Source organism: Tumebacillus lacus, from assembly GCF_026410385.1.
GTDB classification, from domain to species: domain Bacteria; phylum Bacillota; class Bacilli; order Tumebacillales; family Tumebacillaceae; genus Tumebacillus; species Tumebacillus lacus.
Window position 1 is genome coordinate 336,487 of record NZ_JAPMLT010000003.1, and the last position, 57,090, is coordinate 393,576.

A 57,090-nucleotide genomic window follows, 5' to 3' on the forward strand; every position below is an offset into this window, starting at 1 on the left:
ACGCCAGCCAAAGGCCGGCGAAGACGGTCATCATGTTGGCGACGGTGATCCCGATTTTGGTAACGGTGACAAAGTCACGGAGCGTCCCGGTGCGGTTCAGGTCCGACAGTGGACCCGGTTCCATGACCGGGTTGCGGTTGATGCTGGATTTTGCGGTCTGATCCATTGAGAACCCTCCTTTGGGCGTTTTCTTTTCGATATGCTTGTTTCGTGCCGATGACGAACCAGCACATCTGCATGAGGACGACCAGAAGGAGTGTGTCGCGGGAACGACCGCAGCTCACTTCTTAACCGGTGACGTCTCTCGCGAAGTACCGCTACGCGAGGGAAGGCACACCGGATTCCTCATCAGACAGACTGGTGTGAACAACAAACAGCTCGACAGCCATAGATGATCTCCTCCGGCGATTTGTCCTTCTCACACACGCGAAACTACGCGATGTTGCCTTTCGACTTACCCGGCTTCTCACCATATTGGTACGGATCTTCCGTCACGATCGGGAGAGCTTCGAAGTTGAACTCGGTCGGCGGCGAGGACGCGTTGGTCCACTCCAGCGTGTTCGCGTTCCACGGGTTTGCCGAAGCTTTTTCGCCCTTCATGGTCGCGACGCAGATCTGGATGACAAACGCGAGCGACGCGAGGCCGACGAGGAAAGCACCAGCGGTCGAGATCTGGTTCAGGAACGTCAGGTCCGGCGTGTAAACGAATACGCGGCGCGGCATGCCGTTCAGACCGATCATGTGCATCGGGAAGAAGGTCAGGTTCGTACCGATGAAGTACGTCCAGAAGATGATCTTCGCGGTCGATTCCTTGTACATTTTGCCGGTGACTTTCGGGAACCAGAAGTAGGTGCCCGCGATGATCGCCATCATCGAGCCGCCGAACAGAACGTAGTGGAAATGCGCGACAACGAAGTAGGTGTCGTGCAGATGCAGGTCGAGCGGAACGTTACCCAAGACGATACCGGACAGGCCACCGACGGTGAACAGGCCGATGAAGCCGAAGGTGACGTACAGCATCGGAGTCGTGTAGTTGATCTGACCGCCCCACAGGGAAGCCAGCCAGTTGAAGATCTTGATCGCCGTCGGTACCGCGATGATCAGCGAGGTGATCATGAACGGAATACCTGCGGACAGTTGCATGCCTGCTACAAACATGTGGTGAGCCCAGACCAAGAAGCCGAGCAGACCGATCATGATGGAAGAATAAGCGATTGCTTTGTAACCGAAAATAGGTTTGCGTGCAAAGACCGGAATGATCTCAGACACGATCCCCATCGCCGGTACGATCATGACGTAAACGGCCGGGTGAGAATAGAACCAGAACAGATGCTGATACAGCATCGGGTCGCCGCCTGCAGCCACATCGTAGAAGGTGGTCTTCAAGTGACGGTCCATCAGCAGCGTGGTGACAGCACCGGCCAGAGCCGGGGTACCGAACAACTGGATGAACGAGGTGACGAGGTTCGCCCAGACGAACAGCGGCATGCGGTTCATGGTCATGCCAGGAGCGCGCATGTTAAAGGTGGTGACGATGAAGTTGATCGCCGCCAGAATGGACGACAGACCCAAGATGTGGACCGAGGTGACCCACAGGTCGAGGCCTGCGCCTTGCGATTGGATGGAGTACGGCGGATAGGCCGTCCAACCCACTTCCGGAATCGCACCTACAACGAAAGAGCTCATCAGCACAAGGCCGCCGAGCAGGAAGAGCCAGTAGCTCAGAGCGTTCATTTTCGGGAACGCCATGTCGTGAGCACCGATCATGATCGGCACAAGATAGTTACCAAACGCACCCGTGAGCATCGGAATGATCCAAAGGAAGATCATGATCGTACCGTGCATGGTGAAGGCTTGGTTGAACATGTCGGGCGGGATGATCATGTTGCCCGGCATCGCCAGCTGCGTGCGGATAAACAGCGCAGCCAAACCGCCGATGAAGAAGAACACGATTGCGGTTACGGCGTACATGATCCCGATTTTCTTGTGGTCTACCGTCAAGATCCACTCACGGAAGAAAGAACGACGTTTAACATCTCCCGTAGCTGCTGCCAACATTTCCACCCCCAACTTTTAGAAGTCGATTATTTCAGTTCTTCGAAGTATTTGACGAGGTAGCCGATCGTTTCATCATCAAGTTGGTATGCCGGCATGACACCGGTTACGCCCTTCGCAACTTTCGCGTTCGGGTCGAGGATCGATTCCTTGATGTAGGCTTCGTCTACTACTACTTTTTGACCGTTTGCCAATTCGCGCTCGGAACCCAGGAGACCTTTCCAGGTCGGGCCTGCGCCCTTGGAGCCGTCGATGGAGTGGCAAGAGGTGCAACCATTTGCCAGAGCAATGGAGTAACCATCGGTCTTTTTGCGGGTCTTCTCTTCCGCAACCCACGTGTCAAACTCACCTGCCGGCATGATGGTGAAGTCAGCCAGCATCTTGGAGTGCGCGTTGCCGCAGTACTCCGCGCAGATGACGCGCTTTTCGTACTTCTGGTTCAGGTTTTCAACGTCTTGCGCATAGAGCACGAATTGGGTTTCGCGACCCGGCACGGCGTCTTGCTTCAGACGGAATTCAGGAACCCAGAACGAGTGGATAACATCTTTGGAAGTGATCTTGAACAGAACGTTCTTGCCTTCCGGGATGCGCAGGTCGTTCATGGACTTAGCACCGTTCGGATATTCGAACTCCCAAGCCCATTTCATACCCACTACCTTGATCTCGTATACGTCACTCGGAGTTTCTTGGATGGTGTATACCATCCCCGAGCTGTAAATACCGAGAACGACGAGGATAATTGCCGGAATCAAAGTCCAGATGACTTCCGCTTTGGTGCTACCTTCAATGTAGCGGCCTTCTTTGCCCGGTGCTTTGCGCTTGAAGCGGATCATGAAGATCACCAGCAAGGCTTCGACCAAAACAAAAACGACCAAAGCGATCGCGAAGGTCAGGTTAAACAGACCGTCGATTTCCGACGCGGTTTTGCCAATCGCTTCCGGCAGCCAGAGAAATCTTTCCACTTGTCCTCCTCCTATCTTAAGATCTTGATTTGCCTCGGAGAGATCACGGGACAAAGATCGCTCTCCTTGCTCTTCTCACGCCTACTCAGAACTGGTTTCGACGTGTTCAGACAGCATTCTACCATCTGATTATACTAGTTCTTTTCGGTTTCATGTTTTGCTTTTCGAGCCCATTTTGGTCATTTTCTTGACAAAAGTGTGACACAAGCCCTAGTATCTACGTTTTTCGACCGTATACGACGTTGGCGCGTGATGGTGCAAGGGTTGCCACGTCAGGAAAAAACCCCTAAACATCAAGGTTTTCCGGTGTTTTTTCCCGTGCTAAAAACCGCACCAAAAGAGGACTTCTTCCATTAAGTGAAGTCCTCTTCGGCCACTGGCCGTGGGTCTATTCTCCCGCTTCTTCCGCGCGTTTGCGCGGCGGCAGCGGTCCGAGATACTGATAGAGATTGCATTCGATGCGCCCGTTGAACAACTTGCGCTTCTTGTCAGCACGTTTTCCGTAAAAACGCTCGAAGCCCGTATGCGATGTTAACACAAACACCGACCAAGAATCAAGGTGATTTGTCAGATCACCCATCTCTTCATAGAGCTTCTCCACCGATTTGGCTTCACCGAGACGTTCCCCGTACGGCGGGTTGGTGACGATGACCCCGTACTGGGCTTCCAACTTCAGTTCGGCGAGCGGCAGATTTTTGATCTTGATTGCGTCTTCGAGTCCCGCTTTGCGCACGTGGTAGTTGGCAAGCGACAGCACGTCCGGGTCGATATCGGAGGCGAGGATCTCCAGCGGACGGTTGCGGTCGGCGAGATCGTGCGCTTCTTCGCGAGCGGCGTCCCACATCTTTTGCGTCACGGTCGGCCAGTGATCGGCGGAAAACTCGCGCAGCAGGCCCGGTGCAAAGTTGCGGCCGATCAGCGCCGCTTCAATCGGGATCGTGCCGGAGCCGCAGCACGGGTCGAGGAACGGGCGGTGCGGTGCCCAGCGGCTGAGGTCGATCATCGCGGCGGCCAGCGTTTCTTTGAGCGGGGCTTGGGCGGAGAGTTTACGATACCCGCGTTTATGTAATCCGGCGCCGGTGGTGTCGATCGTCAGCAGGGCGATGTCTTTGAGCAGGGAGACCTGGATACGGAACAGAGGGCCCTTCTCGTCGAACCATTCAATACCGTATGCGTCCTTCATCTTTTCTACGACCGCTTTTTTGACGATGCTCTGGCAGGCCGGCACGGAGCTCAGTTGCGATTTTTGCGATTTGCCGTCGACCGGGAACTCGGCATTTTTCGGCAGCCAGTCCGGCCAGTTCAGCGCTTTCGTCCCTTCGAACAGCTCTTCGAACGACGTGGCTTTAAATTCGCCCATCTTGACGAGCACGCGGTCGGCGCTGCGCAGCCAGAGGTTGCAGCGGGCGATGGCCGCTTCGTCGGCCTCAAACTCGACGCGGCCGTTTTCGACGCGCACGTTTTCGTAGCCCAGATTTTTTACTTCGCGAGACACGATCGCTTCGAGGCCCATCGGGGCGGTGGCGATCAGAGTGACTTTACCCATCCTTCATCCACATCCATCTTCGTTTTTTTGCTAGTATAGCCCAATTTAGTCGATTGCAAAGATCAGTTCGCCCTCTTTATCAAAGAAACCCTCGCCGTCCGCTTGCAGCGTACCGTCTGTCGCGTCGAGCAGCAGTTCCAGCAGGTACTCGACCAGTTCCCAGCCTTCTTCGGTAAAGTCGTCCGGGATCATGCAGGCGATGATCTGTTCCGTCTCCGAGAGCAGCTTATCGACGACGGCGCGGCCTTCGTCTTGCCCTTCGACAGCTTGCATGGCGGTGCGGAACTCTTCGATCTCCTCTGCAAAGTCTTCGGCGCCGCTGACGGAGCGGTCGACCATGACGGATGGACGGCGATCTTCATAAGAAAGATGCACCGTTTTCCAGTCCGGGTCTTGATAACGCGGATCGTCTTTGGCCGGGAAGATTTTCAGTTCGAAGCCGATGTGTTCGATCTTATCGACCAGGTGCGGAATGGTCGGGGCTTCTTGAGTCCGACAAAACACGCGCATAAAATGTGCCATGATGATGTCCCCTTTTTTCAACCTTTGTCAAATCATAGCATAACCATTTCCCATCCTATCATATCTCGACATTTATTTCCCGGGAAACCGAATCTTGTCAGGAATGGGCGTAAAGATCAGAGTGGTTTGTCGTATGTTGGGTGGTGGGAGGGGGGAGCAGTATCTACGGAAAACCGCTAGCTTCGCAGACAAAGGTCTTTCCTCCGATACTCCTCCCCCCTCCCATCGCTTGTCAGGCACAAAACGACAACCACCTTTACAACGACAGAAGGCCGGGGGAGTCCCGGAGGTTTGCCTTTGTCTGCGTAGCTAGCGGCAAACCGCAGGGACTCCCCCGGCCTTCGGGCACCCACCGAGCGTCAACCCACCCGGCACCCCACCATCCTCTAAATCCTGTGCATCCAACTACCACCAGTCACCGACAGAAGGCCGGGGGAGTCCCGGAGGTTTGCCTTTGTCTGCGAAGCTAGCGGCAAACCGCAGGGACTCCCCCGGCCTTCGGGCACCCAACGAGCGTCAACCCGCCCGGCACCCCACTCTCATCAATTTCATCCCGTTCTCAATCAACGCTCCCTTCTCCTCATCACTCTCACCTGCACGCACCAACTGCGCCTCCACTCTCTCCTGCAACTCACGCTCAACACCCCGCGCAGTCAAGATCTCCAAAATCTCCACCCGCAACAACCAATCCTCCGCAAACTCCGCTTCGATCTGTTGCAGCACATCTGCCAGCGAATCGATCAACTGCCCGTCAGACAGCTCTCCCTCGCGCAAGTCCCGCACCGCTGTGTACAGCCGATGCAAAGCTCGCTCCTCTTCCGAAAGAACAGCCTTCCCGGTCACCGTAGCCGACACAGCCACCGCCGACGCGTGAAACCGCTCCGGATCGGCAGCCCCGGCAAACACCGAGACGATCTTCGCCCCGACCGCCATGTCAAACGTTCCCCACTCCGCGCGGAACAACACCGTCTCACCGAGCGTCACCGTGCAGCGATTGAACGCGATCAACACGATCTTGCCGCCGCGACGAACCACCTCTTTCACGATGCCTTCGACTCTCACCCCGGATCGGAACTTCACGTTTGCCTTGCATCCTGCCACGATCCCGGCCCGTTGCAACAACAGATCGGAGAAGTCTTCCAACGGTGTGCTGTAGCCCTGCAACAGCCCAACCGGCGAGCCAAACCCTTCCCCGTGGTACACCTGATCATGTCCCGGCAACTCTTGATCCGCATACGCCAACGCCGACGACCCCGTGGTTTTCAGGTAGACCGCTTCCCCCTGCTCATCGAACACGAGATCGGTAAACGTCCCCGTCACCTGCAACCCCGACGCATACACCGCCGTCGCCGTCGCACCGGAATCGACCGCTTTCACAAGGCTTTGCGTCCCGCCGACACGGAACGCCATCCCCGCCGCAAATCGCTCAATCGCCTCCGTCAACTGATCAAAATCCCGACACACAAACAACTGCGGCTGCGGCTTCGTGATGTCGTAGTCGGTCGCGATGCACGCCTCCAGCGAGAACGGAATCTTCCGCACCGCCGGTGCCAAACAGCTCCGGCTCTCCCCCATCGACGACAACAACCCCGCCCCGTAAATCTTCGGATCTTCGAGGTCGCCGATCAGCCCGTATTCCACCGTCCACCAGTACAGCCGCGCCAACAACGTCGCCTCCGAAGAAGACGTCACCGCCGCAATCGCCGCATCCAACCGCCGCTCCGAAGCGGCGATCTGCTCGTCTGTCGCCTTCGGATCTTCTTTCAAAATCGACAACAGCCGAATCGCTTCATAGACCTCAAGGTCCTCTTTCGAAGACAAAGCCTTGCGCCCGATCTCACCGAACCGCCGCAAAAACCGCCCGTATGCCTCATCATGCAGCATCGGAGCATGCCCTGCCGATTCGTGGATGATGTCCGGGGCCGGCGTGTACGCGATATGAGCCAGAGTGCGCATGTCACAGGCGATCGGCAAGATCCCATGCGCCTGAAAATCAAAAAACGCCACAGGCGGGATAAACCCGTCGACGGCGACCGCTCCCCAACCCATCGCGGACAGCTCGGCACTCATCGTCGTGATATCAGGAATCGACTCAATCGACATCCCGGTGGAAAGCAACCCGTCCCGGTAGGAGCCATAGCCCTTTTCCTGAAGAAACGCGCTGTTTTGGCGCAGCACATAACGCCACACCGCCTGGTCGACCGGCGTGTACTTCGCATAGTGCTGATCCACCACAAACTGTCGCAAATGGGCAGGGACGGCAGGCCCCTGAGTCGTCAGAGTCGTTGTACTCATCTCTTTTTCTCTCCTCTCCCGCATTGGGTGCTTTAGCACATAAAAGCATATGTGCATAAAAGCATAAAAGTGTTGAAGCTATTGTATGACCATTCCCGCCGCTTGGCAAGACCCCAACGCACACAATTTTGTTAAATTTACATCGACCGCGTTGTGTTACGATAAGGGAAGAAGCCCGGAAAGTGTGAACATCTGCCAATTGTGGTATACTAACGGGGAAATTTTGAGCGAAAAATGAGGAGCTGTTTTCAGATGAGCCAAAACGAAGCATTGCTGACTCTGGAAGGCTGGTACGTCCTGCATGACTTCCGGAAAATCGATTGGGATACGTGGAAAATGGTTTCGGAAGAAGAGCGTCAAGGCGCACTCGACGACCTGATGAACTTCATCAACGAGTTTGGCGCGGTTGAAACCGACAAAACCGGCAGCACCGCAATGTACTCGATCCTCGGGCACAAAGCAGACTTTGTTTTCATGTTCCTGCGCCCGACCCTCGAAGAACTGAACGCGGTCGAGACCGCTTTTAACAAGACCCGCTTTGCGGACTTCACCGCTCCGGCGTACTCCTACGTCTCCGTGGTCGAGCTGTCCAACTACGTCAACACCACCGGTGAAGACCCGTACCAAGACCCGGCGATCCGCGCCCGCCTGTACCCGGAACTCCCGAAGTCGAACCACATCTGCTTCTACCCGATGAACAAAAAACGTCAAGGCGAAGACAACTGGTACATGCTGACCATGGAACAACGCCGCGAACTGATGCGCGCCCACGGCATGGTCGGCCGCAAATACGCAGGCAAGATCAAGCAGATCATCACCGGCTCCGTCGGCTTCGACGACTGGGAATGGGGCGTCACCCTCTTCGCAGACAACGCGCTGGAGTTCAAGCACATCGTCTACGAAATGCGCTTCGACGAAGTCTCCGCCCGCTACGGCGAGTTCGGCAACTTCCTCGTCGGCAACATCATGGATGCGGACAAGTTCCAAGCGATGCTGCGCGTGTAATCGCGTACATACAAAAACCCTCGATGGTCGCTCATCGAGGGTTTTTTGCATGCGGTATTTTCAAACCTGTCACTGGAATTCCTTCTCAATCTCCGAGATCAACTGTTCACCCGTCCAGTTTTCCACTTGCTCGGTGACGCCCATCTTTCCGTATGAAATGATCTTTTCTTTCAAATAACCTGCATTCCGGTCAAACTTTCCTACCCGCTCGCCCTTGTTGTTCTTTACTTTATATTTGCCCTCTCCTCCAAGGCAATAATATTTGTCGCCTTTGTCCATGAACAAGAGGTATACGCCTTCATCGAATAGTGGGTCACGCTTCGATTCAAATTTCTTCCCCTCATACACGCCGCCTGTTTCATTGAGGGTAATCTCCGTGTTCTCGATCTCTTTCGGACCTTTGTACACTTTGAGCACTTGGAAGTCATTGTGCGTTTCTACGATCCCGCCTTCAAGGCGAGACGGTTGTTTCTCAAGAAACTCGGCGACTACGATGTACGTGCTGTTCTCTTGAAGTTCCTGCAAATTCTTATATTCCCGAGGAAGCGCAAACTCGTACTCATGGACGGGCATTTCTGCAAGAGTTGCTTGTGTTGATGTTGCTGTGATGTCAGCTTTATTCGTCTGCTGTACTTGGTTCAGAGAAAAATAGAGTCCCACGCTAACGACGATCCCCAAGGCCACTAAACATCCGACTTTTGCTTTATTCATTGTAGCCCTCCAATTTCTTACTATAAATAGAAAGCCTCTTGCGTTACACCTTAAGGTTCTGGCAGAAAGAAACCAGGTGCCTTTTCTACACGGCAATTTCTGTTCGTTCCCAACTATCCAGTACATCAGTTTTCATTTCCCAATAGTCGAGCATGTCATCCGGAGAGTTAGGCACTTCCACTGTTGTGTTAATCGTACAATTCACGAATCCAGCACCAGAGTCTACTGACACGACAAGTACCTCGTAGTTATTGAAATAAAATTTAACTCCAACGTCCTGAGATACTCTCCATTCGATATGCTCTTCCGATACCCATTTCACCTCATCGCGAATTATTGAAACTCTTTCTAATTCTCCTACACACAATTCGTCCCATTTGTACTCATTCTCAGGGGAAGTAGTTAACGAGAATATCGGGTACTCGTCGTGGTCCTGTTTTCCTGTGGGTACATTTAGCAAATATAGGTTTGTATCTACTTGGAATTTAACAGCCAGATACATCCCGTTAAATTCAGTAGCGACATAGCTCGTTATACATTTGCCGATCAGTTTCTGAAGTTCTGTAATATCTTGACTCACCATGGTGTTGTTCATTTCAAAACTCATACTAGTCCTCCATATCATGGTGTCCCTTTTGTTTATGTCAACAATAGGTGTGCCATCAGAGAGTGGACACATCGACTTTTAATCGGTACCCTTCTCAATCTCCGAGATCAACTGTTCGCCCGTCCAGTCTGCCACTTGCTCTTTGACGCCCATGTTTCCGTACGAGGTGATCTTTTCTTTCAAATAACCTGCATTCCGCTCAAACTTTCCTACCCGTTCGCCCTTGCTGTTCTTTACTTTGTATTTGCCTGCTCCGATGCCGAGGCAATAATATTTATCACCTTTGTGCATGAACAAGAGGTATACGCCTTCATCAAAGAGTTTGTTGTTCGGCGATTGATATTTCTTTCCCTCATAGATACCACCGGTTTCATTGACCGTAATCGCCGTATTCTCGATTTCTTTAGGCCCTTTGTACACTTTGAGCACTTGGAAGTCATTGTGCGTTTCTACGATCCCACCTTCAAGTCGAGACGGTTTTTTCTCAAGAAACTCGGCGACTACGATGTACGTGCTTTCTTCTTGAAGCTCTTGCAGATTCTTATAATCCCGATCCAATGCAAACGCGTACTCAATCACCGGCATTTTCGTTTGAGTTGCTTGCGGCGCTTGCTGTGCTTGATTCAATGATACATAAAGTCCAGCGACCACAACGATCCCCAAGGCCGCGATACTTGCGGTTATTCCATAATTCATGGTTGTACCTCCAATTATTTACAATCCATTATAAAGCAAAAACCCCTTTGATGGACGTATCCATCGAAGGGGTTTTTCATGCACAGACCGGTCTGTGCTCATTCGGTTCGTTTGAGGGACGCGCGAAAAGCCGCATTCAACCCGGCCGCGCCGTACTGTTGTTTGAAGCTTTCAACGCTCCCGTGTTGGATCACGCGGCCTTGGTTGAGAAAGATGGCTTCATCTGCGACCGCTTCGGCCACATCCAATTGGTGCGTGGAAAACAGGACCGAGTGACCGGCCGCTTTCAAGCGGGTCAGCAAGTCGGACAACGACTCCATCCAATAGGGATCGAGGCCGTTGGTCGGCTCATCGAGGACCAACAGAGCCGGCTGGGCCAGCAATGCTTGCGCCAACAAGAGTCGCTGCCTCATCCCTTTGGAGAAGCGGAAGACCGTTTTGCCCTTCGCCTCGGTCAGACCCACGAGTTCCAGTACGTCTGCCGCACGCTGTTCTCCTACTCCGCGCAGTCCGGCGTAGAAACGGATCGTATCCCACGCGTTCAATCCGCCGGAGAATTGAAAATCGTCCGGCATGTAGCCGATCTGTTTGGCATAGGCCGCCCGTTGCGAGTGGGCATCCAGCCCCTGCACGAGGATCGTGCCCGTGGTGGGGCGGCTGATCCCGACGACCATTTTCAAGATCGTGCTCTTCCCCGCTCCGTTTCCTCCGCACAGGGCCAGCACGCGCCCGGTATCCAGAGTAAAAGAAAGCGGCTCGACGAGTGTCTTGCCGCCCGCTTTTTTGCTGACATGGTTCACTTCCAAGCAAGCATTACCCACGTCCCCGCCCCCTTTCCCAGATCCAACTCGAAAGGCCCAAAAAGCCGATCATCCAAAAACACCCGAACACGAGGGCGGTCGCGATCCCCCATTGGCTGTTGATCCAGTCGATCCATTGGTAATAATCAGGTCCGAACACTGCTCCGCCGCCCAATCGGGTCACGGTGACGATGCGTACCAGTTCGGCCGGATTGAACAGTGTGAGCAGGCCCAAAGCGGGTTTGATCACCGGATAGGGCAGCGTGTTCAGGACGGCGATTAAAAGCGTCGGCCACGCGAGCACGGTCACAAACCAGATGCCGACCCCGTAGGTCAACGCTTGCCATCTGTTTTTGGCCAAGGAACCGACGACGACGGCCAAGGCCAGATACAGAAACAGGAGGGCCGCCGAAAACGACACGTAGGCAGTCACCCCGGAGAAGGTGAGCGGTTGTCCGGCCCAGACACCCACGACGCCGTAGAGACCCAGTCCTGTTGCCAAGATGGCCAGCAATACGACCGACAGTCCGAGGAATTTCCCGATCAAAAATGAGGAGGAGGACAGCGCGTAGGTCGAGAGCAATGTCCAGGAGCCGTCCTCTTTTTCTGCGGTCAGTGAAAAAGACCCGAGCAACAAGGTCATCATCGGCAGCAGGTACAGGGTCAGGTTGATCATCGTGCCGGTGGCGTGCGTGTATCCTTGAAATCCCATGGATTGATTCGATTGGATCAACAGCAAAGAGATGCTGAACACACTGAATAAGAGCAAAAATGAATACGACCACGGATTGCGAAATCCGATCTGCATCTCACGTTTTGCGATGAACCAGACGCTCATCGGTTACATCCCCGATTTCATACCGGAACCCGACATTTCGCTGCCACCGGTCGAATGCCCGTTGTTCGACATGCCGCCATGTCCGTCCGTCTTATGCCCGTCTGTGGATGCACCGCCGTGTCCGTCCATCTTTTGCCCGTCTGTCGATGCACCGCCATGTCCACCGGACATGCCTTTTTTGTGTTTTTCCATCAGCTTTTTCATCATGTCTTTGTTGCGTTCCCAACCGTGCTCCAGCAGTTCGTCATAGGTGAGCAGTTCACCGTGCCCGTGTTTGGCGAGGAAGGCCTCCGCATCCGTTTTCTTTTTAAAGGAAATGACGTTGTAGGCCATCGGCGTTTCGATCTCTTGGTCAAATACATACGTCGCTTCTTCGATCTTGACCCACTCCGACGTGTGATAATCGCGGACAAACTGCGCCTCTACTTGCTCCGTTCCGTTTTTATCCGTCCATGAAACCAAACACCCGAGGTCGTCGAACTTCATCGCCTTGCCGTTTTTCTGCACCATTTCGACCGCATATTGGTTGTTGTGAACCAACATGTTGCAGGTGTCGCACTTGTCCACTTTTTCGTCTATCGCCACCGGCTTCGGTTCCGCATTTCCACACCCCGCCACACTTGTTGCGAGCACAAACGCTGCGAGGACGCCAAAAAAGATCGGTTGTTTTTTCATGATGACACTCTCCTTCTATAACTTCGCCAAAATGGGTAGAATCCTGCGCCGAGCAGCAGCAGGGAAAACACAAGCACCGACCCCTGCGCGGGAGATGGCTCGCTCGTTTCGCTCCCCGGCGGGGACATCAGCGGCGAGGGGTCATGCAACCACTGGTCTGTATCGCTGGTCGACAGGTCTTCCAAGACGGTCAAACCGGGCGATTGGAAAAATAATTGATACGCCGATACCGCATCGGTCAGCGAGAGAAAGAACGGCGACGCCTGATAGGAGAGGTCCGATGAGCCGTCACCGTTCACATCAAGTCCCTGGTGGTCGTCCCAGTAGTTTCCGGAAACGAGGTTGTCGCGGCTTTCAATCGCCTGTGCTTGCACGGCGTTTCCGCTCCATGTATTGGCGTGAAACTGGTTTTGAGCCGATTCTTGCATCCGCATTCCCAAAAAGTTGCGGGTGACTCGATTGTTCGCGATGCGGTTTCCAGTCGCTGCATCGACGTGGAGTCCGATCCGGTTTCCATCGATCAAGTTGTTCACGATCTCAGCACTTTCGACCTGGTAGAGAAAGATGCCTTGCGACTGGGCATGACCCGCTTGCTTCGTGATGCGGTTGCCGACGATTCGACTCCCGACGTCTTCCATCACCATCGCGCCCGTCACGTTTTGTTGCAGATCGTTGTCGGTCACTTCCGACCGATGCGAGAACATCATGTGCACAGCATAACGGGAATTGGAAATGCGATTGTGTGTGATCAGGGTGTTCTCACTGTTGTCGAGATACACCCCGTCTTTCACGTGATCCAAAACAGAATCTTCGATCCGGTTGTCATCCGAGTTCCAGATCTCGATGCCGTTTCTCCGCTTTTTCAAATCGGGTTCACGGCCGCTGATGTGCAACCCCTGAAGGACGTTCCGGTTTGCGTGTTCAAGTTTGACGGCGATCCCTTTCGTTTGGATGGTGAGATCGCGAAATCTATTGTCATCGCCACGTACTGCCAGTCCGCCCCGCTCATCGGACAGGTTCAAACCGCTGATCGTGGCTCCATCTGTTTCAACCCGCAACAGCGGGGTTTCCGGTGACGAGTGCACAGGACGGATGATCGTGGCATCCTGACCTGACAGGTGAATCGGTTTGTCGATCAGCAAAGGTCCCTCATACGTTCCGGGCGGCAGTCGCACGATGTCTCCGGGCTTTGCTTGGTCCAGCACGCTCTGCACGTCCACCGGGCGATCCGCAGCCTGAACGGGCACAGCCATGATCAGAGCGGGTACGACCAGAAACGAGAGGTATCGTCGCATGCTTTTTGCAAAATCGATCATGGTGACCCCCTTCCTTCCTGCACCATTATAGCCCCTTCGACCCTCTCGTCCCATGACTCAAACGGGCTATTCTGAGACATCACGTTTCTTGAACAGTTGCTCGACTTGTGATAATTTGGAAAGAATCGAGAAGGAGAGGATCAGAGGATGAGTACCTTGCACGGCGATCAGATTTACGTGAGAACCCTTGAGGAATCAGATGCGGAAGCGTTGTTGGCGGTGGAGGAGCGCAACCGGGAGTTTTTCCAGACGTTCACTGCGCTGCGCCGCCCCGACTTTTACACACTGGAAGGGCAGCGCACTCGAATCAAGAAAAGTGCCGAACTGAGAGCGGAAGACCAGCAATATATGTTTGGCATCTTCTTGAAAGAGAGAGATGAATTGATCGGCTGGGTATCGCTGACAGAAGTGCTCCGAGGTGCCTTGGAGAGTTGCTATGTCGGGTATATGCTGGATCGGTCGCACAACGGGCAAGGCTGTATGACCGAGGCGGTTCGGCTGGTTGTCTCGTACGCGTTTGATGAACTCAAACTCCATCGAATCGAAGCCGGCGTGATGCCCCATAACATCGGGTCGATTCGCGTTTTGGAAAAGTCGGGCTTCCATAAAGAAGGCATCGCGAAGAAGAACGTCAAGATCAACGGCCGCTGGGAAGATCATCAGATCTTGGCGATCGTCAACGAAGCGGATCTGTAAGATCGAGACAAGCACGTCCAACTTTTAAGAATCGACACCTGCAGCGACACCGAAACAGACAACTCGATCCATACGAAAAACCCCTCCCGGTGGTGCCGGGAGGGGTTTTGGCATCGTGCTATTGACTCAGGGTCTTCCGGTCTTTGTTTTGCGGCGGTTGTTCCATCCAGTGATGTTTGATCATCAGTTTGGCGCCTTCGAGACAATACTGACTGGATTCCGTCATCAGGCGCGTGTACATCGCACTCAGATCGGTTCGATGGCTGGCCGCCAGCGAGGCGGCGTAATTGCCAAAGCCGGTGCTGCAGACCGCGGTGATGTGGAACGTCATCAATTTGTCCGAAAACGGCGCCTCCTGCGACTCGGTCACATCGCCGATCCAAGTCGCAGGCTGCATCACGTCGTCCTCCAGCAGATGTTTGGCGAGGATCTCAATGTGATGTTTGGCCATCTCCTTGCCTTTCCACGCATAGTCCCGCACTTCTTTATGTTGCGCGGACTGAGCAAAACCCAGCAACAACGCCATCCCGATCAGATTCGTCTCCGTGTTCATCCCCATGTGTGTGATCTCCACCGCATTTAAGGGTCGGTGCGAACCGAAAAATTGCGACAGAAACGATTCGTCCTTGACCATCTCCGCTTTTTCCGGCTTGGCGATCATCGGCGGCCGCACAAAAACACCCTTGCGCAACAGAACTTCGGCCGCTCTGTCATACAGATAGGACGCCTTGTTGAGCGCCACCGTAAAACAATCCCGAACGTCCTTTCTCGCCGCTGCCGACTTGGCCAACGCAGAAGCGGTCATGCCAAGCCTCGTCATGTGTTTGACATACCGCATCGTAAAAATATCAGGGTACAACCGCTTGGCTTCAGGGTTCCAGTCTTTGTCCGTAAATCCAATCGGGAGCGGGATCTCTTCACGCTCAAAGATCTCCCGAATGGTGCGAATCTCGTTCTCTGTGATATCGAGTGCCGTTTCTTGAACGTGCCGGATCGCCGGGTCTTCGCAGACCTTGAGAAAGTGGTGGAGCACACAGCGAACCATCGTATCCGTCTGATAAGCCGACCAGAGCACCGCCATTTCGGACGATGTCAGCGATGGATTGTGCGACACCTGCATCTGTATCACCTCACGTGTAGTAAAACCTCGTCGGTGATCAGGATTTGTTTCGCTACCGTTCTTATACCTGCCGTTTATACCCGAACCTCATCCAACAGTTCCTGCACCCGCATAAAGAACTGTCCGACATGCACGCCGTCTGCCAGTGCGTGATGGGCTTGCACCCCGAGCGGCATTTTGATGCGGCCGTTTTCTTCAAAGAACTTGCCCCACGCGATGCGCGGGACGCTGTCGAGTTTGTCCATGTGTATCGGATGCTGGACGCTGGTGAACGACACCCACGGCATGCACGTCACATAGATCAAGTCGTCGCGTCCAGGCTCGTCCTCGATGTAGACGGTGTGCTTGGCTTCGTCCATCCGCCGCTGCGCGCCGGCGAGAAACTCCGCCCGATCCAAGTTGTATTTCACTTCACAAAAGCGGAAGACCTCGTCTGTCGTCATCAAGGTAAACGACGGGTGCACCGCTTCATGCTCGACCACGCCGTCCTCTCGCAGCCGATACCGAAACTCCTTGCGTTCGTTGGCGGTGCGGGTGATCAGATAGAGAAAGGCTTGGAACAAAGACTCATTTCGCTCCTTGACCGCCCGGTACAGGTCGGTGATGTCCACATTGGCGCAGACGTTGAAAAACGGATAATCCATGGTGCGAAAATAATGATAGTGGCTTTTTCGCGGCCACGTTTCGATGTCGATGTACTTCATGAGAGCAGTCCCTCCGCATTTCGAGTCGCAGTATTTGCCTACAAGTATACACAAGGAACCGCCCCGTTTCCGAGGCGGCTCTGGACCTGCATCAGTTCGCTTTTTGGACGCGTTTGATCTTTGCCGCGTGGCCAGCCAGTTCGTCGGTGGTCAGGAACGGAGAGAAGAGTTGGTAAAACACGCCGTTCAGTTCTGCAGTCAGGGCGTGCTCGCCGACACGCGCCCATCGGAACGGGCCGGCCTCGACTTCACCGTTGAAGGTGTAGACGCCGAGGTTGTATGTGGAGTGGACCCGCTGCGAGTTGTCCGGGGTGGCAAGGAAGTGGATGACGTCGCCTTTTTCCCCTTTGCCTTGGACGACGTAGTCGAGCTCGACCATCTGGTAGGCCAGATGGCGGGAGTACTCCGGGGAGAACATCGACGTGGAGACGAGTTTCAGGGAGTCGTCTTGCAACTCCAGCAGCGGGAAGGCTGCCAGTTTGCGAATCTTGAGGATCGCGGCGGCCGCTTGGTCCGGGTTGTTGTCGGCAAAAACGTCCGGGGCGCTTTTCAGTTCCGGCGCGTGGGTCGACTCGGCTGTGGAGGCGACCGGCGTCGGTACGTTGGTCTGCTGCGACGGGATCAGTTGTGCCATCCGGTAGCGGACAGTGTTGCCCGTATCGGTCATATAGAGAAAAGACGTGCCTGCAATGATCGCCACCGAAGCGGCTACCGCGACTCCCCGCCACCACATCTCCATCTTCCTTTTCTGCGACGCTTCTTCCAGCCGTTCCAGCGTCTGCGAGAGGATGTCCCGGTGTTCGACGTCCACCCGCAGTCGGTCGATATCGTGAAAGAGCGCTCCGTATTCGTCAAACTCCCGCTGACACTCCGGGCACGCGAGCAGGTGCCGCTTCATGATCTGTTGCTCTTCGGTCGCCAGCTCGCCGTCGTAATACCGCTGGATCATGTAGAACGCTTCTTCACAGGGCATCCCGCTCACCTCCATGCAGTTTGGCTTTCAATTTCTGCCGCACCCGATACAGCCGGGAGCGCACATGCGCCTCGCTGACGTCGAGCGTCGCCGCCACCTCGTGGTAGGACAAGGCTTGCAGGTGGCGCAGGACGAAGATCTCCCGGTCTTCCTGGTTCAGCTTCAAGATCTCTTTGCGAATCTGGTCGAGGTGCCCCCGCACCGCAACCGTCTCTTCCACCGAGGCGGCGGTGTCGACGAGGTCGTCATCGAGCGGCACGAACCACTTTTTCTTTTTGCGCGCCGCATCGCGGTAGGTGTTCAAGGTGATCGAGTACACCCACGTGCGAAACGAGCTGTTGCCTTTAAATTGATGCAGGGAACGGCAGATCTTCCACAGCGCGTCCTGCGCCACATCTTCGCCGTCCATCTTGCTCCCGGTCAGGTAGTAGGATGTTTGAAACACGTACGGTTCGACTAACCGCAACAGGTCGGCCATCGCCGCTTTGTCGGTCAGCGCGTCGGCGACCAGTTCTTGCTCTTTCAACCTCTCCCCGCCCCCCTTCTCCGTGATCTCTCTATCTGTTAAGACGAGTTGCTTGCGGAAAAAGTTCAAGTGTTGCAGAAAAAAATATGGCTTACTGCCCGGTGCGCTTCCAGTCGCCGGCCAGCATGGCGAAGGCGATGTGGTCGACGTAGCGGTCGTAGAGCCATTCTGACTCTTTGACGATGCCCTCTTCTGTGAAACCGAGCCGGCGCGGGATGGCTTGGCTTTTTTCGTTGGCGACGGCGGCGCGGATCTCGACGCGGTTGAGTCCCCAGTTGTGGAAGGCGTTGTCGAGCAGGGCGCGGACCGCTGCTGTGACCAGCCCTTTTCCTTGTGCATCCTCGGCGAGCCAGTAGCCGATGCTGGTTTTTTTGTTGATCCAGTTGATGTTGTGATAGCCGCAGCAACCGACGATTCGGCCTTTATAGACGATGGCGAGGGAGTAGCCTTGGTTGTCGCTCACTTGCTTGCGGGTGCTGCGGATGAAGCCGAGCGAGTCGGCGGGCGATGTGGTGCTGTCCAGGAAGGGCAGCCAGCGGCGCAGATGAGCGCGGTTGGCGTCGAGAAGGGCGTAGAGTTCGTCGGCGTCCGCTTCTTCGAGCAGGCGCAGGTGCGCGTCTGGTGACAGGGTATGAGTGAGCATGAGGGGCAGAGTCTCCTTTTTCCGATAAAGTCTATGCCCTTATAGTAACAGAAAAAGAGAGTCCTGCCCGATGCGGGGGGGGGGGGACTCTCTTTTGCAGGATCAACCGGTGTTTCGCAGGCCCGAGGCGATGCCGTTGATGGTGAGCAGGACGTCTTGGAGATCGCCCGCCTCGCCTTTGCGCGTTTCTTCCAAGAGCAGGACTTGGAAGTAGGACAGCGGATCGACGTACGGGTTGCGCAGGCGGATCGACTCTTGGATCACCGGCGAGCCGGCGAGGATGTCCTCCTCCCCCGTGATCATCAGCACGATCTGGCGCGTGCGGGCGTATTCGTCCTCGATGCGGGCAAAGACGCGCCGGGCCAACTCTTGATCCTCCAGCAATCCGGCATACTCGCCCGCGATGAGCATATCCGCTTTGGCCAGCGCCATCTGCAGGTTGTCGACGAGGGCGCGGAAGAACGGCCAGTGGCGGTACATGCGGCGAAACTCTTCGGCGGCGTCGGGCGTGTGCCGGATGTAGTGCTGAACCGCCGTGCCAAATCCAAACCATGCCGGGAGCAGGTGGCGGTTTTGCGTCCACGAGAACACCCACGGGATGGCGCGCAGGTCTTGGATGCGGTCGGAGGCGCGGCGTTTGGCCGGGCGCGATCCGAGGTTGAGCTGACCGACCTCGGCGATCGGCGTGGCTTGATGGAAGTAGGGCAAAAAATCGTCATTGCGGTACACGAAGTCTTGGTAGGTGCGGAACGAGTCCTGGGAGAGCTGTTCCAAGATCGCCGACCAGTAGATTTCCGTCTCTTTCATTTTGTCGGTCTGCACGTTGAGCGAGCCGAGCAGCACGGCGGAGACAGCCTTTTCCAGCGAGCGGGTGGCGATGCCCGCGTGGGAGTAGCGTTGGGAGATGACTTCGCCTTGCTCGGTGATCTTCACTTTCCCTTGCAGGGCTTCCGGCGGCTGGGCGAGGATCGAGCGTTCGACCGGGCCGCCGCCGCGACCGAGCGCACCGCCGCGGCCGTGGAAAAATTTTAAGGCGACGCCGTGCCGACGGGCGACTTCGTAGATTTTCTTCTGCGATTTATACAGCTCCCAGTTGGCGGTGAGGTAGCCGCCGTCTTTGTTGCTGTCGGAGTAGCCGAGCATGATCTCCTGCAGGTGACCCCTTGCAGCCAGATGCTGGCGGTAGACCGGATTGGCAAACAGCTCGGAGATGATCCGGGGAGCCGCTCGCAGGTCTTCGATGGTCTCCAAGAGCGGCACGATGTGCAGGCGCGAGTCGGCTGTGCCGTCCGGGCGCAGGGTGAACAGCCCGGCCTCTTTGGCCAGCAAAAGCACTTCCAGCAGATCGCTGACCCCCTGCGTCATCGAGATCAGGTAGTTTTGGATGCACGCGGTGCCAAACCAGTCCTGCGCTTTGCGGATCGTCCGGCACAAGGCAGTCGCCTCGCGGGTGCTCTCGCTCAGTTCGGCGTACGGCGAGACCAGCGGGCGCGGGTCTTGGAGCAGGACGGTGAGCCGGGCGATCTTTTCGCTCTCGGACAGGTCGCGGTAGGGGCCGAGTTGGCCGAGTCGGCACAGTTCGTCGAGGGCGTTTTCGTGCACTTCACTGTGCTGACGGATGTCGAGCGTCGCCATGTGAAAGCCGAACAACTCGATCTGCCGCAGCAAAGGTCTGACCTTTACGTCGACGATCTCCTCACCTTTATGGGCGAGCAGCGACTGCTCGATCAGACGGATGTCGGCGAGAAAGTCGGTCGGAGTTGCATAATAGTCGGGATCGCCACCCTCGGAGTGGAAACGGTTTTGGGTGCCGCGCAGGCGGCGCAGGATCTGGGTCGCCTTTTCCCGATACGGTTCGTCGAGCGGCTCCGGTCCCCTCCAGTCGAGGGAGGAGATCAGGTCGACGCTCGCTCCGGCGATCTCGCAGGACTGGCTGAGATCTTGGCCGAGCTTATGCACGGCCGCTTCGTATTTGCGCATCGCGAGGTCGAAGTGCAGGATCAAAGTCTGGAAGGTGAGGTCGGCGGTGACGTTCGGGTTGCCGTCGCGATCCCCGCCCATCCACGAGCCGAAGCGAAGAAAGCCGGGCACTTCAAAGGTGGCTTCCGGATAGACGTCGCGCAGTTGCTCCTCCAATTCGAGATGGAGTCCCGGCAGGACGTCGAACAGGATCTCGTCGAGGAAATACAGCCCGTTGCGCACTTCGTCTAGCACGGTCAACCGCTCTTTGCGCACGGCGCGGGTCTGCCAGAGCGAGACGATCTCCGCCCGCAGTTGTTTTTCCATGCTGCGCGACTCGCGCGAGGTGAGCCAGGGGTCGTCAAACGCTTCCAAGAGCCGGGCGATCTCGCGGTGCTTTTCCAACACGGTGCGGCGCATCGCTTCGGTCGGGTGCGCGGTCAGCACCAGTTCGACGCCGAGTTGGTGGATCAGCGAGGTCATCTCGGCGGCGTCCACGCCCTTTTCCCGCATCTCGCGGATGACGCTGCGCAAAGAACCTTGCTGCGCGCCGTCCTGCCCGCTGCGCTCGTATTCGCGCTTGCGGCGGATGCGGTGGTTTTGTTCGGCGATGTTGACCAGTTGGAAATACAAGGCGAACGCGTGAATCACGTGCGTCCGGTGCTCATCGGGGATGGCGCGGATCGTCTCCCAAAACAAGGTGCGGTTCTCCGCCGTGGGTTGCGCCCGCAGTTCTTTGGCCGACTGGCGCACCGTCTCGACCAGTTGCAACACGTGTTCGCCGCATTGCGAGACGAGGACGTTGCCCAGCAGATTGCCGAGGATGCGGATGTCGCGGCGGAGGGCGGCATCCCGCACGGCGGTGGTTTCTCTCTCTTTGTCTCCTACTCCAACTTTCATCTCTTTGTCACCTGCCTGTTTTGATATGCATGAATATTCGGTACTTTTTATTTTATTCCATCTTCACGAATAAAGAAAGAGCTGCATGCCCGCCTGGGTGAACAACTCGGTGAGTGAGTTGGCTTGCAGCAGGTGGTCTTTAAAAGTCGCTTCCTGCACGCAGGCGTGGATCGCCGGGAAGTTGCCGACGGCGAGCACAGCCGCTCCCGGCGTGATGTCTTGCGCGATCTCTTGCGTCACTTCTTGCTATTCCTGATCTGCCACTCCGGTGTGCCTTCTCGTTCTCTGCTCGTTCGGTCTATTTCGAAGCGGCCGATCTCCACGACCGGTCCGCCGATCTTGGTCTCGGTATCGCCCGGTTCCACAAAAATGGTGGTCGGGTTGAAAAGCGAATGGCCTTGCTCGACCACGAACGGTCCCGTCTTTGGATCCAGCAGCCCGCGCTGATGGAAAACGCCGGCCAGAGCGCCGGCCGCCACGCCGGTCGCGACGTCTTCCTCGACGCCGGACAGCGGGTTGAAACTGCGCGCCTGCACGGTCGATCCGGCCGCTTCTGTCTCTCGCGTGTAGGCGTACACGCCGTTGACGCCGTTTTGCAGACTCCACTCGCGGATCGCGGCCAGATCGGGAGTCAGACCGCGCAGCACCGCGAGGCTTTGCACCGGGATCAGCAGTTTCGGACTGCCGACGGTCGCCACGCACAGCGGCAGCGAGAGATCGAGCGACTCCGGCGTGAGACCGAGCAGCGCAGCCGCCTGCTGCGTCTCGACCGGCACGTCGAGCACCGTGGCAAGGCTCGTGCGAAACTGCACGCCCCGTTCCCCGCTGCGCTGCACGGTGACGGTGGCCGACCCGGTCTCGACGACCGCTTCCTCACGTCCGGCCGCATTCAGAAACATGGCGGCCGCCCCGAGGATGCCGTGCCCGCAAAACGTCATCTCCGTCGCGGCGGTGAAAAACCGAAACCGGACATCTCCCGCTTCTGTCTCCGGTGGCAACAAAAACACGGTCAAAACAGATCCGGTCTCTTGCGCCACTCGTTGCATGTCGGCGTCTGTCAACTCCGCCTCCCCTGCCAAAAGCACAGCGGCCGGATTGCCAAAGCGGGGATCTTCTGCAAATACGTGGACGAGCGTTCCATTCATGGGTGAGTGTCTCCTTTTATTCCGCCAGCGAAAGGATCGGCTGTTTGCAGCCCCCTTGAAAGATGTTCACTTTCAACTCGTCGCTGAGCTTCGAGCCCAGGCGGAACTCCGCATACGTGTCCTGCTGGATGCCCACAAACGCATCCGTTCCGTGAATGAGTTCGTCACGCAGAGGTGGAAGTTCCTGCAAATACGGCGGCACGCCCGGACGCCAGCCCGGAGCGAGCACCATGTTCAGCCCCCGCATTTTTCCATAAAAAAAGCCTTCACGCGATGTGAAGGCTTTTTGAGGTTACGGAATTTGAACAAACACGGCGCTCGGTGCGCCCCATGCGCCCGTCTCGTCCTGGGCTTCGACGATCAGCAGGTGCTTGCCTTGGGTCAGGCCCTGCGTGGAAAGCGTCGCCGTGAAGTCGGTCAGCGAGCCGGCGCTGGTCGTTTTCTCCAGCGTGCCTTTCACGCCGGTGCCGCGTGCGCCGAGGGTGTCGACGAACACTTCGACTGCCTGTACGCGGTCGTTGCCGTTGTAGCCGTCGTTGGCCGCGCCGGTGATCACGATCCGGCCGTCTTGCACCGTCGCGGTCAATCCGTTGCTGTCCGGACCTTTGACGCGGCCGTACGGATCATCGAGGATCTTGTTGCCGTAGAGGAACGGCCCGCGATTTTCGGCGATCTGTCCGGCCAGCTCTTGGTTGGACGGCCAGAAGGTCTTGCCGATCTCGATGGTGAACGACGGGATCTTGTGGAAGCCGTACGCCCAGTCGGTGGTGTCGCCGGACGTGGCGTACAATTTCGCACCGAGTTGCGGTTTGTAGGTGTTGTAGGCGGCAAACTTGGTGCCGATCCGCTCCATGTTGGCAATGTCGGAGGCAGCTCCGTGCACGCTGGTGTCTTTGGTCCAGTTCCACGGCCACATCACGAGGTTGCCGAAGGAGTGCATGTCGACGACCATGTTAAATCCGTTTGCCACCGTCTGCGGCGTGCCGGTCGGTCCCATCACCGAGTCGACCAGGTTTTTGATCGCCTGCGTCTCCGGTTCGGAGAACGCTCGCGGTCCCGGATAGACGATGGAGAACGGGTTGGACGAGGTGCCGTACAGCCCCCAGATCCCCGGTACGGCCTCGTCGTAGTTGCGATTGAGGTCAACGCCGTCCGAGCCCCACGAGGTGTTGGTGTTTTTGCGCTGGTTGATCAGTTGTTCCGCCTTGAGGTGGCCGTCGGCGTTGAGGACCGGCACGATCCACACTTCGCGGGTGTCGAGCATCCAGGTCACGTCCGCGTCGTTGCCGTAGCCTTCGAGCAGCAGGTCGACGTAGGACATCATCACCTCGGGCGGCGAGATCTCGCGTGCGTGCGTGCCGCCGATCCACAGCGACTTCGGCTTGCCGGCCGTCGATTGAGAATTGGTGATCTTGATCGCTTGGATCGGTCGGCCTTCAAAGGTCTGACCGATGGTCACGACTTGAGCCAGCGACGGATAGCGGTCGGCATAGTCATTCAGCGCGGCGCGGACCGACGCGTACGTGCGGTATGAAGTGTCAAAGCTCGGGCCGTTGGTCTGACGGCTCATCTTGTAATCCCAGCCGCTGCCCTGCAGCCAGTCGATCTGCTCCGGTGTCAGCGGCGCTTCCACAAAGTTCGGCTGCACCTGCCAGACGTCGACCCCTTGCGCTTCCAACTGCGCGACGGTGTGCGTGCTGTCGGTCGTGATGCGGAACAGCGTGATCGAGTTGGCCGCCTGCGCCGTTTCCACCGCCGCCGGCAACGCCGTGAAGACGCCCGCTCCCATCAACACGGACAGGGCGAGGGCCCAAGCTTGTTTTTTTGTTTTTTTCATCACGTTTTTGCCTCCCTTTTTTTACCTACTCTTATAATTGAATATTAATTCAGAAAATTGTGTACGTCAATATAAAAGAAAAGGCCGGAGAGTTTTCTCCGACCTTCGTCTGTTCGTGCGGTGCGACTAGCGCTTGCCCACTTTCAACCGCTCCGTCAGCGATTCGACACCCATGATCAGCGCCGACAGCTCCTCGGCTGCGGCTGCCTGTTCTTGGGCGATGCTCATCATGTTGGCGACCTGCGGGTTGATCTGACCCATGCGGTTGATAACCTTGCTGGTCGATTCTTGGATCTCCTTGGAGGACTGGCGGGCGCGGTCGGCCAGTTTGCGCACTTCGTCGGCGACGACGGAGAAGCCGCGCCCTTGCTCGCCGGCCCGGGCCGCCTCGATGGCTGCGTTCAAGCCGAGCAGGTTGGTCTGAGAAGCGACCTCCATGACGAACTGCGAGAGCTTTTCGATCTCACGGCTCTCCTCGCGCAGGTTGTCGACCGAATCGACGATCACCTCTTGCAGTTCGGCGAGCACGGTCGCCGATTGGGCAAAGTCGCTGGCGATGGAGGAGACCTGATGCACAGTCATCGTCAGTTCTTTCGAGACGTCTTCCATGTTGGCCCGATATTCGCGGTTTTCGCGGTGGGTCGCGCCGATGTACTCCTCCAGGATGACGGCCGCGTCAAAGTACAGGCGCTTGTTGACCGCTTCGTAGAAGTCGAGGGCATCCGGCATGTCGCGAAGGCGCTCTTTGATCAATTTCAGATAGATCGAATAGCCGCCCAGATACCACGAGGCCGAAAGCCCGATGCGGGCATGCACTTCGCCGACTTTTTGACGGCCTGCGATGTAGGCGTCATCGATGTCCGGGTCGCCGAGCGTCTGGAAGTACCAGATCTGAGTTTGCTTCAGCCGGTCGATGGTGCTGTGTTGGCCGATGATGGCGTTGAGGTTGCCGTTGGCTCCCACTTCTTCATAAAAGCGGTCGACGACATCGACGGCGTGCTGTTGAAAGAAATCGCGATGGCGTGCGAGAAAAGCCAAGTCTTCGTCGCGCACGTTGTAGTAGTCGAGCAAACGTTTCCAATTTTCTTGTACATGTATCATCAGGTTCACAACCCCGCTTGTCATTTTTCTATTCTAGATCATTCGACAATCAGGCTCACTTTCCTTTCACTCACATTTGGTCTTTTATTATCTTTTTAATGGAAATAAAAAACGCACGGGATCAAACCCGTGCGCTCCGGAACTCTCACGCTTCTGTAAATTGTTCCTCTTCCGTCGAGCCGGTCAGCGCCGTCGTCGACGATTGCCCGCCGGAGATCGTCACCGCCACGTCATCAAAATAGCCGGTGCCCACCTCGCGTTGGTGGCGCGTGGCCGTGTAGCCGTTGACTTCGCTGGCAAATTCGGCCTGTTGCAGTTCGGAGTACGCGGCCATGCCGTGCTTTTTGTACGCGCGAGCCAGCTCAAACATGCTGTGATTGAGCGCATGGAACCCGGCCAACGTGACAAATTGAAACTTGTAGCCCATATCGCCCAGCTCATGTTGGAAAGCGGCGATCGTCTTTTCATCCAGTTTGCGCTTCCAGTTGAATGACGGCGAGCAGTTGTAGGCGAGCAGTTTGCCGGGGTATTTCGCATGGATCGCCTCGGCGAAGCGGCGGGCTTCGTCGAGGTTCGGCTCGGACGTCTCGCACCAGATCAGGTCGGCGTGCGGCGCATAGGCGAGACCGCGAGCGATGGCGGCATCGAGACCGCCGCGCATTTTGAAAAATCCTTCCGCCGTGCGCTCGCCGGTCAGGAACTCGCGATCCCGCTCGTCGACGTCGCTGGTGATCAGGTGCGCGCCGTTTGCATCGGTGCGGGCGACGATCAAGGTCGGAACGCCCGACACATCGGCGGCGAGGCGGGCAGCGGTCAGATTGCGGACCGCTTGCGAAGTGGGGATCAACACCTTGCCGCCCATATGGCCGCATTTTTTCTCCGAGGCGAGCTGGTCTTCAAAATGCACGCCGGCCGCGCCCGCTTCGATCATGCTCTTCATCAGCTCAAACACGTTCAACGCACCGCCAAATCCCGCCTCCGCATCGGCGATGATCGGGGCAAACCAGTGGACGTCCTCGTCTTTGCCCTCCGCGTGCGAGATCTGGTCGGCACGCTGCAGCGCTTGGTTGATCCGCTTGACGACCTGAGGCACCGAGTTGACCGGATACAGGCTTTGGTCCGGGTACATCTGCCCGGCGAGGTTGGCGTCGGCGGCCACCTGCCAGCCGCTGAGGTAGATCGCTTTCAGACCGGCTTTGACCTGTTGCATCGCTTGGTTGCCGGTCAGGGCCCCCAGCGCTTTGACATGGTGTTCCGTGTGCAGCAAATTCCACAGCCGCTCCGCTCCGAGGCGTGCCAGCGTGTGCTCGATCTGCACCGAACCGCGCAGGCGGACGACGTCCTCCGCCGTGTACGTGCGCTCGATCCCCTTCCACCGATCCGCCTTCCAACTCTCTTGCAGGTGCACCGCTTCTTCGTGTCGCTTCATTGTAATCCCTCCGCTTGGCTCAATTTGAAATTACAAATACTGATAGCCCGGCACCGTGAGAAAATCGGCAAACTCCTCATCCCGCGTCAGTTTCAGGAACAGACCGGCGGCGAGGTCGTAGCGGCCTTTGATGTAGGACTCGTTTCCGACAGAACGCTTGATGTTGTCTAACTCCTCGTCGAGCAACGCTTCCACCAGCTCAATTGTCACCTTGCGCCCATCGTCCAGCACGCCCGCCGGATGGCGAATCCATTGCCACACCTGCGCCCGCGAGATCTCGGCGGTGGCGGCGTCCTCCATCAGGTTGAAGATCGGCACCGCGCCGGAACCGCGCAACCAGGCTTCGATATATTGCACGCCGACGCTCAGATTGAGGCGCAGGCCCGCTTCCGTGATCGACCCTTCCGGCACGGCGAGCAGGTCGGCGGCAGTGACGCGCACATCCTCGCGTTTGACGTGGACCTGATTTGGGGTCGGCATGTTTTCGTCAAACACCGCCAGCGCGACCGGCACCAGTCCCGGATGGGCCACCCACGTGCCGTCGTGGCCGTCGGTCGCCTCCCGCTCTTTGTCGGCCCGCACTTTTTCCAAAGCGGCCTCGTGCGCCGCCGGGTCGTTTTTGATCGGGATCTGCGCCGCCATGCCGCCCATCGCGTGCGCACCGCGACGGTGACAGGTCTGGATCGTCAACAGCGAGTACGCGCGCATAAACGGCGAGGTCATCGTCACCTGCGCCCGGTCGGGCAAGATCACATCGGGGAGATTTCGAAATTTCTTCAAATAGCTGAAGATATAGTCCCAGCGTCCGCAGTTCAATCCGGCCGCGTGATCGCGCAGTTCATACAGGATCTCATCCATCTCAAAAGCGGCGAGGATCGTCTCGATCAGCACCGTCGCCTTGATCGTGCCTTGCGGGAGGCCGAGTCTCTCCTGCGCAAAGACGAAGACATCGTTCCACAGCCGCGCTTCCAGGTGGCTCTCCAGTTTCGGCAGATAGAAATACGGACCGGAGCCGCGGGTCAGCAGCTCTTTGGCGTTGTGGAACAGATGCAGACCAAAATCAAACAGAGCGCCGGAGATCGGCTGCCCGTCGCCGTCCAGCACATGCTTTTCCTCAAGATGCCAACCGCGCGGGCGCACGATCAGCACCGCCGTCTGCTCCTGCAGGTCGTATCGCTTGCCGTTCGGAGCGGTATATCCGATCTGACGTCGGATCGCATCGCGCAGGTTGAGCTGCCCTTGCACCGCGTTGGTCCACGTCGGCGAGGACGCGTCTTCCAGATCGGCCATGAAGCATTTGGCCCCGGAGTTGAGCGCGTTGATCACCATCTTGCGGTCGCTGGCCGGTCCCGTGATCTCCACGCGGCGGTCGAGCAGATCGTCCGGCAGCGGCGCGACCGTCCAGTCTGCCTCGCGGATCGCCTTCGTTTCTTGCAAGAAGTCCGGCCGCCTCCCCGCATCGATCTGCCGCTGCCGCTCGGCTCTGTTCTGTAACAGTTCCAGCCGACGAGCAGAGAACCGCTCGACCAGCTGCCCGACAAACTCCAGCGCTTCCGGCGTGAGGATCTCCGCAAAATCCCCCCTCACATCCCCTGTTACCCGTAAAGACTTCATCTTGGGAAAAGCCTCCTTCCAAACCATCCGTTGCTATACAACAGCCATATGTGTCTGCGCGATATTCTATAACAGGAAAATAAGAAATGTCACACGAACAATTTTGGATTTCGGTGCATACTGTTATAGCACAGAGATGCACAATAACCTCTGTACCAAAACAGTAAACAAGAAGGAGCGATCACGATGAAACATCAACGAGAAGAACTGAAAACGAAAGAAAAGCATATCCAACACAACGAGTGCATGACTTGCGGGACGGAGATGAAAGAAGAGTACACCACATACAGTTATGAATGTGAACGCTGCATCAATTTGGCAGACGAGTGAGAGAGTAACAGCAAGGGGGGAATCGACTGTGCAAAACGAGGAATGGACACAAGAAGAGGAAACGGCAACGGAACCGTCGTCCGCGCACACCCATCATTCGATGTGGCTCGGCGGCAAACGACCGATGCACGAGATGTGGAGCCTGCCGGAGACGGCAGAACCGCAAAGCGACTGACAAAAACAAAAATCCCTCCCGAGCGGCCAGCGGCTGTCAGCCCACTGCTGCGGGGAGGGATTTTTTGTTTGCCACGCATCGGGATGCGTTATTTCACTTCTTTCAATTCGTGGACCCACACTTTCATCTGCGGGACCCACGGCATGCCTTTGTGCATGGACAGGATGTAGTTTTTGTACGCCTCCATGCTCTCCATGCCTTCCGCCTGCGCATGCTCGTCGGTCATTTCACCGAGCGATTGGGCATAGACGTTGACGATTTCAAACCGGCGGCCTTGCGCTTCCCAGATCTCGCCGATATCCGCATAGCGGCCGTTGCGGCGCTGTGCGGTCTTTTGCCCGTTCAGGACTTTTTGAATGTCTTCTTCCACCGTGATCAGCCGATCGATCTCGCACGTTTTCGGCGGCAGTTGTTGTTGTTCCGTAGACATTTGTCAGACACCTCCGTCTCTCAGCCCGATTCGAACTGATTTTCCCATCAGGTTATTCTTTCCACAACGGGGTTAAATAATCCTTCACTCCGCACGGAGTTGCAGTTCTTTTTGCACCCTCGCCCGCTCTTCCTCCGCCACCACCACGTAGGACAACTGTTGCGGCCCGAACGTCGCCGTCGTCGCCTCGTACCGCAGCGATTCCACCGCCCCCGCCTGCAGCGGTGGCAGATGCAACGCCAACGCCGTCATCTGCGGCAGTGAGAGATCGGTGCGCACGCCTTCGCCAAGGATGCCGAGCAACTCCTTGATCTTGCCCGGCGACCGCACGCCGCTCGTCTGGTCGAGATACGCTTTGAACACCGCCTGTTGCCGGTCATTGCGACCAAAATCACCGCGCGCGTCGCTGCGAAACCGGGCAAAGTCCAACGCTTGCGACCCGTCCAGCCGCTGTCGGCCCGGTGTCAGGCCAAATTTGCCCGCAAACGCCGCGTCGACCTCCAACTCCAGCCCGCCGACCGCGTCGACCGCCTGTTCAAACCCGGCAAAATCAAATTCCACATAATGATCCACTCGCACGCCGGCAAACGACTCGACGGTGGCGATCGTTGTGGCGACGCCGTATCGGTAGGAGTGATTGACCTTGTCTTTGTATCCTTGACCCGCGATCTCGACGTACGTGTCGCGGGGCAAGGAGAGCAGCGTGATCTTCCCCTTTTCCCCGTTGACCACCGCCAGCAGGATCACATCCGCTCGCCCGATGTCGTTCGACTGCTCCCGGCGGTCGAGTCCGAGCAAGAGGAACGTTTTCGTCTCCGGCTGCTCCGATGGCGTCTTCACCGATAGTGGCTTCTCCGGCGGACGCACACTGGACGGCAATCGGTCGACCGGCTGATACACGCTGTCGGCCGTATCCAGCACCTGCCACACGACATACGTAAACACCCCCGCCACCAGCACGAGCACGGCGAGCACCGCACGCGGCACCCACCGCCCGGCACGCCGACGCTGCCGACGCGATCTCATCCGCCGCTCCCCTCCCGTCGCATACCGACATTCATCCCGTCGTTCATCCCGTCGTTCATCCCGTCGTTCATCCCGTCGTTCATCCCGTCGTTCATCCCGTCGCTGCCCGACAGCTGCCACGTATCGTCTCCGAGCGCTTCGCCGTAGATGTGCTGCATCTGCCGCAGCACAAAGCCGAGATCATAGCGGCGAGCCTGCCGCTGCGCCTGTTTGCCGAGCCGTTCGCGCAGCAGCGGCGAGTCGCAGAGCCTGATCAGCGCGCGCGCCGTCGCTTCCCCGTCGCCGACCGGCACCAGGAGGCCGTTCTCTCCGTGGCAGACCAGGTCGCGGTTGCCGCGCACGTCGGTGGCGACGACCGGCTTCCCGGCCGCCATCGCTTCCATCAGACAGCACGGCAGCCCTTCCCGCTTCGACACCAGCGCAGCCGCATCGGAGGCGGCGAGCAGTTCGGCGATGTCCCGGCGAAATCCGAGAAATCGCACATACCCTTCCAGCCCCCTCGCCGCCACTTCCGCCCGCAGCCGCTCCTCCGCCTCGCCGATGCCCGCCAGCAACAGCGTCACCTGCCGCCCTTCCAAAGCCATGCGGTGGACCGCGTCAAGGAGTTGGGTCTGATTTTTGTTGGCGTTCAATTCCGCCACGCACAGAATGACAAATTCATACTGCGGCACCCCGAGTTGCTCGCGCTTCATCAGGCGGTGCCAGACCGGCTCCGGCAGTTGAAACTCCTGCGTCTCGATGCCGACGCCCGGCACATAGTCGATCTTGCCCCGCACGGGCAACGAGTCGGCACGCTGCGCATCTTCCTGATTGATCGTGATCAGCCGGTCGGTGCAGCGGGCCATCCACCACTCCACCGGGTAATAGAGCAGCCAGTTCAGCATCGGTGCCCCTTTAAAAAAATGAAACCCGTGCGCCGTGTACAGCACGGCCGGCACCTTGGCCCGCTTGGCTGCCAACCGTCCCAGGATGCTGCCGACCGGCGTGTGCACGTGCACGAGTTGAAACATCTCCTGCCGAAACGAATCGGTCAACTCCCGCAGCGCCTGGAGATTTTCCCGCTTGAACGGACTGCGCTGAAAGGAGATGTCGTGGCAGATCACCCCTTGCGCAGCCACTCCTGCATAGCCGTGATCCGGGCGCGCGTAGGCGTGCACTTCGATGCCGCGCTCCTGCAACAAACGCATCTGCGGCACCGTGAACGCCTCAAAAAAGCGGTACCCCGTCGCGACAAACGCCGCCTTGCGTTTTCCCATATTGCTCATCCCCCGCGCCTCCCCCAAGGCTTATGTCCTCCCGTGCCGTCCCCTCTTTCCGTTTGCCGATTCGGCCGCGGCGGCGATCATCGCCAGCACCAACCACCAGTGACGCTGATACGTCGCTTCAATCCCCATCGAAAGCCCGATCATCGCCACATGCGCGAGCAGCAACCCCAGCAACAGCGGCCGCTCCTTGGGCCCTGCCAGCCGATACGCGACCCAGCCGCGCCAACCAAACCACAAGATGAATCCGAGAAACACCGAGATCCCCACCAGCCCGAACTCGGTCAAGATCCAAAACAGAGTATTGTGAATAATCGCTCCCTGCGTCTCGTAAAACGTGCCGAGCCCCGCGCCCAGCAGCGGCGATTCGTAAAACATCTCCCAGCCGGTGTGGATCAAATCCAGCCGCACCGCGATCTGATTCTCCCGGGTCGCCATCTCGGTGATGATGCCGATGTACTCCGTGCCCTTGACGAGCAACACCGCTCCGGCGGCGACGGCGAGCAGGGCGAACAACTTCGGTACCAGACGCGGGCGCAGGACGGTCATCACCGCCAGCACCAGTGCCATCCCGATCCACGACGAGCGGGAAAACGTAAGAAAAATACCCATCGCCATCGTCAACGTCGTGAACAGGCCGAGCACCCCGCCGACCAGCGGTGCCCTGAGAAACGAGGTCGCCGCATGAATGGCAAACGTCACCACGAGCAAGCCCCCGTACGCGTTCGGATCGATCAGCATCCCGGACAGACGGCCCGAGTAGGAATTGATCCAAGGCGCTTGAAAATCTGCAAAAAAGGCGATCATCGCGATCAAGTTGTGCACCGTCACACTGAGCACGAACGTGCGCAGCAACCCTTGGATGCGCGTCCAGTCGCAGGCGTAGGCGGTGAGCACCGCGTAGAGCAGAAAGAGCAGGATCAGCCCGAACCCCTTTTGCACCAGCGCATAACTGCCGACACCCCCCGGCCCCGCCGCCGCCACCGCGAGTCCGCCCGTAAACATCAGGAGCAGCCCGAGATGCCAGATCGACCACGCGCTTTTCAACACGCGCATCTGCCACAGCGACCCAAGCAGCGCGAGACCGAGAAACAGATCGGACGGCGCGATGCGCGGTCCGGCTCCCGTGCGAAACTGCATCGGCAAGCAAAAGAGCAGCAGCACCAGCAACCAGCCGATCAAACCCGGCCGCCATGTCGCCGAACCCTCCCCGTCACCCGATCCGCTCCGGACTTCCGGCCGTTCCTCCATGCGGGGTCACCTCCTCGCCGAGCACCCGCTGCAAAAACGCGGCCGTCTCCCGCGCCTGTGCCTCGCGGGTCAGCCCCAGCGCCGCCTCTTCCCGCATTGCCGGGATCTCACCCCGCCTCGCTTTCACCCACAGCCACCGCCGCAACTGCGACGCGATCTCCTGCGGATCGTCGAGCACCACCCCTGCCCCTCGCTCGCGGATCAGGTCGCCTGCCACGTTGTCGCCGTACCCGACGGCGAGGATCGGGCGTCCGGCCCCGATGTATTCGAACAGCTTGCCGGTGTACACGCCCCGCTCCTCTGGATCATTCCACTGGAGCAACAGCAACAGATCGGCACGCGCCTGCAGCCGCAACGCTTCCTCATAGGACACCTGCTGCTCGATCTCCACCTGCCGTTCAACGCCGTACCGGCGCGCCTGCTCCCGCACGCTCTCCAGATACCGCCCGTAAAACGACACCCGCACCCGTTTCGCTTCCTCCCCCATCGCCTGCAACGCCGCAAACAGCGGAGCCGGGTCTTGCTTTCCTTCATAGACCATCCCCGTGTAGATCAGATCCAGCCCATCCTCCCGCAGCGGCGGCCTCGCGCCGCTCGGCAGATCCTCCGGGTCATACCCGTTCAACACCACCTGCACCGGCTTCTCATATTTGGCCCGCAGCGTCTGGGCCAGCGGTTCTGACACCGTGATCAGCCCGGCCGCCTGTGACAGTGTCCACGTCTCCAGCCGCGACTCTAACGCCCGCCGCCAGCGCGGGTGCCCGTACTGCGCATTGTCGGTCCACAGATCGCGCAGTTCGGCGACAAACGGCACCCCGTGCCGCTTGGACAGCGTGCGGGCGACGAGCAGTGACGTGAACGGAGCCCCGCTGGCGAGGATCACATCCGGTCGCCATTCCTTGATCCACCGCGACCCGGCCCGCACCGCCTGCCCATACCATCCGATCTGTCCGTCCGGGACGTTCAGCCACGTTTTGTACAGCCGTCCCAATCCCCGCAACAACCGGCTCTTCCACGACGAACCGCCCCCCACCGCATAGCCTTTCGCCGCCACCTGCCCGCGCCCGCCCATCGCCCACTCCACAGGCGCATTGACGTTGCGCCACTTCGTCGCCCGGATCGTTGTCGGCGGCACCTCGATCCGCAGATTGCCCTGCAAAGGCAGATCCCTCGCCGTCAGCACCCGCACCTCATGCCCGAGACGGCGCAGGTACTTCGCCGTCTTTCCCACGCGCACCGCCCCGATCGTGTTGTACGGCGGGAACAGGTACGACACCAGCATGATCCTCATCCCCGTCTCGCTCCCCCCACTCTCACATCGTCTCGACCAGCCGCCGATACAGATCGGTCTCGCCCTGATCCACCAGCTGCGAGTTGTGCCACAGCATAGAAAACTCGCCGTCGAACAGGCGGCACCGCGTCCGCAGACGGTCGATCAACACCCACGCCTCCCACGGATCGAGTCCGAGATACTGCCGGTGCAACACCGTCTGCTCCATCACGATCAACGGCCGCTCCCGCAACTTCAACTCTTCTCCCGTCAGCAGATTGAACACCGGATACTCATAGCACACCCCGCAGCGAAATCCAGGTCGCTCCGCAAACGACAGCGTGCTGTCATAGTCGAGCCCGGCCTCCTCCCACGCCTGCCACGTCCCCGGCGCTTCCCAGCGCAAAAAATGCTGCCGTCCGCCCCACCGCTCCTGCTCGATCCCTTCCTCCGCGCAGACCAAGCGCAGCCGGTCAAACTCCCGCCGCAGCCGCCTCGGATCGCGATACGTCTCATAGCTCGGGTGCAGCCCGATCTCATGCCCCCGCTCCTTGATCCGCCGCATCAGCCGCCGCACCCACGGCTCCTCCAGCGAGTAGTCACCGTCGACCTCCCCGGCCCCGCTGTGATCCGCGATCAAATAGAACGCACTTCGCAACCCCTGCTGCTCGCTCCACTCCATCAGGTGATCGAACGTGTTGTACGGGTCCCCGTCATAGTCTCCGTGCGCCGCCGCCCGCCACCAACCGCCGAGCCGCCTGACAGCCGCCTGCGCACTCCGCCGCCGCAGCGCATCGCCTGCCGCCCGCTTCACCGTCTGGAAAAACGGCCGTCCCGCGCCCATCAGCGGCCAGTCGACATCATGGCTCAACCGGGGCGTGAACCGCCGTTTTTTCCGCTCCAGATCCGGCCACAGCGCACGCAACGCCCACCAGAGGATCTCCAGATACTCGTTCACCACCGGCCGCTCATAAAAATGCTCCTGCACCGCCAGCGACGCAAACGCCGGATATCTCCCCCGCACATCCCGCTCCTTGCGCACGATCTCCTCATACCGGGTCAGCATCCAAAACGCCCCGCCGAGCAGATCCGCCCCGATCTGCAGCCCGCCGTCCCACACGGCCAGATACCCGCCGTTTGGCACCTCCTCGCCGTACAGCACCGGCACGTCGGGCGCGACGAGCGGCGCTTTGACCGGATGGCCCCCCGTATGCCAGCGCGGGACCGGTCGCGACGGCATCGCCTTTTCGGTCAGCCACTCCCCTTGCGGCGTCCGAAACAGCACATCGGCCAGACGCAATTCCTTCCCGTCCTCCTCCTCGCCCCGTACGATCCGCCAGCCCGCTTCCTGCCCCGCGTGCAGCGCGATCTCCAGACCCAGAAACTCCTCAAACATCACACGAGCCGCATACACTCGCTCCCGCTCATAACCCGCTCCATGAAAAACGTGCAGCACCAATACACACCGCCCCCTTTCCCGTGCCGCCACGACCTACCCCTTGCTGCTGCGTCGGCTCTTCGCTGACCGATACCAATCCCGCACCCCTCGCAGCAGACTCGCCATCCCGTACTCGCGCACCGTATAATACGGCATGATCCGCCCGCCCCAGTTCGTCTTCGAAGCGGCGACACTCTTCATGTTCGCGCCGATAAAGTCAAACCCGTCCGCCCCCGCCGCCTGCAAGTCTTGCAACATCTCCCAGATTAACAACTGAGTCGCCCCGGATCGCAGATGTTCGGACGCACTTCCGACCAGCCAGCCGAGCGCCCGCCCGCCGGGTCGGTGCAAGATCACCTGCGCCGTCGCCGGTTCGCCGTTTGGCGCGTAGCAGATGTAACTGCGCACCTGCTCCTCTCCCAGCAGTTCGGTCAACAGCCGCAGATCCTCACCGCTCACCCGGTGCACAAACCCCTGCCGCTGCTCCGTCTCACGCAGACAGACCTGCACATCCTCCGGCCGCAACACCCGCTCACAGCGATATCCGGCGGCCCCCGCCTTTTTCACCCGATTGCGCACCATGCCGTCAGCCGCGGAGAGGTCGTAGGGAAAGTCCAGAGAGATCGTATACCGCACCCCCACGTCATACCCCGCCCACTGCCACGGCCGCACATCGCTCACCTCCGGCCCGAACATCAGCATCCCCGCCAGCTTGCGTTCCCGCATCCGAGCGGCCAATGCCTCTGACACCTCCAGCCATTGGTGGGTCAACCTGTGAATCGACCGGGTCGGCGTCGGCAGAAAGCGCAGCGGCAGATAGGGATTGTGCAGCGGCTGACAGATGCGGCCGCGCTTGTCGAGATAGAGCATCGCCTCCATACTCGGCCGTCCGCTGTCACCCTGAATGCACACCTCCTCCAGCGTCACGCCCCATTTCCAGCGATTAAACTCGTGCCACCCCGGCAACTCCAGCGGCGATCCCGATCTACCGTCCGGCTCCTGCATCAGTTCTTGCATCGGCTCCTGTGTCGTCTCCATTTCGATCCCCTCCGATTTCCCGCTTGAAAAAGTACTGCATCGACCGCCACGACATCCACAGGTGGATCAGATAGCCGATCACCCCGGCCGCGCTCAGCACCAAGATCGCCGGCAGCGGCTCATACCCGAGGTGCCAGGCCAGCCAGATCGCCCCGGCCATCAGCAACAAGCGGCACACCTCGCGAATCAAATGCAGATCCTGCCGCTCAAACACAAACAGATTGCCCCCGAGCGGAAACGTGACAAATTGCAGGACAAACATCACGGCGAGCACCTGCACGTACACCCCGGCCTCCCGCCACTCGCTGCCAAAGATCCAGCCAAAACACCACGGGGCCAGCACAGCCGCCGCACCTGCAATCGGCACGCCGATCATCAGCATCTGCTTCGCCGTCCGCCAGAACAGCCGCCGCAGTTTGGGCTCCCGCTCCGCTGCCGGGAGTTTGACCAGTTCGGCCGCCTCCGCCAGATACACTTGCGCCATCGACGAGCCGATCACCTGAAGCGGCACCCCCATCACCCGCTGAGCCAGCACATACCAGCCGACCACCTGCACCCCGTAGAACGCCGTCAAAAGCAGCGCAGGCAGTTGCAACACGAGGCTGTTCAAGATCGACGACCCGCCCGACAGCAGCGGAAACCGCCGGTAGCGCACCGCCATCTCGGCCATCCCCCGCCACGACACCTGCCGCAGCGGCGCTCCTTCCCCGCGCCACACCAAGCGGGCCAAGGACAGACTCCCGGCAAATCGACCGATCATGTCGCCGATCAACAGACCCAGCGGCCCAAACGCCAGCAGTCCGAGCCCTACCTGCCCGCCGACCGTGCTCGCTCCCTGTGTCAATTTGGTCTTGGCGATCGTCCCAAACGCCTGCTGTCGAATCGCCCAGTAACTCAACGCCTGGTAACACCCGGCTCCAAACAGCGTCACGGGCAACAACCACAGAAACGGCTTCAAAGCCGGAGTCCCCACCGCACGCACCACCGCATCGCCAAACACGGTCAGCAACATCCAACTGACCCCGCTCGTCACCGCCACAGCCAGCAACGACAGCACGAGCAGATCGGCCGCCTTCCCTTCTTCCTTCGGCAAAGGGATCGCCGCTTCATACAGCCAGGACGCGACGACGAGCAACACGGTGAGCACCGCCGCAAAAGCGGCATAGACACCAAATTGATCGGGCGCATACAGCCTCGTGAGCAGCGGCGACGAGAGGACCAGCAACGCCTGCGAGAGCACCGTCCCGCCCGCCAACACCCCGACGCGCCGGGCAAAGCTCCCTTTGGGCATCCACCTTTGCATAAAGTCGCGTCCCCGCCCCGCCGCCTTGCTCATCGCACCGCCGCCCGCACCGCTTCGGCCACCCGCTCCTGCGCCTCCCGTTCGATCAGCGGCCCGATCGGCAACGACAGCACCTCCCGCGCAGCCTCCTCCGTCACCGGGAGCCGACAGCCTAGACCCGCATAGACCGGGAGGAGATGCACCGGCACCGGGTAGTAGACCATCGTCCCGATCCCCTGCTCCGCCAGTTTCTCCCGCACCCTGTCCCGCTTACCTTCCGCGATCCGAACCGTATATTGATGAAAGACATGCGTCCGATCCGCCGCCACATGCGGCAAGATCACGCCCTCCACCCCGTCCAGCAGCTCCCGATACCGCATCGCCGCCGCCAACCGGCCCCTGTTTCGCTGGTCGAGATGAGGCAGTTTCACCCGCAACACCGCCGCTTGCATCTCATCGAGGCGCGAGTTGTAGCCGAGGATCTCATTGCGGTATTTCTCCTTCGACCCGTGCGAGCGCAGCATCCGCGCTGCGTCTGCGATCCGGGCGTCGTCTGTCGTCAGCAGCCCGCCGTCGCCAAACGCCCCGAGATTTTTCGACGGGAAAAAGGAATAACACCCCGCCGCCCCCAACGTTCCGAGCTTTCGTCCCTGATAGTCGCCGCCGAACGCCTGCGCCACATCCTCGACGATCAACAGCCCGTGCCGCCGTGCGATCTCACAGAGTTCCCGCATCTCCGCCGCCTGCCCGAAAATGTGGACCGGGAGGATCGCCCGCGTCTTGTCGGTCACCGCCGCTTCCACGCAGCCCGGATCGAGATTCATCGTCAGCGGCTCGATGTCGGCAAACACCGGCACGGCTCCCACCTGCGAGATCGCCTCCGCCGTCGCAAAAAACGTAAACGACGACGTGATCACCTCATCGCCCGCGCCGACACCGGCCGCCCGCAACGCGATCACCAGCGCATCGGTGCCCGAATTCACCCCGACCGCATGCTTCACGCCGAGATAAGCGGCCGCCTCCTCTTCAAACGCCTGTACCTGCGGCCCCATGATGTACTGCCCGCCGCGCAGCACCCCTTCCACCGCCGCCGTCAGTTCGCTCCACAGTTCATTCGTCTCCGGCGCCAGATCCAAGATCGGGATCTTTGTCTTCGTCACACACCCTCGCCCCTTTTCGTCACGCTCTCTTCGCCCGTCCGCTCATACTCCCGTCCGCAACTCCCGCACCGGGCTTCCTTCCCCGCAAACACCAGCGTCTCGCCGCACGCGCACGCCCAGCCGATCCGCCGGGCCGGCACGCCTGCCATCAGCGCATAGGAGGGCACATCTTTCGTCACCACCGCCCCTGCCGCGATCAACGCCCATTCCCCGACCGTCACGCCGCAGACCACCGTCGCATTGGCCCCGATGGAAGCCCCGCGCCGCACCCTCGTCGGCAGATAGTCGGCGCTCGTGTTGCGCGGAAACGCGGAGCGCGGCGTCCGCACATTGGTAAACACCATGCTCGGCCCGCAAAACACGTCATCCTCCAGCGTCACGCCTTCGTAAACGGACACATTATTCTGGATCTTCACGTTGTTCCCGATCCGCGCACCCCGCGCCACAAAGACGTTTTGCCCCAGCGAGCACCGCTCCCCGATCACCGCGCCGCCGCACACATGAGCAAAATGCCACACGCGGCTGCCAGCCCCGATCACCGCGCCATCGTCGATCACCGCCGTCTCATGCACCTGTCCGCTCTGCTCCGCCGTCATCCCGGCCCCGCCTCCTTCCAGCCCGCCGTCGCCCGCTCCAACACGCGCAGCACTGCCACACCGTTCGCTCCGTCCGACAGCGGCTGCTTGCGCTCCGACACGCAGGCGAGAAAATGTTCGCACTCGATCCGCAGCGGCTCGCCGGTGCCGGAACAGACGACCGCCGATCCGTCGTCATACTGGGAGAGATCGCCGCGCACCCCCTTTTTGAAATGCGTGACCGTCTGCCGCAGTTCGTCGTACACCAGCATCCCAAGGCTCCCGACCACCGTCAGTTTGCGCTCCTGCTCCGGCCACAGCCAGGACGTGTGCAGATGCGCTTGCACCCCGCCGGACCAGCCGAGATGCAGATGCACGTCGTCCTCCACGCCCGGCTGCAACATCCGCTGTCCGTGCGCGGTCACCCGCTCCGGCTCGCTCCCGACCAGATGGAGCAGCACCGCCAGATCATGCACGCCAAAGCTCCACAGCACATTTTCCACCGACCGCACCCGGCCGAGCTTGAGCCGCTTTTGATACAAGGCGCGCAGCTCGCCGATCTCCCCGGACTCTAGCAGGCGTTTCACCACGCCAATCGCCGGTTGATACAGCAACAGATGCCCGACCATCAGCACCCGCTCCCGCTCCAAGGCCAGCCGATGCAGCTCTTCTGCCTCGCCCGTCGTCAGCGTGATCGGCTTCTCCACAAACACATCCAGCCCGGCTGTCAACGCTTCCTTGGCCAGCGTAAAATGAGTCGGCACCGGCGTCGCGATCGCCACCGCCTCCACCGCTCCGCTTCCGATCAACGCCCGTGCGTTCTCATACAGCGCAGCCGCCGGAAACTCCCGCCCGATCCGCTCCCGGATCACAGGCGACGACTCCGCCACCGCTGTCAGCACACCGATCTCGTCGAACGTCCGCACCAAATTTTTGCCCCACTGCCCCGCTCCGATCACCCCGACCCGCGTCACAGCAGCACGATCCTTTCCCGGCCCTCGGTCACCCGACGCGTCGCATTGCGCGTGTCGAGCACCCGCCGCGCATGGCGCACCACCTCCGCATAGTCGATGCCGCTGTGGTCGGTCGCGATCAGCACCAGATCGTGTGCGGCGATCAGTTCCTGCGTCAACGGCACCGACCGCATGTCATCGCCGATCGCCGGAACGAACGGATCGTGGTAGGCCACCGTCGCCCCCGCCTCCCGCAGCAGCCGCAGGATGTCGAGCGCAGGCGATTCCCGGCAGTCGTCGAGGTCCTTTTTATAGGCCACCCCGAGCAGCAAAATACGGCTCTTCGACACGGCCAGCCCGGCCTCATTCAGCGTCCGCACCGCCTTTTCCCGCACAAAATACGGCATCCGGCGATTGACCTCGCCCGCCAGTGCGATGAAATGGGTGTTAAAATCGAGTTCCTTCGCCTTCCACTCCAGATAGTGCGGGTCGATGGGAATGCAGTGGCCGCCGACCCCCGGCCCCGGATAAAAGGGCATGATCCCGAACGGCTTGGTAAACGCCGCGTCGAGCACTTCCCACGCGTTGAGGCCCATCCGGTCGCAGAGCAGGGTCAGTTCGTTGACGAGCGCGATGTTGACGGCGCGAAACGTATTTTCAAACACTTTGACCAGTTCGGCCGCTTGGGTGCTAGATACCGGCACAACGCGGGCGACCGTCTGACGGTAAAACGTCGCGGCCACCGTCAAGGAGTGCGGGCCGACGCCGCCGACGACTTTGTTCGTGTTTTGCGTGGTGTAGCGGGCGTTGCCCGGATCGACCCGCTCCGGCGAGTGGGCGAGAAAATAATGCTCTTCCACCTCCAGCCCCGACTCGGCGAGGATCGGCAGCATCACCTCGTCGGTCGTTCCCGGATAGGTGGTCGACTCCAGCGAGATCAACTGGCCCGGCCGCAGCCGCTTGGCGATCTCCCGCGTGACGCTCTCGACGTAGCGCAGATCGGGGGTGAGGTTTTTCGTCAGCGGCGTCGGCACGCAGATGACGAGGGCGTCGAGCTCCGGCACGCAGTCAAAGCCGGTCACGGCGCGGATCAGCCCTCTTCCAACCAACTCCGCAAGGTCACCGCTTTGCACGTCCCCGATGTAGCTCTCTCCGGCGTTGACGAGTGCGGCGCGCTGGGGATTTTGCTCGATGCCGACGACGCGGTATCCGACTTTCGCCTTTTCCAGCGCAAAGGGGAGCCCGACGTAGCCGAGCCCCACCACTCCGACGACGGCGGTGCGATCCTGTATTTTTTGCAAAAGCTGTTCTCGATGAGAAAATGCGGACTTGTTCTCCATCCCGTAAACCTCTTTCCTGAAAGTGATAGATCGGTCTTCAATACAGCCACCACCGCCGCTTCTTCCGTACCGGCTCCGGCACGTCGCAAGGCTCTCCGGCGAGCACGGACACGGCGTTTTGAGATATGCGTGCGGCCGACCGTGGGTCGAGGCGCAGCAGCGCGTCGTGCGCAGCCCGGATCTGCGGCGGACGACGGGCCGGGCTGTGGCCGTCGGATGCGACCAGATGCACGATCCGCCGCCGCACCATGGTTTCTGCCGAAGCTTTTGCCCGCCGCCCCATTCCGCCGAGCAGAGAGGAGGCGGTGAGTTGCACGAGCATCCCGTCCTCGACCCATGCGGCGATGCGATCGAGGTCGTCGCGCAGGACGGCGTGACGCTCCGGGTGGGCAAGGATCGGGGTGAGTCCTTTGGTGCGGAGTTCGTGCAGAAGATCTGCAAAATAAGGCGGGATGCTGGTCACCGGCAGCTCCAGCAGGAGGTATCGACCGGCGTCATTGACGGTGAGCAGACGGCCCGCCTCCACGTTTCGCACCAGTTCCGGATGAACGTGGATCTCCGAGCCCATATGTACGCGCAACGGGAGCCCAGCCGTTGCCAATGCGGTGCGAAAGGCGGCGACGGCGACTCGGATCGAGGCCGCGTCGGTCCGGTACAGGCCGTCGGCCGCATGCGGCGTCGCCACCACATCGGTGATCCCGTCCGCCACTGCGACCCGCGCCATCTCCAGCGCGGTCTCCAGATCGCGTGCGCCGTCATCCAAGCCTGGCAGGATGTGACAGTGCAGGTCGATCATCGGCATCCCTCCTTTGGTAGCGGGCGGGTACTGGCAGGTGCTCCGTTTCGGCTGCCTGTTTACTCCCGGTACTCATAGGTGCTCAGATCGAGCTTTTTCCCGTTGAGCACCGCGCCGATGACGTTTGCCCCGACGTGGTTGAGCAAGTGTTTCGCCTTTTTCGCATGTTCCCGCCGCACTTCGCCCGCTCGCAGGACGAGCAGCACGCCGTCGACGAGCCGGGACAGCAGTTGACCGTCGGTGACCGGCAGGATCGGCGGCGAGTCGAGGAGCACGATGTCGTACTCTCCGTGAAATTGCCGGAGCAACTCACCCATCCGCTCCGAGCCGAGCAGTTCGGCCGGATTGGGCGGGAGACCGCCCGCCGTGATCACGTCGAGCCCCGCTTTCGGAAACCGGCGGATGACGGCGCCCGCCTCCTGCGTGCGGATCAAGAGGTCGGTCAGCCCGACTTCGTTGCTGATGGAAAAAAAACGGTGCAGGCTCGGATGCCGCAAGTCTCCGTCGATCAACAACACCCGCTGTCCCTCCTGCGCCATCGCCAGCGCCAAGTTGGCCGCTGTGGTGGTCTTGCCCTCCCCCGCCGCCGAGGAGGTGATCATCAAGGTGCGGAGCTCTCGGTTGACGGTGGAGTAGCGAATGTTGGTGCGCAAGGTGCGGTAGGCTTCGGCAAACGCCGATTTCGGATCATTCAGGTACAACAGGCGGTCGGTCTTCGTCTTGGTCTTGCGGGTGCGTTTTTGTCTCATCGAGGATCACACTCCCTTCGAGCTGGTCTTCGGCCCCGGCTGCGACCGGCATGGATTTGGTTTTGGCGATGACGCCGACCACGGGGAGGCCGAGCCAGTCTTCGATCTCTTCCTCTTCTTTGACGGTGCGGTCGAGCCGCTCGCGCAGGAACGCCAGCCCCGTGCCGAGCAAGATGCCAAAGACGAGTGCCGCGCCGATAATCAATGATTTGTTCGGTGAAACGGGCTTCTGGTCGTCCGCAACGACCGCACGGTCGAGGATGACCACTCGGTCGACTTTCATGATCTTGCCGAGCTGCCCCGCAAACGCATCGGCGATCCCGTTGGCGATGGCGGCCGCCCGCACCGGTCGCTCATCCCGGACGGTGACGGCGGTGAGGAGGGATTCTTCGTCGGCTTTGACTTGGATGCGGTCGAGCAGTGTTTCGGAGGAGTACGGGAGACTCTGGGTGCGGACGACTTCATCGGCGATCTGACGGCTGGTCAGGATCTCGCCGTATGTTTTGGCCAGCCGCTGGCCAAGAAGGACGTCGTTGTAGGCGATCTGCGCGCCGCCGACGGTGTTTTGCGGTTGGACGAGGAGGGTGACGGTGGATTGGTACATGGGGGGCAGGACGAAAAAGCAGAGCAAGGCGGCGATCAACGGGCAGATCACAGCCGGGAGGAGTACCCAACTCCAACGTTGGCGTATGATCCGGGTGAGGTCGTGCAGTTCGAGTTCCATCGTCAGGTTATGCTCCTCTCGTTGTCAGGATGGAAAGGAAGGGGTCGGTTGGGTTGGGCGGGTGTCCCTTTATATGGGACTGTGAAAGTCTTGCAATCGTTCGATATAGAGAACACCTATTTTCAACTGTATGACCCGGTTCTTGTCGATATGCGGGGGATTGTAAAAGTATGGGACGGAGAGGGGTTGATGTTGGGGATGTGTGGTGTTTGAAAAGATGCGGGGGTTTGTGAAGGTCGGGGTTGCTTGGTCTTGATGGCTTGGTCTTTTTGCTTTTGGGGGCTGGTGTCTGCTACTATGGAAGGAGTTTGCAATTTTTTGTGCGGAGGGTGTGTTGGGAATGGATGTGCGAAAGGCGATCTCGACGGTTGTCTCGGAGTTGGATGCGGCCAGTGTGGGCTATGTGCTGATCGGAGATACCGGATTGTTTGTGCAAGGGGTCAAAGGGGTGGAACTGTCCGCTGTCGAGGTGTCGGTGCAGTGGGATCAGTTCGCCGACCTGAAGGCGAAGTTCGCCGGTGAGATTGTGGAGGAGGAGTCGGGGCGCGGAACCGGGCGCTTCACGGTCGTTCTCGACGGAGTGCCGGTTCATGTGGTCTGCTTCTATAATACGGTGGTCGCGACCGACATCCACCGGGTCGCAGTGGAGATGGACGGGCTGACGGTGTATGCGAAGTCTCTCTATTATTTCCGCCGCGTTTTGGAGAAGGATGATCCCCGGCAGGTTCGAGTCACAGTCCGTCTCGCGGAGATTCAGCAGCAGTACAGCGCTCTGAACGCAGCCGCGTGGAGCGAAAATCCTTACGACGCCTGGGTCTCTCGATACGGCACGCCCGATGTGGCGGTGGAACGGATCCGGAAAGACCCGATGGATCGATTGCGCCCTTTAGGGCCGTATCTCGGCGGCGTAGAAGGGAAAAAAGTGGTGAATCTACTCGGCTCCCACGGCAGTAAAGCGGTCGCGATGGCTCTGCTCGGTGCCCGCCATGTGACGGTGGTGGATGTGTCGCCGGAAAACGCACGCTATGCCCGGGAGTTGGCGGCGGCTGGCGGGGTTGAGGTGGAGTATGTGGTGTCTGATGTTTTGGCTGTGGGTGAGGATGTGTTGAGCGGGGATTATGATGTGGCTCTGATGGAACTCGGGATTTTGCATTATTTTGTGGATCTGAAGCCGCTGATGGAGGTTGTGGCGAAGTTCCTGCGGCCGGGTGGGCGGCTGGTGCTGCACGATTTCCATCCGATTTCGACGAAGTTGATTACGTCGAAGGGGAAGAAGCATAAGGTGACGGGGAATTATTTTACTCAAGCCTTGGATATGGATCATGTGGCGTACAGTAAGTTGCTCGAAGGGTTTGAGGCTCCGAAGGTGTATCTGCGGAAATGGACGCTTGGTGAAGTGGTGAGCGCTGTTGCGGAGGCGGGGCTGTTTGTGAGAGTCTTGGATGAAGAGCCGAATACGAAGAAGGATGATGTGGGGCTGCCGAAGACTTATACGTTGGTGGCGGAAAAGATGTAAGCAGGCGTTTTCTGGGTGGTCGGGCGGCGGCGGGGAGGCTTCCGGGTTCCCGTCGTGGGCCCCTCTCCAGCTCTCCCCACCACCACCCCGCGTTCGTCCCGCGTCAGGCGAGTTTCAAGGGAATTTCGGCGATCGCTTGCTTCAGGCGAGTTCATTGGTGTTTGTTGTTCGGTAGTTGTATTTGTGGACGGTTTGATCTTTTAGCTTTTTGTAGGGGATTCCTTGAATGTATGGTCTCGACCCATGTAAGAAAAGACACGGCTGTGGGCCGTGTCTTTTCTTTTGTTTTTTTACTTTATTTATTTGTAGAGGATCGCTTCACGAAGCGTACCGACGGTGGCGAGGACTTCGTTGATGTCTTCGTCCGAGACGTTGAAGTGTGCGAGCGCGCCTGCAAGGTGCGTTGCGACAGCGTCAAAGTGCTCCGGTTGGAGGTTCATGCCTTCGTGAGCTTTTTCCATGGACTTGCCGGTGTAGGCCGGACCGCCGAGGGCGAAGGAGACGAATGCGGTTTGGTGACGCATCTGTTTTTTCATGTCGGTCTCTTTGAAGAAGTGGTTGATGGTGTCATCTGCCAAGACGCGCTTGTAAAATTCTTCCACGACTGCTGCGATGGTTTCGGTGCCGCCAAATTTTTCGTACAGGTTTGCCATTTTGTATTCCTCCCTTAGGGATGATGGGTGTGTTTGGTGTTCCTTATGGCTATATCTTACACGCGTGCGTGCGAGGGGGTTGTGATTTATATCACACGTCTCCTAAAAATGTGCAAGATTAGAGTTGTTTTTCTAGCTGCTCGGGGGACAGGATCATGATGTGATCCTGTGTGATTTCTAAGACGCCCGACTTTTTGAGTTGCGAGATGGTGCGGTTGACGGTTTCGCGGGAGGTGCCGATCATGCTGGCAAGGTCCTGATTGGTCAGCGGCACGCTGAGATGGACGCGGCCGTCGTCTTGGCGCACGCCATGCAGGCGCGACAATCGCACCAAGAGGAGGACGAGTCGACCAAAGGTGTTGTGCATGACCATCTCGGTCAACCGTCCCTGCTGTTCTAAGTATTGACTCTCCATGACGGACATCAGTTTGAGACACAAGGCCGGGTTGGATTCAATCAAGGCTCGGAATCGTGTGGTGGACAAGGCCAGGAGGACTCCGTTTTCCAACATGACGGAGTGCGCCGGGTACACGGCCCGGGATTGGAAAAATCCTGCGTGCGGAAAGAGATCGCCGATCTGGAGGATGTTGACGACCTGCTCACGGCCCTGGTCGTCGTTGCGGAAGATTTTGACCTGCCCGGAGACGATGAAGTAGACGGTGTCGAGCGGGTCGCCTTGGTGAAAGATCTGGGTCTTCTCTTCTAACTCGCGACGAATGATGAGTCCGCCGATTTTTTCGATCTCGTCCGGGTTCAGTTCGCGAAAGAGCGCGATGGTGCGCAACATCTGCGCGGTCTCATGGTGGATCATGCCCCGACCGCCTTTTCCAGTTCGATCTCATCCCGGATCGGGATGCCTTCTCCGCTGACCAGCGGGATCTGAGGTTTGATTTTTCTCGCCGCTTCGACGGCCCGCCGATAGACGGCGACCAGCTCGTAGCCGCGCTTTTGATAAAAGCCAAGGGCTCGGAGGTTGTCGTTGGTGGTGATCAACCATACGCGTGCCGCTCTCCGTGCCGCCGCTTCTCGCTCGACGGCCTGCACCAGAGCCGAACCGATGCCCCGCCCTTCACGAAGGGAGTCGAGGGAGACGATCTCGCAGTGGTCCTCGTGGATCGCATAGGTGATCAGCCCGACGGGCTCGCTCCCCTGATAGGCCGCATAGCCCGGCAGTTGATCACAGTGATGGACCCCTTTGCTGTACACCATCTGCGGGCTGCCCCAGTGTTCGATCAAAAAGTGTCGCAGCCAGTCCCGGTCTTCTGACCGGATCGGCCGGATTTCGATATCGCGCATGCTCCCCGTTCCTCCTTCCCTAGTATCTCTCCCGCACGCGGTGAAATTCTCTTTTTAAGGTGTCCACCTGCTCCGCGTAGGCGGGCTTGCCCCAGTTGTTGTACGACGGGTGCGGGATGTCTTCGATGATCCGCCACTTCGGACTGTGCACGTCTGCGAGGCGAAAGAATTTTTGGGCAAATCGACCGCACGGGACGAGAGTCATCTCCCGGTCTCTCAACTGTCGCAAGCGACTGCGCAGGTTTTCGACGAGGAGGTCCTGCACGGCGTTCCAGTCAGGATGGGGATAGTGATCCCGATCATTTTTGGTGCGAATGCCCTCCAAGATATGGATCAAGGCGTGATGCGCCTGTTCCGCATCTGCGGAGGTGTAGGCTTTGCCCTGCATGGGCAGGGTGCAGACGTTCATCAGGGCGATGGGGCGGTTTGGATCGAGTCCCTTTTTGACGACGAGCCCGAGCGGTTCTTTGCCGTATGTATCTTCGTATAAATGCTTGGTCATCGACGCTCCCGAGGTGCCGGATACCGGCGCGCCGTGTTTGAGTTCGTGGACGTGAGGACTTTCCAAAAGAAAGAGAAATCGGGCTTCGTCGGGGATCAGGTCTTCGACCCGCCCGTGATCAGCCAATTTGTGAAAGTCGTGGCTCCATTGCTTTATCTTATCCAAGATTTCGGTCACGTTTGGACTCCTTGTTCAACTTGTCAAAATTTCTTTCAGTATACCACATCTGTCTGCGTGAGACGCTATGCCAGAAAGCGAGGTGAGCCCCGATGATCGAACGCGACCGTGACAGACCGGAAGAAGATCGCAAAAATGATCGCCGCCGTCGAACGACCCGCAGCGAACTGAACTCCATCAATGAACGCCGCCACGTCGACGACCCGAATCAAGGGCCGAAGCACAAACGCACGTGATGCAAAAAAGGTGAAGCCCCCGCTCGGGAGGCTCCACCTTTTTTAGTTTTGGTTCCTGTTAGCCGTTGCTGCGTTGGTTCAGGGTGCTGTGGCGGCGGCTGTACGCGAAGTACACGACGAGGCCAATCAGCAACCAGATGACGAACGCTTGCCACGTGACGGCCGGGAGCTGCACCATCAGGAAGATGGAGGAGCCGGCCGCCAGCAGCGGGACGAGCGGCACGAACGGGACGCGGAAGGAACGCGGCAGGTCCGGCTGGGTGCGGCGCATGACGATGACGCCGACGGAGATCAAGGTGAACGCAGCCAAGGTGCCGATGTTGGCGAGGTCGGCGAGCTGTTTCAGCGGCACGAAAGCTGCCATGCCAGCCGCGATGAAGCCCACGATCCACGTGCTCTTGGACGGGGTTTGGAAGCGCGGGTGGACTTGGGAAAACAGTTTCGGCAGCAGTCCGTCGCGCGACATCGCAAAGAAGACGCGGGTCTGGCCGTAGAGCATGACGAGCAAGACGGTGGTCAGGCCGAGGATCGCACCCAGCGAGACGAAGCCTGCCACCCAGTTTTGGTTGACAGCTTGCAGGACGAGCGAGATCGGAGCCGGGTCGTCGAGCATTTTGTACGGCAGGATGCCGGTCATGATCGCCGAGACGACGATGTAGAGCACGGTGCAGATCAAGAGCGAAGCGATGATGCCGATCGGCATGTCCCGCTGCGGGTTGCGCACTTCTTCGGCAGCGGTGGCGACCGCGTCAAATCCGATGTAGGCAAAGAAGACGAAGGCCGCCCCGGAGAAGACGCCGCTCCATCCGTACGGCATGAACGGTGTCCAGTTGGCCGGTTCGACGTACCAGACGCCGACGACGATGAAGAGCAGGACAACGCTGACTTTGATCAGGACCATGATGTTGTTGATTTTCGTGGATTCTTTGATGCCCCGTGCCAGCATGGCGGTGATCAGCAGGATGATCAGAGCGGCCGGCAGGTTCATGATCGCGCCTGGCACGTCCGGATTGCCCGGACTGGTGGACAGGACGGCCGGGATGTGAATGCCAAATCCTGATAATAATTTCTGGAAGTAGCCCGACCAGCCGACGGCGACGGTACTGGATGTGAGCAGATACTCCAGCATCAAGTCCCAGCCGATGATCCAAGCGATGATCTCACCGAGCGTTGCGTAGCTGTACGTGTACACGGAACCGGATACCGGCACCGCCGTCGCGAACTCCGCGTAGCAGAGCGCCGCGAAGATGCAGGCGAGCCCCGCGAGGATGAACGAGACGATCAGACCCGGCCCGGAATACTTGGCCGCGGCCACGCCCGTCAGGACGAAGATCCCCGTCCCGATGACACCGCCGATCCCCAGCAGCGTCAGGTCGAACGCGCCCAGTACTTTGGCGAGTTGCTGGCCTTTTTGTTTCTCAGCCAGCATGGCTTGAATGTCCTTGCGACGAAACAAACTCATCAACGTTTTCCCTCCTTGTTCATGCTTCCTTATTATTGAACAGATGAAAAGAATACATCCACTGTACTAGAACAATGGCAGACTTGTCAAAAGACTCTGTAGTCATTTTTAAGTTACTAATAATTTCAAATATTCGGAAGTATCCAGCAATATAAAAAGCGCAGACAGGGTCTTCTGTCTACGCTTTTTTCTGGCGTTTTTTGGGCTGGCCGAGTTGCTTGGTCAGTTGGTCAGCCGCTTTTTTGGTGCGGTCTTTTTCGACGCGGATGCCGTTCGCCCCCAGATGGGCGGCCAGATCCTGCAAGGCGAGCGCCGCGTCTGCATAGGCATCGTCTTCGAGCCAGACGCCGAGCACGGCGAGCTCTCCGGCTTTGCGGTCAAATTTCAGATCGGCCCGCCCGCAGAGACGGCCGTTTGCCAGCAAAGGCAACACGTAATAGCCGTACACGCGCTTGGGCTGCGGCACGTAGATCTCCAGTTTGAAGGCAAAGTCCCACAGCCGCTCGACCCGCTTGCGCTCCCAGATCAGGTTGTCAAACGGTGACAGAAACGTCGGCCTGTGCTCCGGCATGGTGAACGGTCCGGCCAGCAACTTCGGCGTGGTCAGACCTTTTTGCTTCCACCCCTCGACGGCGACCTCGACGACCTCGCCGTCGGCGATCAAATGTTGCAACGCTTCCTTCCACGGTGCCGGCCAGCTCTGACAACGAAAATAGTCGGCCGCGTCTTTCGCTGTGGAAACGCCGAGGACTTCGATTGATTTCTTCATTAAATAGCGAACGGCCGCCTCCGGTCCCGGGTCTTCTGTGTCGAGGTGCGCCGGCAGCACGCGCTCCGGCAGATCATAGATCCGCTCAAACCCTTTGCCGCGCCCGCCGGCGGTGATCACGCCTTGGTCAAACAGGTCTTCGAGCACCCGCTTGGCCGGTTTCCAATCCCACCACGTGCCCCGGTGCCCGCTCGTGTCTTCAAACGCACCGGTGCCGAGCGGCCCCTCTTCTCGGATACGACCGAGGATCTGCGCGTAGAGGTCGGCTAGCTCGTCCCGATTTTCCGTGTTGACGATGCTCCACCCCCGCCCCTTCTCCCGCATCACCTGCATCCGATGCAGAAAATACCGATACTCCTCCATCGGCAGCCACGACGCGGCATGCGCCCAGTATTCGAATCCTTGCCGGTTCTCGTAGAGATCCCGGTACAAGCCCCCGATCTCGAAGGGCCCCATCCGCGAAAACGGCACGATCTCGTGACTGCGCGTGACGACGTTGACCGAGTCGAGTTGGATCACACCGAGATGGCGCAGGACATCGGTGGGGGAGTTGTAGTGTTTGCCGAAGCCTTGGGCGCGTACGGTTAGGGCGCGGGCTTCGGTTGTTGTTAGGGTGTTTTGTATGGGCATTGCTCTCGCCTCCCATTATGTACTGACTTCAAATCCCTACACCACCAAACAATTACCAAGACCGCCGATACTCGGCAGTCTTCTAAAACGATCCAGAAAGTCCTGTCTTCGTTTGCTGACTCAAAGAAATAGTTTAGCAGGAAAGGCATTGTGCGGAATGGATCTAGTCAGACTCCCCATGCTCCCGCTTAGAGAAAAAAGGAAAGTGTGCGATATTTATCACTTCTACTCCCCTCAAAAATCCTATCGTACTTGATGATTTCGATGTTCTTACACCATTTTGCTTCGTAGCACACCTAACACTCCCTGCAGATACGCAGCAAACTCCAACAGTTCCCCCTCTTCGTTTGGAACCTGACACTCTTGAAGAAAGAAATCGATGAGTTCAACAGAAAAGTCATCCATCATAAGAACCCCATCCAACGCTGCTTTTCGCAGTGCATTCATCTTTGCCGTATCCAATCCCAACTGGCGGATCGTTTCAGCCGCCATCGGCCCTTTTACGGGGTCATAGCAGGGTTCCATCTCGCCGTTGAGCGTGTACGTAAAAAATTGCTCGCAATCCTCACGTAGCGGTGACACAAACAAATTCGCGTCATACCATTCGTGTTTGTTGTGTCCGCAATGTTGGAGTCGGTTCTCCCCTTCACACGAGGCTACAATGTTTTGATAGTCGACGGTTTCCTCCGATGTGCAGTTGTGTTGCGGCTTCAAGTGTTCGATGTGGGTATTTCGTCTATGAATGCGAACTCCGCAATAGGAACAGATCTTTCCCTGTTCGGTGATCAGAGAGTCCTTGACCTGATTCTTGAGGGGGTTGAGAAGATCATCATACTTCGCAACCCTCCCTTCATTCCAACTGGGGAAATCCGACTTCCACTGCACGAACTCTACAGGTTCAGGCTGTTTGCGGATGTGTTTCATTTTCCGAATCTCCGCATCTTTCGAATCAAGATGTCTGCTTTGATCAATTCAGGCTCATCGGTGCCAACGCTGTCCACCAGCGTTTCTTTCAGCTCTCGAACTTCCTCCCAGCGTTCGTGGGTGATCGCATCGAACAAGTCCTCGATCTGCTTCTTGACCTCGCGATTGCGCAAGACGCTTCCCAAGACATCTTCCAAGATCCGATTGCTGTCTTTTCCAAACACAGTCGGATGCGGTGTGACGGTGATCCCGGTGTCACTAGATTCCAATTGGAAGATCTTCATATCCTGCACCTCGCCCAGTACTTGCGGTGAGTGGGTGCTGATGATGAATTGTACGTTCGGGAAAGTCGCTCGCAGGCGCGGGATCACTTCTCGCTGCCATTCAGGATGCAGGTGCAATTCGATCTCGTCGATGAGCACCACGCCGTGCCCATGTGATGGATTTTCCAGAGTGGGGTTGATCAAAGCAAGTCGACGTGCCAGATCCCCCACCAGGGCGAGCATGCATTTCTCACCGTCTGAAAGTTGATTCAGTTGCAGGGATTTGCCGCCTTTATCAATCAACAACTGCTGTGGGCGTCTGTTCACGCGAAGGCTCGAGAAGCCCGGTAAAAATGCATAGATCGCTCGACGAACTGCTTCGAGTTGGATATCAAATAAATCAAATTTCCGCTCTCTAATCTTCGCTTCGTTTTCAATATCTTCTCGGTACCTGTACCAATCAAAGAACATCCTGAAATCTGTGCCGCTGGTCAAGGCCCGCTCATACGCATCACTAGAGCCAAATTCATTCACTTCACTCATTTTATCCAGTGATTCCAATACCGTTCGATTTACTGGATAGTAGGCTAAGATGGGAAGACTTTTGTCCTCATAATCCTCTGTATCAAATTCAACGTGCCATATATGGCTGTTAAAAGTGTAGACGCAAGTGTGTTGTTTCCCATCGAGCTCAAAATCCATACTCATTGATAAACCGGGAGCACCATTAAAAATGTCCGAATTTACCACATCCCGAGTTGAGACTTTTTGTTCCAAACAGACCTCTACAAAACTCGATAACAGTACACCCACAGCATCCAAAACACTCGATTTCCCCGCTCCATTCTTCCCTACTAAAACAACGTTTTCTCCATCTAAATCAAGGGTCAGATCCTGAAACCCGCGGAAATTCTGAAGCACAAGTTTATGTATCTTCACAGCAACTTCTCCTTTTGGCAAGATACAATGATTTATTACCAGTATAAACAAAAAAGTGCGAAATGACCGTAAGGAAAAACAAAAACCGTCATCTGACCATCCAATAGAAAAGGACCATGCACCAACTCCTGTGCATGGTCCCACTTCGCAATCACTGTCCTACAGTCATTCCCGCAAGAACTCCTGTAAACGAATTCTCTACACCCCCGCCAACCTCTCCGTAAACTCCTCTGCCCCCATCGGCTTCCCAATCAAATACCCTTGCACTTGATCGCACCCCAGCGCTTGCAGCAGAGTCTTTTGCTCCTCCGTCTCCACGCCTTCTGCGATGACGTGCATATTGAGGTTGTGCCCGAGGTCGATGACCGCTTTTGCGATCGTCATGTCCCCGTCGCTGTGTGCGAGGTCGTTCACAAACGAGCGGTCGACCTTGAGATTGTTCACCGACAGTTTCTGCAGATACGAAAGCGACGAGTACCCGGTCCCAAAATCGTCGATCGAGATCGAGATCCCCATCGCCTTCAATGCTTCCAGCTTGCGGATGACCTCGTCCACGTTTCGCATCATCGTGCTCTCGGTAATCTCCAGTTCCAGCATCTCCGGGTTCATGCCCGTATCCGCCAGAATCGCCTCGATCTGCTCCAGCAGGTCCTCCTGCTCCATCTGCACGGCCGACAGATTCACCGCCATGCGGAACCGGGTATCTTGCCAGGCGTGCCACTGCTTCCCTTGCAGGCAGGCGGTGCGCAGCACCCAGTTGCCGATTTCCAAAATGCTGCCCGACTTCTCCGCGATGGGAATAAACTCCGACGGCGACACATTGCCAAACAGCGGGTGGTGCCAGCGGAGCAACGCCTCCGCCCCGATGATCGAGCCGGTGCGCAGATCTTGGATCGGCTGGTACATCAGCCTCAGCTCGCCCTGCTCGACCGCGTGTTGCAGGTGTTGCTCCAGCAACTGCCGCCGCTGCATGTCTTCGTCCGTCTCCATACCGCGTCGCCCCGCTTCCTTGATGCGGAACATCGCGGTGTCGGCCGCTTTGATCAACGCGTGCGGATCTTGTCCATCGTTCGGATACAGGGAGATCCCGACGCTCGCGGAAACAGGCACACGCATGCCGTTCACTTCAAACGGCTGGCTCAGCCCTCTGTTCAAGCACTGCTGCGCCCGTTCCACATCCCCCAGCGACACGTTCGGCAACAGAACGGTAAATTCATCGCCCCCAAGGCGGGAGATCGTTCCGTACGGGCCGAGAAAAACGGTGAGCCGCTCGCTCAATTGACGCAGCAGTTGATCGCCGCAGTCATGCCCATGCCGGTCATTGATCTCTTTAAAATTGTCCAAGTCAACAAACAGCACCGCCACTTTCCCGTCTTTGCGCTTGGCTTCGTCCAGAGCACGCTGCAGCTGCTCCGCGAACAAACGACGGTTGGGCAATTCGGTCAGCGGGTCGAGGTTAGCCTGCCGCTTGATCGTCTCCTCCGAGTGCTCCACCGATTCCAGCAACAGATTGAACGCCCGTTGCAGATCGGTGATCTCGTCCGTCCCTTGCACCGGGACCCTCGACCCGGATGTACGAGTCGCGGTGATCTCGGCCACAGCCCGCCGCAGAGAGACGATGCGCTGCAAGATCACCTGGTAGATAAACATGCTAAACGCGCTTGCCGAAAGCACCGCAATGACCACCAACATCCAGAAGATCGAACTAAGAGTCCGCTCCCCTTGGTTGTAGATCTCCCGGTGCTTGTCCACCTCGACTACCAGCAACGGATCGCCGTACAAGTCGGTCAACAACGCCTGCTCCCGGATCAGATCCCGCTCCGTCCGTTCGATGTGACGCGTGTTTTGCGTGTTCAAAGCCGGGAACTGCTCCGCCACATACGGCATGACCGATAAATTGGTGCGCGTCTTCTCCGCGATCTTGGCCACCTTCTCCGGCGTCAGCAGTCGTCCAAACACAATCGTACCGCCGATCATACCGGACCGGTCGCTGTTGGTGATCGGCTGCGAGACGATCATCATCACGCCGCTTCCGGTTTTCAGAAATCCTTGTTTCTGACTCCTCGCATGGGTATGTGTGAGCAGACCTACGTCCGGGTCCACGATCTGAGCGAGCAGATCTTCCGGGACCGGCACTTGGCGGTCTTCCGCCCCTTCATAATACCGCCCGTAAAGCAACTGACGGTTCTCGTCAAACATCGTCATGACTTGCAGTTCATTTTGAACGAAGAAATAATTCACATAATTGCTCGTCAGATAAGGGTCTTCCTCCACATTCCCCGTGAAGTGCTGTACAAACGAGAGCGTGTCATCCCAGGCAGAATAATTCGACAAGTTTACTTGCATCATCGCAAATTGGTTCTTGACCGCCAGCAACGCACGATCCGTATTTTCTCGAATGTCTTTCGCTTCCAGTGCCTTGTAATGATTCAGTACGACACCCTGTGAAAATAAATAGACGAAGAGCAACGCCACAGATAAGACCAAAACCACCATACCGAAAATTTTGCGTCGTATCTTCATTGGCTCCCCCCCAAAAATCCCCCGATTCTTGACTCCCATTATAGCAGGAGTTCACAGAAAAGATACCCTTAAATTTACAAGGAAATAAATGTCCACTCACTTAATAAGAAAGTCAGGAAGGGATATAAAAAAAGACTTACTCTTCGCGGAGAAGAGTAAGTCTTTTTCCAGTTTTGGTGGAGGCGAGGGGAATCGAACCCCTGTCCGAAGACCTCGCTACATGAGCATCTACGAGTGTAGTCGTCTCTTTTGGGGTTTCGCCATCGGGTCGCGGAGCGACACGCTGCCCTCAGGCTAGATCTCTACAGTTTCATCGGCGGCACGAGATCAAGACCGACGACTATCCCGCTAGAGTGACGTTCTAAGGGCTACACGGGCGATAGCACAGAGAACGGATTCGCAACTATTAAGCTGCGAACGCGAGTTGGTTGTTTTGCTTGTTAGCGTTTATAGCTTTCCGCGTTTTTACGTGGCCACGCAGCCCCACGACTCGCCACATCATGCCCGAACAATCCCCGTCGAATCCAGAAACGCCCCCATGTTTAGAAAGGGTGCAAGGGTGTTCTCGCACTGTGTTACATAACAAGTATACCATAAAACGTTCCGAAGAACGCAGGTAACTCTTAACACCACTGGGTTTAATACTTCTGCCGTTCGCGCAGGGCGCGTTGGATCTCGCGCTGTGCGTCTTTTTTGGCGAGGTCTTGGCGTTTGTCGTAGTTCTTT

56 protein-coding genes, 1 other RNA gene and 2 pseudogenes (2 of these 59 cut by a window edge) are annotated in these 57,090 nt (G+C 58.3%); 6 read left to right on the plus strand and 53 right to left on the minus strand.

What is annotated here, in order from left to right; all coding sequences use genetic code 11:
* The 6 genes from cyoE to OS242_RS08960 form a co-directional block, all read right to left on the minus strand.
* Positions 1-166 carry the 5' end (the start) of a heme o synthase gene (gene cyoE, locus OS242_RS08935; protein WP_267151331.1) on the minus strand. The gene continues 770 nt to the left of window position 1, outside the view, so 166 of the gene's 936 nt are visible here — the first part of the coding sequence; its start codon is at positions 164-166; its stop codon lies beyond the left edge, outside the window.
* A gap of 266 nt (positions 167-432) precedes the next feature.
* The gene (gene ctaD, locus OS242_RS08940) at positions 433-2,055 is read right to left on the minus strand and encodes a cytochrome c oxidase subunit I (protein ID WP_267151332.1); all 1,623 of its coding nucleotides are present in this window, start codon (positions 2,053-2,055) and stop codon (positions 433-435) included.
* 29 nt (positions 2,056-2,084) lie between these two features.
* Positions 2,085-3,017, minus strand: a complete 933-nt coding sequence (gene coxB / locus OS242_RS08945; RefSeq protein WP_267151333.1) for a cytochrome c oxidase subunit II — start codon at positions 3,015-3,017, stop codon at positions 2,085-2,087.
* Between the two features lie 388 nt (positions 3,018-3,405).
* Positions 3,406-4,563 (minus strand): THUMP domain-containing class I SAM-dependent RNA methyltransferase, encoded by a 1,158-nt coding sequence (locus tag OS242_RS08950; RefSeq protein ID WP_267151334.1) that lies wholly within the window; start codon positions 4,561-4,563, stop codon positions 3,406-3,408.
* Positions 4,564-4,608: 45 nt separating this feature from the next.
* Positions 4,609-5,085 carry a hypothetical protein gene (locus OS242_RS08955; protein WP_267151335.1) on the minus strand — a complete coding sequence of 159 codons (477 nt, stop codon included), beginning with the start codon at positions 5,083-5,085 and terminating at the stop codon, positions 4,609-4,611.
* 516 nt (positions 5,086-5,601) lie between these two features.
* Positions 5,602-7,380 carry an aromatic amino acid hydroxylase gene (locus tag OS242_RS08960; RefSeq protein ID WP_267151336.1) on the minus strand — a complete coding sequence of 593 codons (1,779 nt, stop codon included), beginning with the start codon at positions 7,378-7,380 and terminating at the stop codon, positions 5,602-5,604.
* Between the two features lie 252 nt (positions 7,381-7,632).
* Between OS242_RS08960 and hemQ the strand changes: the two genes are divergently transcribed.
* Complete coding sequence (hemQ, locus tag OS242_RS08965; protein ID WP_267151337.1) at positions 7,633-8,385, plus strand: hydrogen peroxide-dependent heme synthase; 753 nt, start codon at positions 7,633-7,635, stop codon at positions 8,383-8,385.
* A 69-nt stretch (positions 8,386-8,454) separates the two neighbouring features.
* Here hemQ and OS242_RS08970 read toward each other — a convergent pair whose 3' ends face one another.
* From OS242_RS08970 to OS242_RS09000, 7 genes and pseudogenes are all read right to left on the minus strand, one after another.
* Positions 8,455-9,096 (minus strand): hypothetical protein, encoded by a 642-nt coding sequence (locus OS242_RS08970; protein ID WP_267151338.1) that lies wholly within the window; start codon positions 9,094-9,096, stop codon positions 8,455-8,457.
* Positions 9,097-9,181: 85 nt separating this feature from the next.
* Positions 9,182-9,703: a hypothetical protein gene (locus tag OS242_RS08975; protein ID WP_267151339.1), complete on the minus strand. Its 522-nt coding sequence runs from the start codon at positions 9,701-9,703 to the stop codon at positions 9,182-9,184.
* A gap of 78 nt (positions 9,704-9,781) precedes the next feature.
* Complete coding sequence (locus OS242_RS08980; protein WP_267151340.1) at positions 9,782-10,399, minus strand: hypothetical protein; 618 nt, start codon at positions 10,397-10,399, stop codon at positions 9,782-9,784.
* Between the two features lie 98 nt (positions 10,400-10,497).
* The gene (locus OS242_RS08985; protein ID WP_267151341.1) at positions 10,498-11,220 is read right to left on the minus strand and encodes an ABC transporter ATP-binding protein; all 723 of its coding nucleotides are present in this window, start codon (positions 11,218-11,220) and stop codon (positions 10,498-10,500) included.
* Entirely contained in the window at positions 11,213-12,037 is an 825-nt protein-coding gene (locus tag OS242_RS08990) for an ABC transporter permease (RefSeq protein WP_267151342.1), read from the minus strand. Before OS242_RS08990 ends, OS242_RS08985 begins: the two co-directional genes overlap by 8 nt.
* Positions 12,038-12,202: 165 nt before the next feature.
* Positions 12,203-12,712: pseudogene (locus OS242_RS08995) on the minus strand (nitrous oxide reductase accessory protein NosL); the annotation flags it as partial.
* Complete coding sequence (locus OS242_RS09000) at positions 12,709-14,028, minus strand: right-handed parallel beta-helix repeat-containing protein (protein ID WP_267151343.1); 1,320 nt, start codon at positions 14,026-14,028, stop codon at positions 12,709-12,711. The gene OS242_RS09000 and the pseudogene OS242_RS08995, both read right to left, overlap by 4 nt.
* A gap of 147 nt (positions 14,029-14,175) precedes the next feature.
* Here OS242_RS09000 and OS242_RS09005 point away from each other — a divergent pair, with 147 nt between their 5' ends.
* Positions 14,176-14,724, plus strand: coding sequence for a GNAT family N-acetyltransferase (locus OS242_RS09005; RefSeq protein ID WP_267151344.1), 549 nt, complete (start codon positions 14,176-14,178; stop codon positions 14,722-14,724).
* A gap of 118 nt (positions 14,725-14,842) precedes the next feature.
* Here the strand turns inward: OS242_RS09005 and OS242_RS09010 are convergent, their stop codons facing one another.
* The 14 genes and pseudogenes from OS242_RS09010 to aceB form a co-directional block, all read right to left on the minus strand.
* Positions 14,843-15,838, minus strand: coding sequence for a DUF3231 family protein (locus OS242_RS09010; protein WP_267151345.1), 996 nt, complete (start codon positions 15,836-15,838; stop codon positions 14,843-14,845).
* 80 nt (positions 15,839-15,918) lie between these two features.
* Positions 15,919-16,548, minus strand: coding sequence for a chloramphenicol acetyltransferase (locus OS242_RS09015; RefSeq protein WP_267151346.1), 630 nt, complete (start codon positions 16,546-16,548; stop codon positions 15,919-15,921).
* A gap of 91 nt (positions 16,549-16,639) precedes the next feature.
* Positions 16,640-17,521: an anti-sigma factor family protein gene (locus OS242_RS09020; protein ID WP_267151347.1), complete on the minus strand. Its 882-nt coding sequence runs from the start codon at positions 17,519-17,521 to the stop codon at positions 16,640-16,642.
* Positions 17,511-18,047, minus strand: coding sequence for an RNA polymerase sigma factor (locus OS242_RS09025; protein WP_267151348.1), 537 nt, complete (start codon positions 18,045-18,047; stop codon positions 17,511-17,513). The genes OS242_RS09020 and OS242_RS09025 overlap by 11 nt, the downstream gene beginning before the upstream one ends.
* A 91-nt stretch (positions 18,048-18,138) precedes the next feature.
* Positions 18,139-18,690, minus strand: a complete 552-nt coding sequence (locus OS242_RS09030) for a GNAT family N-acetyltransferase (protein WP_267151349.1) — start codon at positions 18,688-18,690, stop codon at positions 18,139-18,141.
* Between the two features lie 102 nt (positions 18,691-18,792).
* Positions 18,793-21,549: a phosphoenolpyruvate carboxylase gene (gene ppc, locus OS242_RS09035; RefSeq protein ID WP_267151350.1), complete on the minus strand. Its 2,757-nt coding sequence runs from the start codon at positions 21,547-21,549 to the stop codon at positions 18,793-18,795.
* Positions 21,550-21,612: 63 nt separating this feature from the next.
* Positions 21,613-21,789, minus strand: coding sequence for a hypothetical protein (locus OS242_RS09040; RefSeq protein WP_267151351.1), 177 nt, complete (start codon positions 21,787-21,789; stop codon positions 21,613-21,615).
* Entirely contained in the window at positions 21,786-22,694 is a 909-nt protein-coding gene (locus OS242_RS09045) for a PhzF family phenazine biosynthesis protein (protein ID WP_267151352.1), read from the minus strand. The genes OS242_RS09040 and OS242_RS09045 overlap by 4 nt, the downstream gene beginning before the upstream one ends.
* A 16-nt stretch (positions 22,695-22,710) precedes the next feature.
* On the minus strand, positions 22,711-22,926 hold the full coding sequence (locus tag OS242_RS09050; protein ID WP_267151353.1) for a hypothetical protein: 216 nt from the start codon (positions 22,924-22,926) through the stop codon (positions 22,711-22,713).
* Positions 22,927-22,986: 60 nt separating this feature from the next.
* Entirely contained in the window at positions 22,987-24,531 is a 1,545-nt protein-coding gene (locus tag OS242_RS09055; RefSeq protein WP_267151354.1) for a M14 family metallopeptidase, read from the minus strand.
* 126 nt (positions 24,532-24,657) lie between these two features.
* Complete coding sequence (locus tag OS242_RS21385) at positions 24,658-25,140, minus strand: methyl-accepting chemotaxis protein (protein ID WP_407702106.1); 483 nt, start codon at positions 25,138-25,140, stop codon at positions 24,658-24,660.
* A gap of 45 nt (positions 25,141-25,185) precedes the next feature.
* Positions 25,186-25,656 (minus strand): annotated as a pseudogene (locus OS242_RS21390) (protoglobin domain-containing protein); the annotation flags it as partial.
* Positions 25,657-25,777: 121 nt separating this feature from the next.
* The gene (gene aceA, locus OS242_RS09070) at positions 25,778-27,061 is read right to left on the minus strand and encodes an isocitrate lyase (protein WP_267151355.1); all 1,284 of its coding nucleotides are present in this window, start codon (positions 27,059-27,061) and stop codon (positions 25,778-25,780) included.
* Positions 27,062-27,091: 30 nt separating this feature from the next.
* Positions 27,092-28,675: a malate synthase A gene (gene aceB / locus OS242_RS09075; RefSeq protein ID WP_267151356.1), complete on the minus strand. Its 1,584-nt coding sequence runs from the start codon at positions 28,673-28,675 to the stop codon at positions 27,092-27,094.
* Between the two features lie 186 nt (positions 28,676-28,861).
* Between aceB and OS242_RS09080 the strand changes: the two genes are divergently transcribed.
* Positions 28,862-29,005: a YhfH family protein gene (locus OS242_RS09080; protein WP_267151357.1), complete on the plus strand. Its 144-nt coding sequence runs from the start codon at positions 28,862-28,864 to the stop codon at positions 29,003-29,005.
* A 28-nt stretch (positions 29,006-29,033) separates the two neighbouring features.
* Positions 29,034-29,180 (plus strand): hypothetical protein, encoded by a 147-nt coding sequence (locus OS242_RS09085; protein WP_267151358.1) that lies wholly within the window; start codon positions 29,034-29,036, stop codon positions 29,178-29,180.
* 88 nt (positions 29,181-29,268) lie between these two features.
* Here OS242_RS09085 and OS242_RS09090 read toward each other — a convergent pair whose 3' ends face one another.
* The 15 genes from OS242_RS09090 to OS242_RS09160 form a co-directional block, all read right to left on the minus strand.
* Positions 29,269-29,610, minus strand: coding sequence for an ASCH domain-containing protein (locus OS242_RS09090; protein WP_267151359.1), 342 nt, complete (start codon positions 29,608-29,610; stop codon positions 29,269-29,271).
* Positions 29,611-29,694: 84 nt separating this feature from the next.
* The gene (locus OS242_RS09095) at positions 29,695-30,636 is read right to left on the minus strand and encodes an LCP family protein (RefSeq protein ID WP_267151360.1); all 942 of its coding nucleotides are present in this window, start codon (positions 30,634-30,636) and stop codon (positions 29,695-29,697) included.
* Positions 30,633-31,901: a glycosyltransferase family 4 protein gene (locus OS242_RS09100; protein WP_267151361.1), complete on the minus strand. Its 1,269-nt coding sequence runs from the start codon at positions 31,899-31,901 to the stop codon at positions 30,633-30,635. Before OS242_RS09100 ends, OS242_RS09095 begins: the two co-directional genes overlap by 4 nt.
* Positions 31,902-31,922: 21 nt before the next feature.
* Positions 31,923-33,149: an O-antigen ligase family protein gene (locus tag OS242_RS09105; RefSeq protein WP_267151362.1), complete on the minus strand. Its 1,227-nt coding sequence runs from the start codon at positions 33,147-33,149 to the stop codon at positions 31,923-31,925.
* A complete protein-coding gene (locus tag OS242_RS09110) occupies positions 33,112-34,440 on the minus strand; it encodes a glycosyltransferase (RefSeq protein WP_267151363.1) in 1,329 nt (442 codons plus the stop codon). The genes OS242_RS09105 and OS242_RS09110 overlap by 38 nt, the downstream gene beginning before the upstream one ends.
* Positions 34,441-34,462: 22 nt before the next feature.
* Positions 34,463-35,875: a polysaccharide deacetylase family protein gene (locus tag OS242_RS09115; RefSeq protein ID WP_407702107.1), complete on the minus strand. Its 1,413-nt coding sequence runs from the start codon at positions 35,873-35,875 to the stop codon at positions 34,463-34,465.
* Positions 35,876-35,911: 36 nt separating this feature from the next.
* Positions 35,912-36,895 carry a GNAT family N-acetyltransferase gene (locus tag OS242_RS09120; protein WP_267151365.1) on the minus strand — a complete coding sequence of 328 codons (984 nt, stop codon included), beginning with the start codon at positions 36,893-36,895 and terminating at the stop codon, positions 35,912-35,914.
* On the minus strand, positions 36,843-38,231 hold the full coding sequence (locus OS242_RS09125) for a lipopolysaccharide biosynthesis protein (RefSeq protein ID WP_267151366.1): 1,389 nt from the start codon (positions 38,229-38,231) through the stop codon (positions 36,843-36,845). The genes OS242_RS09120 and OS242_RS09125 overlap by 53 nt, the downstream gene beginning before the upstream one ends.
* Positions 38,228-39,337, minus strand: a complete 1,110-nt coding sequence (locus tag OS242_RS09130) for a DegT/DnrJ/EryC1/StrS family aminotransferase (RefSeq protein WP_267151367.1) — start codon at positions 39,335-39,337, stop codon at positions 38,228-38,230. Before OS242_RS09130 ends, OS242_RS09125 begins: the two co-directional genes overlap by 4 nt.
* Positions 39,334-39,933 (minus strand): acyltransferase, encoded by a 600-nt coding sequence (locus tag OS242_RS09135; protein ID WP_267151368.1) that lies wholly within the window; start codon positions 39,931-39,933, stop codon positions 39,334-39,336. The genes OS242_RS09130 and OS242_RS09135 overlap by 4 nt, the downstream gene beginning before the upstream one ends.
* Entirely contained in the window at positions 39,930-40,886 is a 957-nt protein-coding gene (locus tag OS242_RS09140; RefSeq protein WP_267151369.1) for a Gfo/Idh/MocA family protein, read from the minus strand. Before OS242_RS09140 ends, OS242_RS09135 begins: the two co-directional genes overlap by 4 nt.
* Positions 40,883-42,205, minus strand: coding sequence for a nucleotide sugar dehydrogenase (locus OS242_RS09145; RefSeq protein WP_267151370.1), 1,323 nt, complete (start codon positions 42,203-42,205; stop codon positions 40,883-40,885). The genes OS242_RS09140 and OS242_RS09145 overlap by 4 nt, the downstream gene beginning before the upstream one ends.
* Positions 42,206-42,242: 37 nt before the next feature.
* Positions 42,243-43,001, minus strand: a complete 759-nt coding sequence (locus tag OS242_RS09150) for a tyrosine-protein phosphatase (RefSeq protein WP_267151371.1) — start codon at positions 42,999-43,001, stop codon at positions 42,243-42,245.
* Between the two features lie 59 nt (positions 43,002-43,060).
* Positions 43,061-43,750, minus strand: coding sequence for a CpsD/CapB family tyrosine-protein kinase (locus OS242_RS09155; protein ID WP_267151372.1), 690 nt, complete (start codon positions 43,748-43,750; stop codon positions 43,061-43,063).
* Entirely contained in the window at positions 43,689-44,474 is a 786-nt protein-coding gene (locus OS242_RS09160; protein WP_267151373.1) for a YveK family protein, read from the minus strand. The genes OS242_RS09155 and OS242_RS09160 overlap by 62 nt, the downstream gene beginning before the upstream one ends.
* 340 nt (positions 44,475-44,814) lie before the next feature.
* Between OS242_RS09160 and OS242_RS09165 the strand changes: the two genes are divergently transcribed.
* Positions 44,815-45,990 (plus strand): class I SAM-dependent methyltransferase, encoded by a 1,176-nt coding sequence (locus tag OS242_RS09165; RefSeq protein WP_267151374.1) that lies wholly within the window; start codon positions 44,815-44,817, stop codon positions 45,988-45,990.
* 299 nt (positions 45,991-46,289) lie between these two features.
* Here the strand turns inward: OS242_RS09165 and OS242_RS09170 are convergent, their stop codons facing one another.
* The 4 genes from OS242_RS09170 to OS242_RS09185 form a co-directional block, all read right to left on the minus strand.
* Positions 46,290-46,643 (minus strand): group I truncated hemoglobin, encoded by a 354-nt coding sequence (locus OS242_RS09170; protein WP_267151375.1) that lies wholly within the window; start codon positions 46,641-46,643, stop codon positions 46,290-46,292.
* Between the two features lie 118 nt (positions 46,644-46,761).
* The gene (locus OS242_RS09175) at positions 46,762-47,454 is read right to left on the minus strand and encodes a Crp/Fnr family transcriptional regulator (RefSeq protein WP_267151376.1); all 693 of its coding nucleotides are present in this window, start codon (positions 47,452-47,454) and stop codon (positions 46,762-46,764) included.
* Complete coding sequence (locus OS242_RS09180; RefSeq protein ID WP_267151377.1) at positions 47,451-47,939, minus strand: GNAT family N-acetyltransferase; 489 nt, start codon at positions 47,937-47,939, stop codon at positions 47,451-47,453. The genes OS242_RS09175 and OS242_RS09180 overlap by 4 nt, the downstream gene beginning before the upstream one ends.
* 19 nt (positions 47,940-47,958) lie before the next feature.
* Positions 47,959-48,618, minus strand: coding sequence for a uracil-DNA glycosylase family protein (locus tag OS242_RS09185; protein WP_267151378.1), 660 nt, complete (start codon positions 48,616-48,618; stop codon positions 47,959-47,961).
* Positions 48,619-48,710: 92 nt separating this feature from the next.
* Between OS242_RS09185 and OS242_RS09190 the strand changes: the two genes are divergently transcribed.
* Positions 48,711-48,854, plus strand: a complete 144-nt coding sequence (locus OS242_RS09190) for a hypothetical protein (RefSeq protein WP_267151379.1) — start codon at positions 48,711-48,713, stop codon at positions 48,852-48,854.
* Between the two features lie 58 nt (positions 48,855-48,912).
* Here OS242_RS09190 and OS242_RS09195 read toward each other — a convergent pair whose 3' ends face one another.
* The 7 genes from OS242_RS09195 to smpB all read right to left on the minus strand — a co-directional run.
* Complete coding sequence (locus OS242_RS09195) at positions 48,913-50,316, minus strand: amino acid permease (protein WP_267151380.1); 1,404 nt, start codon at positions 50,314-50,316, stop codon at positions 48,913-48,915.
* A gap of 178 nt (positions 50,317-50,494) precedes the next feature.
* On the minus strand, positions 50,495-51,715 hold the full coding sequence (locus OS242_RS09200; protein WP_267151381.1) for a winged helix-turn-helix domain-containing protein: 1,221 nt from the start codon (positions 51,713-51,715) through the stop codon (positions 50,495-50,497).
* 270 nt (positions 51,716-51,985) lie between these two features.
* Positions 51,986-52,639, minus strand: a complete 654-nt coding sequence (locus tag OS242_RS09205; protein WP_267151382.1) for a retron system putative HNH endonuclease — start codon at positions 52,637-52,639, stop codon at positions 51,986-51,988.
* On the minus strand, positions 52,636-53,841 hold the full coding sequence (locus OS242_RS09210; RefSeq protein ID WP_267151383.1) for an AAA family ATPase: 1,206 nt from the start codon (positions 53,839-53,841) through the stop codon (positions 52,636-52,638). Before OS242_RS09210 ends, OS242_RS09205 begins: the two co-directional genes overlap by 4 nt.
* A gap of 198 nt (positions 53,842-54,039) precedes the next feature.
* Positions 54,040-56,364 (minus strand): bifunctional diguanylate cyclase/phosphodiesterase, encoded by a 2,325-nt coding sequence (locus tag OS242_RS09215; RefSeq protein WP_267151384.1) that lies wholly within the window; start codon positions 56,362-56,364, stop codon positions 54,040-54,042.
* 174 nt (positions 56,365-56,538) lie between these two features.
* Positions 56,539-56,902, minus strand: a transfer-messenger RNA (tmRNA) gene (gene ssrA / locus OS242_RS09220).
* A 100-nt stretch (positions 56,903-57,002) separates the two neighbouring features.
* On the minus strand, positions 57,003-57,090 hold the 3' portion of the coding sequence (smpB, locus tag OS242_RS09225; RefSeq protein ID WP_267151385.1) for an SsrA-binding protein SmpB. Its footprint extends 374 nt past the window's final position; 88 of the gene's 462 nt are visible here — the last part of the coding sequence; its start codon lies beyond the right edge, outside the window; it ends in the stop codon at positions 57,003-57,005.

Coding starts and splice junctions, on each gene's coding strand:
- OS242_RS09150 (WP_267151371.1), bottom strand. CDS start 43,001: ATGATCGACCTGCACTGTCACATCCTGCCAGGCTTGGATGACGGCGCA.
- OS242_RS09105 (WP_267151362.1), bottom strand. CDS start 33,149: ATGGAGGAACGGCCGGAAGTCCGGAGCGGATCGGGTGACGGGGAGGGT.
- OS242_RS09000 (WP_267151343.1), bottom strand. CDS start 14,028: ATGATCGATTTTGCAAAAAGCATGCGACGATACCTCTCGTTTCTGGTC.
- OS242_RS09045 (WP_267151352.1), bottom strand. CDS start 22,694: ATGAATGGAACGCTCGTCCACGTATTTGCAGAAGATCCCCGCTTTGGC.
- OS242_RS09200 (WP_267151381.1), bottom strand. CDS start 51,715: ATGCCCATACAAAACACCCTAACAACAACCGAAGCCCGCGCCCTAACC.
- OS242_RS09005 (WP_267151344.1), top strand. CDS start 14,176: ATGAGTACCTTGCACGGCGATCAGATTTACGTGAGAACCCTTGAGGAA.
- OS242_RS09020 (WP_267151347.1), bottom strand. CDS start 17,521: ATGCCCTGTGAAGAAGCGTTCTACATGATCCAGCGGTATTACGACGGC.
- OS242_RS08950 (WP_267151334.1), bottom strand. CDS start 4,563: ATGGGTAAAGTCACTCTGATCGCCACCGCCCCGATGGGCCTCGAAGCG.
- hemQ (WP_267151337.1), top strand. CDS start 7,633: ATGAGCCAAAACGAAGCATTGCTGACTCTGGAAGGCTGGTACGTCCTG.
- OS242_RS09030 (WP_267151349.1), bottom strand. CDS start 18,690: ATGCTCACTCATACCCTGTCACCAGACGCGCACCTGCGCCTGCTCGAA.
- OS242_RS09095 (WP_267151360.1), bottom strand. CDS start 30,636: ATGAGATCGCGTCGGCAGCGTCGGCGTGCCGGGCGGTGGGTGCCGCGT.
- OS242_RS09180 (WP_267151377.1), bottom strand. CDS start 47,939: ATGCGCGATATCGAAATCCGGCCGATCCGGTCAGAAGACCGGGACTGG.
- OS242_RS09190 (WP_267151379.1), top strand. CDS start 48,711: ATGATCGAACGCGACCGTGACAGACCGGAAGAAGATCGCAAAAATGAT.
- OS242_RS09165 (WP_267151374.1), top strand. CDS start 44,815: ATGGATGTGCGAAAGGCGATCTCGACGGTTGTCTCGGAGTTGGATGCG.
- OS242_RS09110 (WP_267151363.1), bottom strand. CDS start 34,440: ATGAGGATCATGCTGGTGTCGTACCTGTTCCCGCCGTACAACACGATC.
- OS242_RS08975 (WP_267151339.1), bottom strand. CDS start 9,703: ATGAGTTTTGAAATGAACAACACCATGGTGAGTCAAGATATTACAGAA.
- OS242_RS08955 (WP_267151335.1), bottom strand. CDS start 5,085: ATGGCACATTTTATGCGCGTGTTTTGTCGGACTCAAGAAGCCCCGACC.
- OS242_RS08970 (WP_267151338.1), bottom strand. CDS start 9,096: ATGAATAAAGCAAAAGTCGGATGTTTAGTGGCCTTGGGGATCGTCGTT.
- aceA (WP_267151355.1), bottom strand. CDS start 27,061: ATGAAGCGACACGAAGAAGCGGTGCACCTGCAAGAGAGTTGGAAGGCG.
- OS242_RS09080 (WP_267151357.1), top strand. CDS start 28,862: ATGAAACATCAACGAGAAGAACTGAAAACGAAAGAAAAGCATATCCAA.
- OS242_RS09195 (WP_267151380.1), bottom strand. CDS start 50,316: ATGAGTTTGTTTCGTCGCAAGGACATTCAAGCCATGCTGGCTGAGAAA.
- OS242_RS09170 (WP_267151375.1), bottom strand. CDS start 46,643: ATGGCAAACCTGTACGAAAAATTTGGCGGCACCGAAACCATCGCAGCA.
- aceB (WP_267151356.1), bottom strand. CDS start 28,675: ATGAAGTCTTTACGGGTAACAGGGGATGTGAGGGGGGATTTTGCGGAG.
- ppc (WP_267151350.1), bottom strand. CDS start 21,549: ATGAAAGTTGGAGTAGGAGACAAAGAGAGAGAAACCACCGCCGTGCGG.
- OS242_RS09125 (WP_267151366.1), bottom strand. CDS start 38,231: ATGAGCAAGGCGGCGGGGCGGGGACGCGACTTTATGCAAAGGTGGATG.
- OS242_RS09145 (WP_267151370.1), bottom strand. CDS start 42,205: ATGGAGAACAAGTCCGCATTTTCTCATCGAGAACAGCTTTTGCAAAAA.
- OS242_RS09090 (WP_267151359.1), bottom strand. CDS start 29,610: ATGTCTACGGAACAACAACAACTGCCGCCGAAAACGTGCGAGATCGAT.
- OS242_RS09050 (WP_267151353.1), bottom strand. CDS start 22,926: ATGGTGCTCGCTCCGGGCTGGCGTCCGGGCGTGCCGCCGTATTTGCAG.
- OS242_RS08990 (WP_267151342.1), bottom strand. CDS start 12,037: ATGAGCGTCTGGTTCATCGCAAAACGTGAGATGCAGATCGGATTTCGC.
- OS242_RS09175 (WP_267151376.1), bottom strand. CDS start 47,454: ATGATCCACCATGAGACCGCGCAGATGTTGCGCACCATCGCGCTCTTT.
- OS242_RS09015 (WP_267151346.1), bottom strand. CDS start 16,548: ATGAAGTACATCGACATCGAAACGTGGCCGCGAAAAAGCCACTATCAT.
- OS242_RS08980 (WP_267151340.1), bottom strand. CDS start 10,399: ATGAATTATGGAATAACCGCAAGTATCGCGGCCTTGGGGATCGTTGTG.
- OS242_RS09120 (WP_267151365.1), bottom strand. CDS start 36,895: ATGGAGACGACACAGGAGCCGATGCAAGAACTGATGCAGGAGCCGGAC.
- OS242_RS09100 (WP_267151361.1), bottom strand. CDS start 31,901: ATGAGCAATATGGGAAAACGCAAGGCGGCGTTTGTCGCGACGGGGTAC.
- OS242_RS09155 (WP_267151372.1), bottom strand. CDS start 43,750: ATGAGACAAAAACGCACCCGCAAGACCAAGACGAAGACCGACCGCCTG.
- OS242_RS09215 (WP_267151384.1), bottom strand. CDS start 56,364: ATGAAGATACGACGCAAAATTTTCGGTATGGTGGTTTTGGTCTTATCT.
- OS242_RS09160 (WP_267151373.1), bottom strand. CDS start 44,474: ATGGAACTCGAACTGCACGACCTCACCCGGATCATACGCCAACGTTGG.
- OS242_RS09055 (WP_267151354.1), bottom strand. CDS start 24,531: ATGAAAAAAACAAAAAAACAAGCTTGGGCCCTCGCCCTGTCCGTGTTG.
- OS242_RS09135 (WP_267151368.1), bottom strand. CDS start 39,933: ATGACGGCGGAGCAGAGCGGACAGGTGCATGAGACGGCGGTGATCGAC.
- OS242_RS09205 (WP_267151382.1), bottom strand. CDS start 52,639: ATGAAACACATCCGCAAACAGCCTGAACCTGTAGAGTTCGTGCAGTGG.
- OS242_RS21385 (WP_407702106.1), bottom strand. CDS start 25,140: ATGGAAGACGTCTCGAAAGAACTGACGATGACTGTGCATCAGGTCTCC.
- OS242_RS08960 (WP_267151336.1), bottom strand. CDS start 7,380: ATGAGTACAACGACTCTGACGACTCAGGGGCCTGCCGTCCCTGCCCAT.